The sequence below is a fragment of the Morganella sp. HSTU-ASny43 genome (assembly GCF_022819185.1).
Taxonomy (GTDB): Bacteria; Pseudomonadota; Gammaproteobacteria; order Enterobacterales; family Enterobacteriaceae; genus Morganella; species Morganella morganii.
In genome coordinates, this window is sequence record NZ_WSPG01000018.1 from 1 (window position 1) to 57,671 (window position 57,671).

Below are 57,671 nucleotides of genomic sequence, written 5' to 3' on the forward strand. Positions count from 1 at the left end.
CGCGCTTCTCAGCGTGTTGCTCCGTGTCAGTGAGGGCGCATTATAGACACTCGCTGAGATCACGCAAGTGTTTATTTCAACTTTTTTTCTGTTTGCTCAAAAACCGGGCAAACACATAAGGTATCGCTGATTTCCTGTGCATTATGCACAAAAAAGGGGCGCTTTCGCACCCCTCTGTTTTGCTTTCTTCTGTTATTACTGTTTCGCGGTGATCACACCATCGGTTAAATCCAGAGTGATCATTTTGCCCGGAATCAGTTTGCCGGACAGCATCGCCTGCGCCATCGGGTTTTCGATCTCCTGCTGAATAGCCCGTTTCAGCGGACGTGCCCCGAATACCGGGTCGAATCCGGCTTCTGCCAGTTTATCCAGCGCACTATCAGTAATCGTGACCTGATAGCCGTGCTCTTCCAGACGTTTGTACAGGCGTTTGAGCTGAATTTTCGCAATCGCGTGGATCTGCTCTTTCGCCAGCGGATGGAATACCACCACTTCATCAATACGGTTGATGAATTCCGGTCTGAAGTGATGAGAAACCACTTCCATGACCGCGCCTTTCATTGCATCGTAATTCAGTTCACCAAAGTGTTCCTGAATCCGGTCAGACCCCAGGTTAGAGGTCATAATCACGACCGTGTTACGGAAGTCCACAGTGCGCCCCTGCCCGTCAGTCAGCCGTCCGTCATCCAGCACCTGTAATAAGATGTTGAAGACATCCGGATGCGCTTTTTCCACTTCATCCAGCAGAATGACGGAATAAGGACGACGGCGGACCGCTTCGGTCAGATAACCGCCCTCTTCATACCCGACATATCCCGGAGGTGCCCCGATAAGCCGTGCCACAGAGTGTTTTTCCATAAACTCGGACATATCGATACGCACCATCGCGTCATCGCTGTCGAACAGGAAATCAGCCAGCGCTTTACACAGCTCGGTTTTACCCACCCCGGTCGGTCCGAGGAACAGGAACGAACCAATCGGACGGTTCGGATCCGATAACCCGGCACGGCTGCGGCGGATAGCATTGGCTACCGCGTCAACTGCTTCATCTTGGCCGATCACACGGCTGTGCATCACCTGCTCCATGCGCAGCAGTTTTTCACGCTCGCCTTCCAGCATGCGGGATACCGGAATACCGGTCCAGCGCGCCAGGATCTCAGCGATTTCCACATCAGTGACTTTATTACGCAGCAGTTTCATCTCTTTATCTTCTGCCGCATTGGCTGCTGCCAGCTGTTTTTCCAGCTCCGGAATTTTACCGTACTGTAATTCTGACATTTTGGTCAGATCACCGGTACGGCGTGCCTGCTCCAGTGCCGTTTTTGCCTGCTCCAGTTCTGCTTTGATGTGCTGGGTACCGGACAGCGTTGCTTTCTCCGCTTTCCACTCTTCTTCCAGAGACGCATACTCGCGCTCTTTCTCGGTCAGTTCCTGCTCCAGCATATCAAGCCGTTTTTTACTGGCATCATCAGACTCTTTTTTCAGTGCCTGCTGTTCCAGTTTTAACTGAATGATACGGCGATCCAGTCTGTCGAGGGATTCCGGTTTGGAATCCATCTGCATACGCAGACTTGCACCTGCTTCATCAATCAGGTCAATCGCTTTATCCGGTAACATACGATCCGTGATATAGCGGTGAGATAACGTTGCCGCCGCGACAATCGCCGGGTCGGTTATCTGCACATGGTGATGCAGTTCATACCGCTCTTTCAGACCACGCAGAATCGCAATGGTGTCTTCCACTGTCGGCTCTGCCACATAGACTTTCTGGAAACGGCGCTCTAATGCCGCATCTTTCTCTATATACTGGCGGTATTCATCCAGTGTGGTTGCGCCCACACAGTGCAGTTCACCACGGGCCAGTGCCGGTTTCAGCATGTTCCCGGCGTCCATTGCGCCATCCGCTTTACCTGCGCCGACCATGGTATGCAGCTCATCAATAAAGAGGATGACACTGCCTTCTTCTTTGGATAATTCATTCAGAACGGCTTTCAGACGCTCCTCGAAATCACCGCGGTATTTGGCACCAGCCAGCAGCGCACCGAGATCCAGAGACAGCACGCGTTTATTTTTCAGTCCTTCCGGGACTTCGCCGTTGACGATACGCTGCGCCAGTCCTTCCACGATGGCGGTTTTACCCACCCCGGGCTCCCCGATCAGTACCGGGTTGTTTTTGGTTCTGCGCTGTAAGACCTGGATAGTCCGGCGGATCTCTTCATCACGGCCGATAACCGGGTCGAGTTTGCCGGATTCGGCGCGCTCAGTTAAATCAATCGTATATTTCTTCAGGGCCTGGCGTTGATCTTCCGCGCCCTGGTCATTCACATTCTCACCACCACGCATAATGTCTATAGCCTTCTTAAGTGTTTGTTTATTAATTCCGGCTGCTTTTAATACATCTGCTAATGAGCTGTTGCTCTCTAATACAGCCAGAACAAAAATTTCGGATGCGATGTAAGCATCATTTTGTTTTTGTGCAATCTGGTCACATATATTCAGGTGACGGATTAAATCCTGAGAGGGTTGCACATCCCCGGCGGAACCTTCCACCTGCGGTAAACGACTGATGGTGTCATCAATCTTCTGATTAAGCTGCGCAATATCCGCCCCGGCTGATGCCAGTAACGGACGCACCGACCCGCCTTCCTGATGCAGAAATGCTGACAGTAAATGCACGGGTTCAATAAACTGATTGCTGTGCCCGACTGCAAGAGACTGGGCGTCGGCGAGCGCTTGCTGGAATTTATTCGTGAAACGATCCAAACGCATAACACCTCCAAAAAATGGCTTTGAATTTTAGCTAAGTACTAAATGAGGACTTTTGTCAAATATTCAAGCCAGATTTTGAAAAAATATTAAATATTATGCGTAATCCTGAAGGTTATGACTTTTGCGGCGGGGTGATCCAGATAAATGACGCCATCCGTCCGGTACGGGCATCACGGCGGTAAGAAAAGAAGCGGGCAGAATCTGTCACGGTGCATTCGGTGCCGCCGGAAACAGCGGTCACACCGGCTGCTGCCAGCCGCTGACGGGCCAGCTGATAAATATCCGCCAGATATTTATCACCATGCGGAATAAATGCTGAAGCTGCTTCTGCCGCGTGCGCCATAAACGCCTCCCGCACTTCAGCGCCGACCTCAAATTTCTGCGGGCCGATGGCCGGCCCCAGCCAGGCAATAATGTCTGACGGCGCAGCCGTAAAGCAGGAGACCGTATTTTCCAGCACGCCACCACATAAACTGCGCCAGCCGGCGTGAGCACCGGCCACTTCGCGCCCGTCACGGGAACAGAACAGTACCGGCAGGCAATCCGCCGTCATGATCGCACAGACCTTCCCCGGGGTGCGGGTATACACCGCATCGGCCTGCGGGCCGCGCGGTGTGTTGTCATCCAGAATGGCAACATCCGTTCCGTGTACCTGATTCAGCCACAGCGGCGTGTCCGGAAACCCGGCCGCCTCTGCCAGAATCGCCCGGTTACGGGCGACATCCTCCGGGGAATCACCGGTATGCAGCCCCAGATTGAGGCTGTCAAACGGCGGCTGACTGACACCGCCTGTACGTAATGAACTGCAGGCTCTCACACCTGCGGGCAGCGGCCATTGCGGGGTAATCAGTGCGGTCATGGTGACTCCTTACCAGTCCATATCATCCTGATGCTCTTGTGCATCAGCTTTGAGAACTTCAATCAGTTTCACCATATCATCCGGAATCGGCGCGTGCCACTCCATCTGAATCCCGGTGATCGGATGGTAAAGACGCAGCATGGTGGCATGCAGAGCCTGGCGGTCAAATTCACGCAGTGCATCGCGGAATTCATCACTTGCCCCTTTCAGCGGGCGCGGACGACCGCCGTAGAGCTGATCACCCACCAACGGATGATTGATATGTGCCATATGCACACGGATCTGGTGAGTACGGCCGGTTTCCAGACGCAGACGCAGACGGGTGTGAGCACGGAAATGCTCCATCACACGGTAATGTGTCACCGCCGGTTTACCCATCGGGTTAACGGCCATATGAGTACGTTTGGTCGGGTGGCGGGAAATCGGTTCTTCCACTTTGCCGCCCGCTGTCATACGGCCATTGGCCACCGCTTCATATTCACGGGTGATTTCGCGCAGTTGCAGTGATTCCACCAGCCGTGTCTGGGCAGGTACAGTTTTCGCCACCACCATCAGCCCGGTGGTATCTTTATCCAGGCGGTGAACGATACCCGCACGCGGCACATCGGCAATATCAGGATAATGATACAGCAGCGCGTTCAGGACAGTACCGTCCGGATTACCTGCTCCCGGGTGCACCACAAAATCACGCGGTTTATTAATCACCAGGATATCATCATCTTCATAAACGATATTGAGCGGCAGGTTTTGCGGTTCAAAACGCATGTCCTCATCAATCAGTGCATCAATACTGATCTGTTCCCCGCCCAGCATTTTTTCTTTTGGTTTGTTGACAAGACGGCCGTTAACCTGAACCCTGTCATCTAAGATCCACTCTTTTATACGTGATCGTGAATAATCAGGGAACAATTCCGCCAAAGCCTGATCTAAACGCTGACCGAGCTGTGATTCATTAATAGTTGCGGTAAGTTGTATTTCTTGAGCCATGTTTGTCTCTGTTTCAGAAAGTTATATTTTGAACGGTAACACCGTTTCATTTAAACTATGTGGTATTGTATCGTGATCGCCAGCGGGAGCTGTACGGAGTGCTCCCTAAAAAATATTCAGAGGATAATCAACACGTGATGATACGTATGAAATATCTCGTGGCCGCCGCCACGCTAAGCCTCATGTTGTCCGGCTGTTCCGGAAACAAGGAAATTCTCCCGGATGCCTCACCGTCAGAGCTGTATACTGTCGGCCAGGAAAAATTACAGGACGGTAACTATAAAGGGGCCATCACGCAGCTTGAGACCCTCGATAACCGTTTTCCTTTCGGCCCGTATTCGCAGCAGGTTCAGCTGGATCTGATTTACGCCTACTATAAAGCAGGTGATTTACAGATGGCACTGGCCTCAATCGACCGTTTCATGCGTCTGAACCCGACACATCCGAACATCGATTACGTCCTGTACATGCGCGGTCTGACCGCTCAGGCGCTCGATGATAACATGCTGCAGAGTTTCTTTGGTATCGATCGTGCAGACCGTGACCCGCAAAACGCGCGTGTGGCGTTCCAGGATTTCAGCCAGTTACTGCGTTATTATCCGACCAGTATCTATGCAACAGACTCCGCAAAACGTCTGGTATTCCTCAAAGATCGCCTTGCGGCCTTTGAACTGGCCGTTGCGAAATTCTACACGAAACGCGGGGCATATGTCGCGGTGATTAATCGTGTTGAATTAATGCTGCGTGATTATCCGGACACACTGGCGACACGTCAGGCGCTGCCGCTGATGGAAAATGCCTATAATGAACTGGGATTAACGGCGGAAGCCGGAAAAGTGGCACAGCTGATTGCCGCCAACCCGCGCGACTGAGTTCCGTTTTACTCATCTGATTGAAAAGGCCATCTCCGGATGGCTTTTTTATTGTCTTATCATTATGTTACTACATAAAAAATGGCCGACAGCCTTCTCGTCTCTGAGAATATGCGGTCAGCCAACTTATCGATAATGCACGATTCAGTCCCTTCCCGCAAGTTGTATCATCTGTATTCTCAGCCTGAGTCACAAAATTATAACCTTTTGAAAAAACTAAAAAATATTAGTGACGGCGATCAATTTTTTCTTGCCGCCATCAACGTATTCTGAGTATCAACAAGACGGATGTAACAAAGAGAGGTCACTATGAATGTGAATATCACCAGTAAGCAAATGGAGATCACCCCGGCAATCCGGGAGCATGTTGAAAACCGTCTCGATAAGCTGAGTAAGTGGCAGGTTCCTTTAATTAACCCGCACATTATCCTCGCGAAAGATCCGCAGGGATTTGTGGTTGATGCCACCATCAGCACACCGAATGGAAATTTAGTTGCCAGCGCCAAACACGCTGATATGTACGCCGCCATCAATGAATTACTGGCGAAACTGGAACGGCAGCTGAATAAAGCACAGCACAAAGGTGAAGCGCGCCGCGCGGATAACAGTGTTAAAGAAGCCAACCTTGTGTCTGATGAAGAATCCGCAGAATAAAAAATATAATAAATTGAGTTTTGTCTCTGCGCGCCCTCCGGGCGCGTTTTTTTTGGTTGACACAACGGGTTGCATCAGGTCTATTAACTATCATCTGATGACACAACGGACAACGCACTGACCATGTATCCCCGTATCCGCTTCTTCTTTTTCTTTTTTCGCTTCTGTTAATGAGGCTTTTTGTCGTGTGAGAAAGAAAACGAAGACGCACAGAAAAGCCTCCCGCTGCGGAGGCTTTTTTTATCGCCGGGAAACAGGGTCTGAGGACAACATATGAACGATCTTTTAGCTATACGGGAACAAATCAGCCAGCTGGATGCACAATTGCTGGATCTGCTGGCAAAGCGGCGGCAGCTCGCCGTGGCTGTCGCACAGACAAAATTACAGGATAACCGCCCCATCCGCGATAAGAACCGCGAGCGTGAACTGCTGGATGTGCTGATAAACAAAGGCAAGCCGCACGGACTGGACGGATTTTATATCACCCGCCTGTTCCAGCTGATTATTGAAGATTCCGTCCTGACCCAGCAGGCGATTCTGCAAAAACACCTGAACCAGACACCGGATAACAGTGCACGGATAGCCTTCCTCGGCCCGAGAGGGTCTTATTCACATGTGGCCGCCCGCCAGTATTCCGCCCGTCATTTCGATCATATGACCGAGTTCAGCTGCAGTAAATTCCGCGATATTTTTGAGCTGGTTGAAAACGGTCAGGCCGATTACGGGATGCTGCCGCTGGAAAATACCAGTTCCGGCGCCATCAATGATGTCTATGATTTACTGCAGACCACCCCGCTTTCCATTGTCGGCGAGTTGCGCCTGCCGGTGAATCACTGTCTGCTGACCATTCCGGGCGCGGATATTGCCGGGATCACCACCCTTTACAGCCATCCGCAGCCGTTTGAGCAGTGCAGCCAGTATCTCAGCCAATTCCCGGATCGCAAAATTGAATACTGCGAAAGTACCGCGGCGGCGATGGAAAAAGTTGCCTCCCTCAACCGGACAGATGTTGCAGCTCTCGGCAGCGAGGCCGGCGGCGCACTGTACGGGTTACAGGCGATCGCACAGAATCTTGCCAATCAGCAGACCAATATGACGCGCTTTATTGTCATTGCCCGCCAGCCGATTGATGTGTCAGAGCAGGTACCGGCGAAAACCACGCTGCTGATGGCGACCGGGCAACAGGCCGGTGCGCTGGTCGATGCCCTGATTATCCTGAAAGAGCATGACATTGTAATGAGCAAACTGGAATCCCGCCCTATTCACGGCACGCCGTGGGAAGAGATGTTTTATATTGATGTGCATGCCAATCTGCGCTCAGTACCGATGCAGCAGGCGCTCAAAGCGTTACAGGCAATCGCCCGTTCAGTGAAGGTGCTCGGCAGTTATCCGGGGGAACATGTCCCGCCTGCCTTAATCGGCTGATTATACCTGCCCGGGGTGCTGCCGCGCCCCGCCACCGCACAATACGCCTGTTCAGAGTACGGTTTTACACGTAGCATGTTCTGCATATCTGTTTGTCACCATCAGAGGTTGCGGGTAAACTGCACCCTTTATTTTTATTCGGAGTTCTTACGGCATGAGTGATATTGCGGGCTGGCAGCCGACTGCCCCGATAGCCAATCTATTAAAACGCGCAAAAATTGTTAATGAAATCAGACATTTTTTTGCAGACAGAGGTGTATTAGAAGTCGAAACGCCGACCATGAGTCAGGCGACCGTCACCGATGTCCATCTGCGCGCCTTTGAAACTCAGTTTACCGGCCCCGGAGCCGCACAGGGAATAACGCTTTATCTGATGACCAGCCCGGAATACCACATGAAACGGTTACTGGCAGCGGGCAGCGGCCCTATTTATCAGATGGGCCGCAGTTATCGTAACGAGGAAGCCGGACGCTATCATAATCCGGAGTTCACCATGCTCGAATGGTATCGTCCTCATTATGATATGTACCGTCTGATAAATGAGGTTGATGATTTATTACAGCAAACCTTAGAGTGTGAAAGTGCAGAATCGTTATCCTATCAGCAGGCTTTCCTGCGCTACCTGGATATCGATCCGCTGACCGCCGAGAAAGACAAACTGCGTGAAGTTGCGGCCAAACTGGATGTCAGCAATATTGCCGATACTGAGGAAGATCGCGATACTATTTTGCAGTTGCTGTTTATGGTGGGTGTGGAGCCGCATATCGGGCTGGAAAAACCGACCTTTATTTATCACTTCCCGGCAAGCCAGGCGTCACTGGCGGAGATCAGCTCTGAAGATCACCGCGTGGCCGAGCGCTTTGAGGTGTATTACAAAGGGGTTGAGCTGGCAAACGGCTTCCGTGAACTGACTGATGCTGCAGAGCAGCGTCAGCGCTTTGAACGGGATAACCGCAAACGGGCAGCTATGGGTCTTCCGGAACAGCCGATTGATGAAAATCTGCTGGCAGCACTCGAGCACGGATTCCCGGAATGTGCAGGTGTGGCACTGGGGATTGACCGCCTGATTATGCTCGCACTGGGTGCAGAGCGGATCAGTGATGTGATCGCCTTCCCGGTTGATCGCGCATAATACCTCCTTCAGCCATCTGTTATGCAGATGGCTGCTTCTCTTTTCTTCATCTCATCTTTATTTTACCCGGCATAGCTAGTCAGCTCATTATTTGAAAGTGATCTGCATGGTCTGGTGCTATTTTTCGCTAAACATATATTAACGATATAAATCAGCGGAAAATAAATTATGCACATATCATCAGAAATCTTATCAGCTAAATTTCATGTGATTGAATCATCTGTAAAATCAGCAGTTAAAAACCTGTTTGCTTCATTACATTCTGTTTCTGATATTAAAATGACCAGCCATAAACCAGCTGAACCCACATTTAAGCAGGTTAACCTATGTCTTGATGAGGATGTGAATCAGGATCAAAGCATCACGTTCCGGGGTTACTGCAATAACTTCCGTGGCAATAAAGAAGATGCCATTCTGCTGCATGGACACTGGAAAGACGGACTCATACAGGTTGGTGGTAAGGCTGCCGCCGTTATAGAAAATAACAGGCTGGTTAAAATAAACGGGCAAGTTCAGCTAAAAACGGATCTGAGTGAAGCACAATGTCTGAATGCACAAGAACTGGTGGCTTACATAAATAAAAAATCCGGAGGCTCAGTTGATCTACTCAGGAATAACGGTCCTATCCATTTAGTTAGTTGTTTTGCAAAACGTCAGGCTGCGCAAGACCTTGCTGATGTGACAGGTCGTCCGGTCATTGCTTACTCCAATCAGCAAACAATTACTGCCGGTTATAACTATATTCATAACAAAGAATTTAATATTGAATCCAAACTCAAACATGCATGGGATCCGCGCGCTGTCATTATGAAAAAGGTATCTCATCAGGCAGTACCAAAAACCTTCTACCCTTCGGGAAATGGTGTGAAATAACCGGCAATGTATGAAGGTGCTGAAAACATCAGCACCTTCATATTTATCAGCGGCGGCTGTCGCTAGCCTGTTGCAGTAATCCCTGACTCTCTTTCATAAAGCGCTGCGCGTGTTCGCCGAACCAGTCACTGACGGCAGAGAACTGCGAAATAAACTCTGCTTTATCCCGGCTTTCCAGCAGTGACATGGCTTCACCGAACTCACGGTGATAATCCTCTATCACATCCAGGTTATCTTCCGAGGCCATAATGATATCAGCATAAAGCTGCGGATCCTGGGCAAACAGGCGGCCAATCATGACCAGTTCCAGCCGGTAAATCGGTGATGACAATGACAGCAGCTGCGCGAGATCGACATTTTCTTTTGCCAGATACCGCCCGTAAGCAAAAGTGGTGAAGTGACGCAGCGCCTGAATGTAGCGCATATTGCGATCATGCTCCTGCGCCTTAATACCCTGTAAATGCGCGCCCCAGACTGTAATTTGCTCCAGGAACCACTGATACCGCTCCGGGAAACGTCCGTCACAAAAGGCCACCACCTGCTTGGCAAAACTGCCGACATCCGGCCCGAACATCGGGTGCAACCCGAGCACCGGCCCGTTGTGTACTGCCAGCATCGCCTGTAACGGCCCCGCTTTGACCGACGCAAGATCCGCCAGAATGCAATCTTCCGGCAGCGGCGGTAATTGTTTAATAACCTGTTCGGTCAGGTGGATAGGCACACTGACAATCACCATGCCCGCATCTGCCAGCAGTTCCGGGGCATCCGCCCAGTCGCCGCTGTCCAGAATACGCACGGTGTAGCCGGACAGTGTCAGCATCCGCCGGAACAACTGCCCCATCTTGCCGTCACCACCGACAATCACTATCGGCCGGGCCTGCTCATTGAGCTTTTTAAACCCTTTATCATTCTCACGGGAATAGGACTCCCGCATGATACGGCGCAGCAAATCCTCTATCAGATCCGGCGGAACCCCGAGTGATTCCGCCTCCTGCCGCCGTGATGCCAGCATTGCGGCTTCGCGATCCGGCGCATAGACCGGCAGGCCGTGCTGGCTTTTCACTTCCCCGACTTCCGCCACTAGCTGCAGGCGTTTTGCCAGCAGTGACAGCAGCGATTTATCCACTTCATCAATTTGATCACGTAAATGTGTTAATGCACCGGACATACACCCTGCCTGTTTTTATTATCCTGCCTGCTGTAACTGAACCACACGCTCTGCCAGCGCCGGTGAGATCTGCTGATGCAGCTGACGCAGAACTGCTTCAGTGGTTTCCCAACTGATGCAGGCGTCTGTCACTGACACGCCGTACTGCATGGCACTGCGCGGCTGTTCTGATGACTGATTGCCTTCATTAATATGGCTTTCCAGCATAATACCGGTAATTGAGGTATTTCCGGCACAAATTTGTTCTGCCACGGCATCCACCACCAGCGGCTGACGACGGAAATCTTTATCCGAGTTGCCGTGACTGCAGTCTACCATCAGTGAAGGGGTGAGACCGGCTTTCTTCATTTGTGCCTCGCATTCCGTAATATCTTCCGCACTGTAGTTCGGGCGTTTTCCGCCGCGCAGGATCACATGGCCGTTCGGGTTACCCTGTGTCTGTAACAGACAGACCTGACCGGACTGGTTGATCCCCATAAAACGGTGTGGCATGGACGCAGCTTTCATGGCGTTGATGGCAGTGCTCAGGCTGCCGTCAGTCCCGTTTTTAAAGCCGACCGGCATGGACAGACCGGATGCCATTTCACGGTGTGTCTGTGATTCAGTGGTACGTGCACCGATAGCAGACCAGCTGAACAGATCCCCGAGGTACTGCGGGTTATTCGGATCCAGCGCTTCACCGGCCAGCGGCAGGCCGAGCTGAACCAGATCCACCATCAGTTTGCGGGCGATGTGCAGACCTTTTTCCATCTCGAAAGATCCATCCATAAACGGATCACTGATAAGTCCTTTCCAGCCCACGGTTGTCCGCGGTTTCTCAAAATAGACACGCATCACGATATACAGACTGTCACTCAACTCAGCAGATAATTCTTTCAGACGACGGGCATACTCCAGCGCTGCATCCGTGTCATGAACGGAACACGGGCCACAGACAACCAGTAAACGCGGATCGCGGTGATGAACAATATCCGCAATCGTCTTACGTGCACCGGCGATGGCATGCTGGTCGTTGCGACTCAATGGGTACTTTTGTTTCAGTTCTTCCGGTGAGATTAAAACAATTTCATCACTGATGTGAACGTTATTGAGTGCGTCTTTTTGCATGATCATAGTGTTTTCCTGCTGAGTTTTACAAAAAATGGATTACGTGTTGAGTGTCTGAGAAAACACCATAACATCCTTTGTAAATAATTCAATCCAAAATCGTAAAATATTTAACTTTTCGTACATTTTAAATTACAAAATAAAAATGAGATGTTCTGCACAGATAACCCCCATCAGCTACACCGCTTACAAATAAACGTTAATTCATTGAAAATAGAGTTAATTGATCGGGTTAAGGTTATAGTGTGTAAGATAATGACAGAAAGAAAGGTAGTTTATAAGGCAGGTATGATGTAAATAAATATTTACATCATAAAAATAATGTCATATAAACAATACAGAGAATCGAACGGAAAACAGGCAGGAAAGGAAAATAAAATAGCGTATAAAAAAGGCCAGCACGAGGCTGGCCTTTTATTATCATATCGGATGCTTGCGCATTATTTTGCGTTCAAACGCTCTTTAATACGAGCTGCCTTACCTGAACGCTCACGCAGGTAGTACAGTTTAGCACGACGAACGGCACCACGGCGTTTAACGCTGATGCTGTCAACAACAGGTGAGTGAGTCTGGAATACACGCTCAACACCTTCGCCGTTAGAAATCTTGCGAACAGTGAATGCAGAGTGCAGACCGCGGTTACGGATAGCGATAACCACGCCCTCGAATGCCTGCAGACGTTTTTTAGAACCTTCAACGACCCATACCTTAACTTCCACGGTGTCACCCGGACGGAATGAAGGTACGTCTTGTTTCATCTGCTCTTGTTCAAGTTGTTTAATAATGTTGCTCATAATAAATCTCTTACCCTAGGTAAACTGATATTTCAAAAGATATCCCGCAGGATACCTGGATTAACTTGTTGCTCCGGACTGATATTCCCGCTGGAATTCAGCCAGCAACATCCTTTGCTCGTCAGTCAGAGCTAGGCTTTCCAGAAGTTCAGGTCTTCTGAGCCAGGTGCGACCGAGTGACTGTTTCATACGCCAGCGATCAATTTCTGCATGGTTTCCCGACAGTAAAACCGGCGGAACACACATGCCATCCAACACTTCAGGGCGGGTATAGTGTGGGTGGTCAAGTAAACCGTCAGCAAAGGAATCTTCTTTTGCTGATGCCTGATGTCCGAGGACACCCGGAACAAAACGCGATACCGCATCAATCAGCACCATCGCCGGTAATTCACCACCGCTGAGCACGTAATCCCCGACTGACCATTCTTCATCAATCTCAGTCTGGATAACGCGTTCATCTACTCCCTCATACCGGCCGCACACCAGAATTAACTTCTCGTTGGCGGCCAGCTCACAAACTCCCTGTTGATCGAGTTTGCGGCCCTGCGGCGAAAGATAAATCACTTTCGCATTGTCACCTGCGGCAGCTTTTGCTGCATGGATAGCTTTGCGCAGAGGCTCCACCATCATCAGCATGCCGGGACCGCCCCCGTAGGGCCGATCGTCCACAGTGTGGTGCCGGTCATACGTGAAATCACGCGGGTTCCAGCAATCTACACTGATCAGGCCGTTTTTTACTGCCCGTCCGGTTACACCATGCCCGGTTATTGAGAGGAACATTTCAGGAAACAGGCTGATAACCCCAATCCACATTTTCGTGTCCCACTTAATGACAAAACCATCACCGGAGGTTTAAAAACCGGGATCCCACTCAACTTCAATCAGTTTTTCAGTGAGATCAACTTTCCTGATAACCTGCCCGTCAAGAAACGGTACTAACCGCTCTTTCATGCCGAAGGCATCTTTCAGATTTGCTTTAATCACCAGAACATCATTCGACCCGGTTTCCATTAAATCGGTTACGGTGCCGAGATCATATCCGCCGGTGGTCACTACACGGCAGCCCATCAGGTCTTTCCAGTAGTAATCATCGCCGTCTAATTCCGGTAACTGCGAACTGTCTACCACGATTTCCGCGTTAGTCAGTACGTTTGCCGCATCTCTGTCGTCAACCCCTTTGAGTTTGACGATCATATCCTGATTGTGGGATTTCCAGTCTTCCGGTTCGATGTGTTGCCACACCCCGTTACGCTGGATAAACCACGGCTGATAATCAAAAATACTTTCAGTATTTTCGGTGGAAGAAAACACTCTGAGCCACCCTTTAATACCGTAAGATGACCCCAGTTTGCCGAGTACAATCGGATCAGAAGGGGCTTGCGGATTAGTGTGCTTGCTCATTGTTACCACCGTGACAGATTAAGCTGCTTTTTTTGCGTCTTTGATCAGTACAGCAACACGATCAGAGACAGTTGCACCCAGACCAACCCAGTGTTCAACACGGTCCAGATCTAAGCGCAGAGTTTCAGCCTTACCGGCAGCGATAGGGTTGAAGAAACCAATACGTTCGATGAAACGACCGTCACGTGCATTACGACTGTCGGTTACGACGATTTGGTAGAACGGACGCTTTTTTGCGCCGCCACGAGCTAAACGAATTGTTACCATAACATCCTCATTGAATTGACAAACAACCAGACCCCATCGAGGAATGGCGTCCGGTTGTCATAGAAAAAGCCCGAAAAGTTTACTCACTTTGGCGAAAAAATCAATCCAAAGTGATTATTCTTTGTGACTTTCTTTGTTTTACCGCCCCATCATACCCGGCGGCATCATACCTTTCATGCCCCGCATCATCTTCGCGAGGCCCCCTTTCTTCATCTTTTTCATCATGCGCTGCATATCATCGAACTGCTTGAGCAGCCGGTTGACATCCTGCACCTGAGTCCCGGAACCCGCTGCGATACGGCGTTTGCGGGAACCTTTAATAATTTCCGGTTTGACGCGCTCTTTTTTGGTCATGGAATTGATCATCGCTTCCATTTTGGTCAGCACGCTGTCATCCATCTGCGATTTCACCGCGTCCGGCACCTGAGACATGCCCGGCAGTTTGGTCAGCATCCCGGCCATGCCGCCCATATTGCGCATCTGCTTAAGCTGTTCCAGGAAGTCGTTGAGGTCAAATCCGTCACCTTTTTTCAGCTTGGAAGCCAGTTTCTCCGCCTGATCACGGTCAACTTTGCTCTCAATCTCTTCAATCAGTGACAGCACATCGCCCATGCCCAGAATACGGGAGGCAACGCGGTCCGGATGGAACGGCTCCAGTGCTTCAGTTTTTTCCCCTACCCCCAGGAATTTAATCGGTTTACCGGTGATATGACGGATAGAAAGCGCCGCACCGCCGCGCGCATCACCATCAACTTTAGTCAGCACCACACCGGTCAGCGGCAGGGCTTCGTTAAAGGCTTTGGCGGTGTTTGCCGCATCCTGACCGGTCATGGCATCCACGACGAACAGGGTTTCCACCGGGTTAATGGCCGCATGCAGGTCTTTGATTTCGCCCATCATGCCTTCATCGACATGCAGACGGCCTGCGGTATCCACCAGCAGGACATCAAAGAATTGCAGCTGCGCATGTTTCAGCGCTTTTTTAGCGATATCAATCGGTTTTTCTGACACATCAGACGGGAAAAATTCAATTCCCACTGTCTCTGCCAGTGTCTGTAACTGTTTAATCGCCGCCGGACGGTAAACGTCAGCAGAGACCACCAGTACCTTTTTCTTGTGTTTTTCTTTCAGCAGTTTACCGAGCTTCGCCACACTGGTGGTTTTACCCGCACCCTGCAGACCGGCCATCAGCACCACAGCCGGCGGCTGGGCGGAAAGATCCAGGGCGTTGTTTTCCTCGCCCATCGCCGCAACCAGTTCGCCCTGAACGATTTTGACGAACTCCTGCCCCGGCGTCAGGCTTTTATTCACCTCATGGCCGACAGCACGCTCTTTGACGCGGTTGATGAAATCCCGTACCACCGGCAGGGCAACATCGGCTTCCAGAAGCGCCATGCGCACTTCGCGCAGCGTTTCTTTAATATTGTCTTCCGTCAGTCGTCCGCGACCACTGATATTGCGCAAGGTGCGCGAAAGTCTGTCAGTTAAATTATCAAACATGTCATCGACTCTGCCAAAACTGAGCTAAAAATAGAAAAGATACCCGGGATTATAACACGCACCGCAGCAAATCAGCGAACCGATTTACGTAAAGTATCGTGTAATCATTGGAGTGATCTGCGGGCTGCGGTATACTGGCGTATGAATTTTGTTTCATCTTACTGACTGAATAATCACAAAACCATGCCTGAAATCTCTGTTGTTGCAATTAGCGCATATCTGTTAAGCCTGGTACTTCTGATGCCGGGCGTGCTCCGCTATCAGCGCGGCTACCGGAAACTGGCGCTTATCTTCGCCGTTATCGCTCTGGTGTGTCACGGCGTGGCGATTAAATCACAGATTTTTCAGGGCGTTGGTCAGAACCTGACACTGCTGAACCTCGGTTCGGTGGTCAGCCTGCTGGTCTCCGTCATTATGACGATTGTCGCGTTTCAGGGCCGGGCGTGGTTCCTTATCCCGATTGTTTACAGCTTCTCGATGGTCAACCTGATTCTTGCCACCCTGATGCCGGGCGAGTTTATCACCCACCTGCAGGCCAGTGTGCCGCTGTTTGTGCATATCGGACTGGCGCTGCTCAGCTTCGCGACACTGATTATTGCGGCACTGTATGCTATGCAGCTCGGCTGGATGGATCATCAGCTGAAAAACAAACGTCTTAAGTTTACGCCGGATATGCCGCCGTTAATGGTTATCGAGCGTAAAATGTTTCATATCACGCAGGTCGGCGTGATTCTGCTGACACTAACACTCGCCACCGGCATTGTGTTTATGGATAACATCTTTGATAAAGATAATATTCATAAATCATTGCTGTCGATGGTTGCCTGGTGTGTCTACATCGTGCTGCTGTGGGGGCACTATCATGAAGGCTGGCGCGGCAAACGGGTTATCTGGTTTAACTTCGCCGGTGCCTTTATTCTCACACTGGCATTTTTCGGGCACCGTCTGTTTCAGGAACTGATGCTGTATGCATAACAGCCGGTCTCTGTAACGCCCTTTTCCGCTCATCACAAAAGAAAGGAACACCGCTGTGGAGCACGTCTCAACAAGTACGCTGATTATTATTCTTATTTTATTAGTGATAATTTCAGCGTACTTTTCCGCATCCGAAACCGGGATGATGACAATCAACCGCTACCGGCTGCGCCATCAGGCCAAGCAGGGAAACCGGGCGGCCCGCCGTGTCGAGCGGTTGCTGGAGAAACCGGATCGTCTGCTGAGCCTCATTCTTATCGGTAATAACCTGGTGAATATTGTCGCCTCCGCACTGGGGACGATTGTTGGTATGCGCCTGTACGGTAACGCCGGTGTGGCTATCGCCACCGGGGTGCTGACCTTTGTCATCCTCGTGTTTGCCGAAGTGATGCCGAAAACCATTGCCGCACTCTATCCGCAGCAGGTCGCCTTTCCGAGCAGTTTTCTGCTGCGTCCGCTGGCAAAAATCTGTCTGCCGCTGGTCTGGGCATTTAACGCAATAACCCTGATTCTGATGCGCTGCATCGGTATCCGCGGCACCGTGATCCGCAGTGATGCAGTATCAAAAGAAGAACTGAAAACCATCGTTAATGAGTCCAAAGGTAAACTGTCCCGCCGCAACCAGGACATGCTGATCTCCATCCTCGATCTGGATAAAGTCAGTGTGGATGAGATTATGGTGCCGCGCACTGAGATCATCGGGATTGATATCAATGATGAATGGAAATCCATTCTGCGCCAGCTTACGCACTCACCGCACGGCCGGATAGTGCTCTACCGCGACTCGCTGGATGATGCCATCGGTATGCTGCGTGTCCGTGAAGCTTACCGGCTGATGATTGAGAAGCAGGAATTCACCAAGCAAATGCTTATCAAGGCCGCTGATAAAGTTTACTTTGTGCCGGACAGCACACCACTGAACTTACAGTTGGTCAATTTCCAGCGCAATAATGAAAAAGTCGGATTAGTTGTCGATGAGTACGGCGATATTCAGGGGCTTATCTCCGTGGAAGACATCCTGGAAGAAATTGTCGGTGATTTTACCACCTCAATGTCACCATCGCTGGCCGAGGAAGTCACCCGTCAGCCTGACGGCACGCTGCTGATTGAAGGTTCTGCCAATATCCGTGAAATCAATAAAGCCCTGAATCTTTCCCTGCCGGAAGAAGGTGCCCGTACCATTAATGGCCTTCTGCTGGAAGAACTCGGTGATATCCCGACACTCAATACCCTTGTCACTGTCGGTAACTACCAGTTTGAAGTGGTTGCCATCGGCGAGAATGTGATTAAAACGGTAAAACTGTCACCGCTGAAACCGGCCGGTGCCGATATCGCTGCTGATATCTGAAAAAGATAAAAGACATAAAAAAACCTGCGGCAGCAATGCGCGCAGGTTTTTTTGTATCCGGGGCTGAAAAATTACGGATGCAGTTTTTCCAGCTCATCATCAGATAACAGCAGTTCATCATTTTTGTTGACGCGAACATCGCGCTCAATGATGTTTTTTGCAATCTGATGTGCTTCTTCCAGTGAATGCATTTTATACGTCCCGCACTGATACAGGTTCAGTTCAGGGATCTTCGCCTGATCTTTGACAGTCAGGATATCCGCCATAGCGTCTTTCCAGGCCTGTGCAACACGGGTTTCTGACGGCGCACCAATCAGGCTCATATAGAACCCGGTACGGCAGCCCATCGGCGAGATATCAATGATTTCAACACCATTGCCGTTTAAATGGTTACGCATAAAACCGGCAAACAGGTGTTCCAGTGTATGCGTTCCTCTTTCCGGCAGAATCTCTTCATTAGGAACACAAAAACGCAGATCGAAAACAGTGATGGTATCGCCACCCGGGGTGGTCATGGTTTTCGCTACGCGTACCGCAGGTGCCGCCATGCGTGTGTGGTCAACTAAAAAACTATCCAGCAAAGGCATAATTCCCGCTCCTCTTTTTTTTGTAAAAAATGCCGAACGAATGAAACTTTTTCTGAATACGCTGGTCTGATGTATTGAAAGACGCGCAAATTGTTATCATCCCTATTCTCTGAGAGATTTATTTTGGCCACATTGATTGTGGCCATTTTCTTATCTGTCAGAAATCAGCGACCGCCATGCAGCGCCAGATACTCATCAAAACTTATCGTATCACTCTCTTCCATCGCTTTTTGTTTATCGACAGAAGCCTGCCATTGTTCAGCAAAGTCTGCTTCACTGATCACTTCATACGGCTCGTGAGTCAGTTCTTCATGATACCGATCTGCCAGGGCCAGCCCGTAACTTCCGATACCCGCTTCTTTTATCAGTGCCAGCATCCGCCCCGAGAACGTCAGTTCCGGGTCATCAAACTGTACTTTCAGTGCTTCGCACACTTCGCGATACTGTGTGCCTGAGCAGGTATCTAACACATCGGCAACACGCAGGAGATCATTAAACAGTGCGTGACCCACTTTTTGCAAGGGTTGTTTTTCACGGCCGCAGCCGATACCGATTTCCTGTCCCGGTTTGCGCCCTTCCAGAATCACACGATTCCAGTTATGGCGGGCACACGCCAGCTCATCCGCGCTCATTTCCGGCGCATCCGCCAGCACACACCAGATAAGGAACAGGTCGAGGAAACGAATTTGTGTTTCATCGACACCGGTAGCAGAGAACGGGTTGATATCCAGGGCACGGACTTCGATATACTCCACCCCGCCGCGCTGTAAGGCGTCAGACGGTGACTCATCACCTTTCTGCACACGCTTCGGCCGGATAGGGGCATAGAACTCGTTTTCGATCTGCAGGACGTTGGCGTTAATCTGAAGGTGTTTTCCGTCTTTGGTTAATCCCAGTGCGGCAAACTCTTCAGACGGGATCTGAATGGCATTCTTCAGCCCGGCGACATACGTGTCCAGATGGTTGAAGGTGATGTTCAGATCACTTTGTGACTTGTTGGTATAACCGAGGTCACTTAAACGCAGTGACGTGGCATACGGCAGATATAACGCCCCTTTCGGCAGCGTTTCAAACGGCAGATTGGTTTTGCGGCCACGCAGGAACGAGCTGCAAATCGCCGGTGATGCACCGAACAGATACGGGATCACCCAGCCGAAACGGTAATAGTTGCGGATCAGGCGGAAGTAGCCGTCGGAGATTTTATCCTTGCCGCTCTGTGCATCACTGATACCACTCCACGCCTGCCAGAATTCCATCGGCAGAGAGAAGTTATAGTGGACACCGGAAATGGTCTGCATCAGCGCGCCATAGCGGTTTTTAAGCCCTTCACGGTACAGCGTCTTGAAACGGCCGGCATTGGATGTGCCGAACTGCGCCAGTTCGATATGCTCTTCAGAATCAATGAAGCATGGCATGCTCAGCGGCCACATCCGTTCATTGTTCAGATGACGCGCAGTATAGCGGTGCACATCACGCAGAAATTTCACGGTGTAATCAATGCGCGAATCCACCGGGGTAATAAATTCCAGCAGTGACTCGGCAAAGTCCGTGGTGATCCACTTATGGGTTAATGATTTTCCCAGCCCTTCCGGGTGACCGGTACGTGCCAGAGCACCATCCGGCGTGATACGCAGTGTTTCGCGCTCAATGCCGCGGTTGATGCCTTTTAAAATCCGGGGGTGCGTCTCTAACCATGAGAGCGCTTTGGATACATCCGGGATCAAATCGACCTCCCGTCCTGATAATGGATATTATTCATAAGAGGGATACTTTATCGCAAAGCCGGGTTATTGTCGCTGTGATTCAACCCTGCCCCACACAAACGGAACAGCAGAAACCACTGCCGCGACAATACATTATCCCTCTTACACGTCATTGTTATTAAGATCAGTTTCAGAAGCATCTGTACTTCAGATAACGAGTATGACGTAAAAACGGATTCGATTCAGTGACGGGAAAAACGGAAAAAGAAAAACCCCGCTCAAAGAGCGGGGTTTTTATATGGTGCACCCGAGAGGATTCGAACCTCTGACCGCCCGGTTCGTAGCCGGGTACTCTATCCAGCTGAGCTACGGGTGCAATCTGAATGGCGGTGAGAGAGGGATTCGAACCCTCGATGCAGCTTTTGACCGCATACTCCCTTAGCAGGGGAGCGCCTTCAGCCTCTCGGCCATCTCACCATTGTTCCAGACCACACAACGATGATTTCCGTTTCCGTCATCTCGTCGTCGTGTGGCGCACATATTACTTTCCCCCACTGAGAAGTCAAACAATTTTTCCCAACTTTTTAAGATCTCACGATCGTTTGCACAATTACCGCGCACTATGTTGATTTTCACAACGATACGTGTGTTTTTACGGCAACAGGATCCACGTCAGCATAACGCGGCGGTGAGGAAAAAATCCGGCAGTGAGCAGAGAAAGTAACAGAATGACGGGCGATTTTTGCAGGAAAAAAAGTGAGGAGCCGGGATAATAGCGGCAGGAAGAAAAGAAGAAGGCGCCCGTCGCGGTAACGAGCGCGCCTCACAACTTAATAGTTATTGTTATTGGGTTGAGATTTTTCAGCCTGGATCCGCTGGTAAATTTCTTCACGGTGAACAGAAACCTCTTTGGGGGCGTTGACACCAATTCGTACCTGGTTTCCTTTAACACCCAGTACAGTCACTGTTACCTCATCGCCTATCATGAGTGTTTCACCAACTCGACGAGTCAGAATAAGCATTCTTTGCTCCTTGAAATATTAAAAGAGTCGGGCCTCTGAGTTTACCCGCCATTATCCATCCAACACCGTGAAAGCGTATAGCAATGATTATTTGTAAACTATATGTAGTTTTAGACACATTGCAATATTTAGTGTAGTTAAAAATTGCGACCTAACGTTAGTGATACAAAGACCTTATCACCAATATCAGGAGCACGCCGGAGCGCGCTCCTGTTCAGATTTACTCAGACTACAGGTGAGATGCCACCCAGCTTTCAACGCTTGCCATAGCAGCAGGTAAAGCAGCGGTATCTGTCCCGCCGGCTTGGGCCATATCCGGGCGACCGCCCCCTTTACCGCCGATTTGTTCAGCAATAAAGGCAACCAGTTCGCCGGCTTTGACTTTGCCGGTCAGATCTTTCGTTACACCTGCAATGAGGCTAACTTTATCATCACTGATAGTTGAAAGCACAATAATTCCAGAGCTTAATTGATTTTTTAGATCATCAACCATCGTGCGTAACATTTTAGGTTCAGCGTTAGTCAGTTGTTTCACCAGGAGTTTAACACCGTTCACTGAAACGGCATCTTTGGTCATGGAGGAACTTTCCTGCGCAGCCTGCTGTTCTTTGAGTTGCTGTAACTCTTTTTCCAGGGTGCGGATTTTATCCAGCGCAGCTTTGACTTTTTCGCTCACACCGGCTTCATCACTTTTCACCAGCTGAGCCACCGCAGAGAGTGCATCAGACTGCTGATTCACGCTTTCCAGTGCGCCGCTACCGGTGACCGCTTCAATACGGCGGATACCGGCCGCTGTGGCGGATTCACTGATAATACGGAACAGACCGATATCACCGGTGCGTGCCGCGTGAGTACCGCCGCACAGCTCGGTTGAGAAGTCGCCCATGCTCAGTACACGGACACGTTCATCGTATTTTTCACCGAACAGTGCCATTGCACCTTTGGCTTTCGCTTCTTCCAGATCCATCAGCTCGGTCACGACCGGCTCATTTTTGCGGATTTCGGCGTTGACCAGAGCTTCCACTTCACGGATTTGTGCCGGTGTCATGGCTTCAAAGTGAGAGAAGTCAAAACGCAGGTATTTATCGTTTACCAGTGAGCCTTTCTGTGACACATGCTCACCCAGAACCTGACGCAGCGCGGCATGCATCAGGTGTGTTGCCGAGTGGTTCAGGCGGATAGCATTACGGCGCTCTTCGTCGATTTTCGCGGTGATTTTGTGGTTCACCGTCAGTTTGCCGCTGTCCACACGACCGGCATGGCCGATAGCCTGACCGTATTTCTGTGTGTCCAGAACGCTGAACTGCGCATCGTTGCTCGACAGCACACCGGTATCACCGACCTGGCCACCGGATTCCGCATAAAACGCGGTTTTATCCAGGATCACCAGACCTTCATCACCGGCATTCAGCTCAGTAACCGGCTGACCTTCTTTGTACAGTGCAACAATGGTTGCCGCCTGTTCATTGTGGTCATAACCGGAGAAGTCACTGCGCTTGTCCACTTTGATGAGACTGTTGTAGTCCGCACCAAAACCGCTGTTTTCACGGGCACGGCGGCGCTGTTCTTCCATTGCCGCTTCAAAACCGGCTTCATCCACTTTCAGGTTGCGCTCACGGCAGACGTCAGCGGTCAGATCCAGCGGGAAACCATAGGTGTCGTAAAGACGGAATGCCGCTTCACCGCTCAGGGTATCCCCGGTCAGTGAGGCTAATTCGTCATCCAGCAGTTGCAGGCCGCGTTCCAGCGTACGGGCAAACTGCTCTTCTTCTGACTTCAGTACTTTCTCCACCATCACACGCTGGCGGGCCAGTTCTTCACCGGCAGAGCCCATCACGTCGATCAGCGGCGCAACCAGTTTGTAGAAGAAGGTGTCTTTCGCGCCCAGCATGTAGCCATGACGGACAGCGCGGCGGATGATACGGCGCAGCACATAACCGCGGCCTTCGTTGGACGGAATAACGCCGTCGCAAATCAGGAAGGCACAGGAGCGGATATGGTCGGCGATCACGCGCAGTGATTTGCTGGTCAGATCGTCAGCACCGGTCACTTTCGCCACATCGGCAATCAGTTTGCGGAACAGGTCGATATCATAGTTAGAGTTTACATGCTGCAGAACAGCGGTAATACGCTCCAGACCCATACCGGTATCAACGGATGGTTTCGGCAGCGGCTCTAATGTACCGTCAGACTGACGGTTGAATTGCATAAAGACGATGTTCCAGATCTCGATGTAACGGTCGCCGTCTTCTTCCGGTGATCCCGGAGGGCCGCCCCAGATGTGGTCGCCGTGATCAAAGAAAATCTCAGTACACGGACCGCAAGGGCCGGTATCGCCCATCTGCCAGAAGTTGTCAGAGGCGTATTGGGCACCTTTGTTATCACCGATGCGGATAATGCGCTCAGCCGGAACACCGACTTCATCTTTCCAGATGTTGTACGCTTCGTCATCCGTTGCATAAACAGTAACCCACAGCTTTTCTTTCGGCAGGTTAAACCATTCTTTGCCGGTCAGCAGTTCCCAGGCGAAATTGATGGCATCGTGCTTGAAGTAATCGCCGAAGCTGAAGTTACCCAGCATTTCGAAGAAAGTGTGGTGACGTGCAGTGTAGCCGACGTTTTCCAGGTCGTTGTGCTTACCGCCGGCACGGACACAGCGCTGTGCTGTGGTGGCACGGGTGTAAGGACGCTTATCCAGACCGAGGAAAACATCTTTGAATTGGTTCATCCCTGCGTTAGTAAAAAGCAGCGTTGGGTCGTTGTTCGGAACCAGCGAACTGCTCTGGACAATCTGATGTCCTTTTGTATGGAAAAAGTCGAGAAACGCTTGACGGATCTCAGCGGTGCTTTTGCTCATATTTATCCCGAAATCAAGCTGAAATAATAAGATTTATGAATTGCGAAACAGACTGTGAAGCCGCTCCGATTCAACCTTCGGATCAATCAAGGCGGAGAGAAATTTAAGGGTTTCCCTTGAACATTAATTCCCAGATAAATCCATTCGCTGTACCCATTGTAAAGCGAATAAACTTTTTCTGAAAGTCTGTTCGTACAAACGGCGTTCATCCGGCCGGGAGAGGGGTTTTTGTATAAAGAACACGGTATGAAGGACAGAGACAGGTGGTTGTCCGCAGATAAAAAGAAAGCCGTACCCGTCACGGATACAGCTTTCAGAATAACTCAATGATTTTATTACTTTAAATCTTAAAATCAGTGTGGTTTTACGAATTAAAACTCTTCGTTGCCCGCATCTTCAGTTTCACTTTCTTCGTTGAAACTTTCTGCTGCGGTACTGAATTCACCACTGTGATTCAGTAATAACTCACGTAATTTTTTATCCAGTTCATCCGCCATTTCCGGATGTTCTTTCAGGTAAATTGTGGCGTTTGCCTTACCCTGACCGATTTTTTCACCGTTGTAGCTGTACCATGCACCGGCTTTCTCAACCAGTTTATGTTTCACACCCAGGTCGATCAGTTCGCCCATGGTGTTGATACCTTCGCCGTACATGATCTGGAATTCAGCCTGTTTGAACGGTGCAGCCACTTTGTTTTTCACCACTTTCACGCGGGTTTCGCTGCCGACCACTTCATCACCGTTTTTCACCGCGCCGATACGGCGGATATCCAGACGGACAGAGGCATAGAACTTCAGTGCGTTACCACCGGTGGTGGTTTCCGGGTTACCGAACATCACACCAATCTTCATACGGATCTGGTTGATGAAAATCAGCAGTGTGTTGGAGTTTTTCAGGTTACCGGCCAGCTTACGCATCGCCTGGCTCATCATACGGGCAGCCAGACCCATGTGTGAATCACCAATTTCACCTTCGATTTCAGCTTTTGGTGTCAGTGCTGCCACGGAGTCAACAATGATGACATCAACAGCACCGGAGCGGGTTAAAGCATCACAGATTTCCAGTGCCTGCTCGCCGGTGTCCGGCTGGGAGCACAGCAGGTTATCAATATCCACGCCCAGTTTCTTGGCATAGACCGGATCCAGTGCGTGTTCCGCATCGATAAACGCACACACACGGCCCTGACGCTGTGCAGCGGCAATAACCTGTAATGTCAGCGTGGTTTTACCGGAAGATTCAGGCCCGTAGATTTCAACAATACGTCCCAGCGGCAGACCACCTGCACCCAGTGCAACGTCCAGTGCCAGAGAGCCGGTTGAGATAGTTTCCACATCCATGGAACGGTCTTCACCCAGACGCATGATCGAACCTTTACCGAACTGCTTCTCGATCTGACCTAAGGCTGCTGCCAGTGCTTTCTGTTTGTTCTCATCAATAGCCATGTAAACTCCCTTCTCAACCCCTGAGACACCGCCAGGGTTATTAAAATGGTTTCAACTGAATCTGTTGAACTGATTATACTGTATAGTCATACAGTATCAAGTGATTTTTTCGTCAGAATTGCAATTAATCCGTCGAGCCCTTTCAGCACCGCCTGACAGCGCACCGCATTACGATCGCCCGGAAAACACCAGCTGCGGGCCGCGGTTTTTATTCCTGTTTTTTCCCGCCACGCCCAGCCGAACCAGACTGTGCCGACCGGCTTTTCATCACTGCCGCCATCCGGCCCGGCAATGCCGCTGACAGAGACGGCCAGATCCGCATCCGCAGTGTCCAGCGCCCCGGCGGCCATTTCGCGGACCACCGCCTCACTGACCGCACCAAAGGCGGACAGTGACTGTTCTGATACGCCGATCATACTGTGTTTGGCATCATTACTGTAGGTGACAAATCCGCGCTGAAAATACGCCGAACTCCCGGCGATATCTGTGATCACCTTGGCAATCCACCCGCCGGTGCAGGATTCTGCCGTTGTGACACTCAGACCGGCCTCAAGGAGATAAGATCCCAGTTCCGTACTGCGCCGGGTCAGAGCCTGTTCATCATGCATCGGTCACTCCTGTTGTGAAATCTGTTTTTTGCGGCGGATATCCCAGAGCCATAATCCGCCGATGGCGAGGGCAAACAGGCTGCCGAACGCCGCACCGATTACCACCACCGGCACACCTGCTTTAACGGCCAGGGAGTAGAGCCCCAGCATCAGCAGCATCGCACCGTTTTCCCCCATATTCTGTACCGCAATAGCGTTCCCCGCCCCGACAGTCTCTTTACCGCGCTTTTGCAGCAGGGCATTGAGCGGCACCACAAACAGGCCGCCGAATACACCGAGCATAATCAGCGTGATATTGGTCGGTACCACCGAGGTCTGGAAGGTGAAAATAATGACCATCACCCCGATCAGGATCCCGGCCGGCATGCAGCGGCGCACGGTTTCCAGGGTGATAAAGCGGGCAGCCAGCCCCGCCCCCGCCACAATCCCGATAGCAACCATGGCGTTAAGCAGTGTCGGCATGGTCTGGCCGGTAATACCCAGCGCCGCCGGAACCCACAATACCAGCATCAGCCGCAGTGTCACGCCCGCGCCCCAGAACAGACTGGTACCGGTCAGGGAAAAACGGCTTTCCTGGTTTTTCCACAGTGATACTACAGCGCGGAAGAAAGTGACCACCATCGTGCGCGGATTGCGGCTCAGGCCGGTTTTCGCCGGCGGCAGCCGCGGAATATAGATATTGGTCACTGCCGCCAGTGCGTACATCACCGTGCATAAAATCAGTGCCATTGTAATATGGTAATCAGACAGAAAGCCGCCGGTTACCGAGCCCAGCAGAATAGCCACAATCGTCGACGCTTCAATCAGCCCGTTGGCTTTCACCAGTTGCTCACCGGTGGTCAGCTCACCAAGGATCCCGTATTTTGCCGGGGAATAGGCCGCCGCCCCGACCCCGATCAGCCCGTATCCCAGGAACGGATCCGCGCCGAAGCAGATCACCACCGCGCCGAACAGCTTACAGGCGTTCGACAGCAGCATCACCCGCCCTTTCGGGAAGCTGTCGGCAATCTGTCCGACAAACGGTGCCAGCACAATAAAAGTCAGCACAAAGACCATCTGCAGCATCGGCTGGCTCCATTCGGGATAGTGCCGGGCGCTGAGCTGTGCAAGGATGGCGAACAGAATCGCGTTATCCGCAAATGCCGTAATAAACTGGGAAACCAGTACCGCTTTCATGCCTTTGTTCAGTAACGGGGCGGATGCTGTCATACCTGCGGCTCCTGTAATGCCTGTTGTTTCAGTGTGACAAAATCCGGTTTACCGCTGCCGAGCACCGGCAGCTGTCTGATATAACGGATATCACGCGGAACAGCCAGTTCCGGCAGCCCTTTCGCTTTCGCTTCTGTCAGCAGTTGTGTGCGATCCAGTTCACTGTCAGTGGTAAACATCACCAGTGCTTCGCCGCGTTTTGCATCCGGCTTCGTCACCACGGCATGCAGTTTATCCGGCGAAACACTCAGTGCCAGCTGCTCAACACTCTCCAGCGAGATCATCTCACCGGCCAGTTTGGCAAAGCGTTTGACCCGTCCGCGGATAGTGATAAACCCGGCTGCATCCTGTGTGACGATATCGCCGGTGTCATACCAGCCGATCTGAACCTCGCCCTGTATATTCTCCGCTGACGGCGGTTCAATCTGCCCCGGTTTTTCCACCCGCAGATACCCTTTCATCACATTCGGGCCGCGCACCTGCAGCAACCCGCCGTTTTCAATCCCGGCAACCGGCAGCAGCCGCGCTTCCATCCCCGGCATCAGCCGTCCGACAGTACCGGTACGGGCGGCCATCGGCACGTTAATGGAAATCACCGGCGCACACTCAGTCACCCCGTAACCTTCCAGAATGCGCAGGCCGAATTTATCCTGCCAGACCTGTTTGGTGCCTTCCGCCAGCTTCTCCGCCCCGGCCACAGCATAGCGGACACGGGCAAAATCATACGGATGAGCAAAACGGGCATAGTTGGCAAGGAAGGTGGATGTCCCGAAAATGACGGTACAGTTCTGATCGTACGTCAGCTCCGGCACCATGCGGTAATGCAGCGGGCTCGGATAGAGGAAAATCCGGCTGCCGCACAGCAGCGGCGTGATAAGCCCGGCAGTCAGACCAAAGGCGTGAAACAGCGGCAGTGCGGACATAAAACGGTCTTTCGGCGTGAAATCCGCCACCGTTTTAATCTGCTCAACGTTCGCCAGCAGAGAGTCGTGGCTGTGCACCACACCTTTCGGTGTGCCTTCTGAGCCGGAGGTAAAAAGAATAATCGCATCATCTTCCGGCTTTTGCGGCAGCAGTGCCGCCTGCGGCGTGACCAGGTGACGCATCACCCACAGTTTGTCTTTCAGGGTAACGGATGCTTTTGCCTCTTCCAGATAGACCCAGTTGGCTTCTGTCATCTGTTCCGGCAAATGTGTCATTTTGCCTTTTTCCAGAAACTGGCGCGAGGTGATGATGGTAGTGATCCCCGCCGCCTTCATGGCATTCCGCAGCCCGGCGACACCCGCTGTGTAGTTAAGCAGTGCCGGAATACGGCGGCGCATGGAAGCGCCGAGGATCGCCGCTCCCATCACGGTGGCATTCGGCAGCAGGAAACCGGTGCGCTCCCCCTCTTTGGTGTAGTGGCTGATAATACAGCTTAGTCCGAGGGATTTTTTCAGCAGCCCCTGATAACTGTCCTCACTGAAATTGATGTCATCAATGATCCGCTGGAAACGGCCGTAACGTTTTACCGCGCCGAGAAACGCCTGCGGCAGTGTCAGTGACGGGCGGCACGTCATGCGTGCATCCATCATAATGTCGCGCAGATGTTCCCCCGCCAGACGGCGGCGCTCTGCGGCACGCGGTGCCTCCGGCATCGGAATGGTCTCCGGCGGCAGAACATGAATGGTGATGGCCGGGAAAAAGTGACTTTTGATCACTTTCCGCATCCGGCTGAAATACGTCAGTTCCGCGCCGTCAATCCGCACCGGGATCACTTTCGCGCCGGTTTTGGCAGCAATAAAAGCAGCGCCGTCGTAGATCTTCATCAGAGAATCAGTGATCGTCACCCGCCCTTCCGGGAAGATCACTATCTGACGCCCTTTTTCCACTTCGCGGATCAGATGCCGCAATGCCAGCGGATTACGCGGATCCACCGGAATAATATCGGCAATGGGTTTTAAACAGCGGATGAAAAATGGCGTGGCATAATTGGTGTACATCGCGAACACCGGCCGGGTCGGCAGGAATAATCCCAGCAGAACACCATCGATAAAAGAGGCGTGGTTCGGGGTGATTACACTTCGCGGTTGATTAAGATTACTCAGGTCACCTGTAACACGAATGCGGAATAATCCGCGGAGCAGTGCACGTAACACATTCATCAACATACTGAATTCCATGTGTATTTATTATTCCGCCAATCAGTTCGGCGGGCAGACGCTTTAATAATAACACAGCGGATTGATTAACCAACTGACAGAGCGGTACGGAATTACCTTTATTCGATTTGTGTCACTGTTCACAATAATACAGCAACAGGCACTATACGGCGGCGTGGATGCAGGTGCAGATCTGACTGATTAGTTCCGGCACCGGACAGGTGGCATCCACCACGATATCCGCGCATTCCAGATAGAGCGGCTCGCGTTTGCTCAGCACCTCTGCCATCTCCTCCACAATGCATTTGCCGGTCAGGCTCGGACGCTGATGCGCCTGAGGTGTGTGTGACAACCGTTCCGCCAGGGTTTCGGCACTGGCGCGCAGATACACCACTTTGCCGGAGGATTGCATAAACGCCCGGTTTTCCGGTGCCATCACAATGCCGCCGCCGGTGGAGACCAGACGGTGCGGTTTACTGACCTGACGCAGCACATCACTTTCCAGCTCGCGGAAACTGCGCCAGCCCGATTGTTCCACCAGCTGGGAGATAGACATCCGGCACTGTTCTGTCACACAGGCATCAGTGTCAATAAAATCGTACAGTAATGCCTGTGCCAGTGGTTTACCCACCGTGGTTTTGCCAGCCCCGCGGGCGCCGATAAGATAAATAATCGGTTTCTCATCCTGATGATTCATACTATCCGCTTTCTCCGCAGGTGTTCATAATATTTTACATAAGTGTAAATTAAGATGGCCTATCATAGCGTACTCAGATAAAAAGCTAAAGCGCGATCCGCAGAACGTGGCTGTCATCTGACAAAAAACGTCCTGCGGATGCATAACGGCCTGTTTATGAACGGATCGTGTGGTCACCGACCCCGATCCACTTATAGGTGGTCAGTGCCGCCAGCCCCATCGGGCCGCGGGCATGCAGTTTCTGGGTGCTGACCGCGACTTCCGCGCCCAGTCCGAACTGACCGCCGTCAGTGAAACGGGTGCTGGCGTTAACATAAACTGCTGATGAATCAATATTTGAGACGAAATAATCAGCCTGAGACATGGATTGTGTCAGAATCGATTCCGAGTGCTGAGTGCCGTAATGACGGATATGCTCAATCGCCCCGTCAATGTCCTTCACAATCACCACATTCAGATCAAGTGACAGCCATTCATCTGACAGCTGTGCTTCTGTTACTGCTTCCGTCTTCGCCGGGCCGTTTTTCAGCAGCGCCAGCGCGGCAGGATCCGCATGCAGGGTAACATTATCCGCCGCCATGTGATCACTCAGCAGCGGCAGGAATTCTGCAGCCACTTTTTCATGCACCAGCAGCGTTTCCACCGCATTACAGACACTCGGACGCTGCACTTTGGCATTGCGGATGACCGGCAGTGTTTTATGCAGATCCGCCGTTTCATCAACAAAAATATGACACACGCCGATACCGCCGGTGATCACCGGGATCGTGGACTGCTCACGACACAGACGATGCAGACCGGCACCGCCGCGCGGAATAAGAATATCCACATAGCGATCCATCTTCAGCAATTCATTGACCAGCGCACGATCCGGGTTATCAATCGCCTGGATAGCCGCCTGCGGCAGACCGCACTCGCTGAGCGCCTGCTGAATAACACGGACCATCGCCACATTGGTATTGTGTGTCTCTTTGCCGCCGCGCAGGATCACCGCATTACCGGTTTTCAGGCACAGTGAGGCAACATCCACCGTCACATTCGGGCGTGCTTCATAAATCACACCGACCACACCGAGCGGCACACGGCGGCGCTCAAGGCGCAGACCACTTTCCAGCACACCGCCGTCGATCACTTCCCCGACCGGATCCGCCAGCTGACACACCTTACGCACGTCCGCAGCAATACTTTCCAGGCGTGCCTGCGTCAGCAGCAGGCGATCAAGCATCGCCTCTGAGGTACCCTGCTCACGGGCTTTGGCAATATCAAGTTCATTGGCAGCAAGGATCGGCGCACTGTTCTGTTCCAGCAGATTGGCGATGCGGGTCAGAGCCTGATTTTTCTGTTTTCCGGAAAGCTGAGCCAGTGCCCAGGAGGCGGCTTTGGCCGCTTTACCCATTTGTTCTAACATATGCTGATATCCTTAACTGACAATCATATCGTCGCGGTGAACAGCCACTGCGCCGTATTCATAACCTAAAATCGTGCTGATTTCCTGTGACTGCCGTCCGGCAATCAGGCGCAGTGCATCGCTGTTATACCGGCAGACACCGTGTGCCAGATCCCGCCCGTTCAGCGCGCGGATGCGGACAACCTCACCACGGGAGAAATTGCCGTTCACAGTGCGGATCCCGCTCGGCAACAGGGAACTGCCCTTATCTTTCAGTGCTTTCTCCGCACCGTCATCCACAATGATCTCGCCGGCAGGCGGTGCCCCGAAGATCCACTGCTTACGCGCTTCCATCGGCGCTTTTTTCCCGAAGAACCGGGTGCCGACCGGAATATCATCAATCACATCACAAATCACCCCGGCGCGATCGCCGGCAGCAATAATGACATCAATTCCCGCACGTCCTGCGACCGTCGCGGCCTGGAGCTTGGTGGCCATTCCGCCGGTGCCCAGCCCGGAGACACTGTCTCCTGCAACACTGCGCAGTTCATCGCTGATGTCATGCACTTCAGAAATCAGGGTGGCGTCCGGGTTGCTGCGCGGATCGGCAGTATACAGCCCTTCAATATCAGTCAGCAGCAGGAGCTTATCCGCCCCGCCGAGGATCGCTGCCAGCGCGGAGAGATTATCGTTATCTCCGACTTTAATTTCTGCTGTGGCGACCGCATCATTTTCATTGATGACCGGCACAATGCCGTTATCCAGCAGTGCGGTCAGGGTGTCACGGGCATTCAGGAAACGCTCGCGATCTTCCATATCCGCGCGGGTCAGCAGCATCTGGCCGATATGAATGCCGTAAATCGAGAACAGGCGCTCCCATAACTGGATCAGGCGGCTCTGGCCAACGGCCGCCAGCAGCTGTTTGGACGCAATGGTGGCGGGGAGTTCGGGGTAACCGAGGTGTTCACGACCGGCGGCAATCGCCCCGGAAGTCACAATAATAATACGGTGCCCTTTTACATACTGCTGCGCACACTGCCGGACCAGTTCAACAATCCTGGCCTGATTTAAATGTCGTGATCCGCCGGTCAGCACACTTGTGCCCAGTTTGACAACCAGCGTTTGGCTGCTATTCATTGCGTTCTACCATTCATTTTGCGGGATAAGAAAAGATGACCTGTTTTAACAGGTGATGCGCGCCATGCCAACAGGCACAACGCAAAACCGGACATTAATCCGGCTGCTTTCCGGGGGGCGGTGATACCGGTGACGGGGTCAGGGACAGATCCAGTTCCTGAAGAACGGCCTGTAAGCGGGGATAAAAATCAGTCAGGGTTTTGCTGACCGCATCACGGATCTCTTTGTCAGACAGGGATTTTTCCTGCCAGAGCCCTTTTTTATCAAATACCCCGGTATGGTATTCTGAGACAAACCCGGTTTCCTGCGGGATCAGTGTCAGCCACCAGCCAAAAAACTCACGTTTTTCCGGCGCGACCCCCGCATTCACACACACCGCCAGGCAGTCAAAAAAATAGTGCCCCTCCTGACACTGCGGCTCACGGATATACGGACCCAATGCAGTGAAACATCGCAGCAACCTGCCGCGTGTGTAATCTGAAACCAGTGCCATCATTAAGCCTCCTTTCAGCGAAGGCTTAGTTGTAGCAAACAGACAGGAATTATCAATGATTATTATGCTGTTCAGGATAAAATTCTGGTGAGCCAGCGGGTGGCCTCATCCAGCGATTTGTGGAAAGTGTCAAAAACCGGCGTATGGCCGAATTCCACCAGCTTACCGTCAGCGCTGGAGCGGACAATCAGCTCCGATTCACTTTTCGGGCTGAACACATCCTCTTTCCAGCACATGCTCAGCACCGGCAGTGAACAGCGGCGGCCGAGCAGTCCCTGATTTTTCAGAGATAAGCAACCGAGCCGGGTGCGGACAGTATCAAGGTCAGTACAGCGCGCCGCCGCACGGCTGGCCAGCACATCCATATACATGCCGGGAATTTTATCCTGCCGCTCCGGGCTGACAAACAGATCATGCACCACCGGCCCGAACAGCACGGCCCCCCGCAGCTGATGTGCGGACAGGTATGCCATACGCATCGCCACATTGGCACCGAAACGCAGCCCCATCACCGCCACACGGGTGTGGTCAATCCACGGCACATTGCGCAGCTGATCCAGTACCTGCTGGTGCATCAGGCTGCTTTCCTGGCCTAAAGTCTGTTTTGAAGAGTAACCGATTGACGGCATATCCAGCGTCAGCAGTGCAATGCCCTGCGGTGCCAGATAGTCACGGAAGTAGCGGCAGTAATCACTTTGCAGATTATCCAGACTGCCGCACATCATCACCACCGGAAACGCACTGCCTTTCCCCGGCGGGAGGTGCAGGAAAGCGCAGATGTTTCCGCCGCTCTCCATTTTGAATTCAATTTTTTTCAGTTCATATGCGGCAAACCGGGCGGAGTTTTCATACGCCTGATTTGCCAGAACGGTAGCCTGATCCGCCAGCTCATCCCCTTTTAAATGGGGATATCCCGCAATACTGTACAGATTTGCGGCAAGCAGCCAGGCTTCACAGGCTTTTTCGCCGGATTCAAATTCCAGCGCTTTGCGCTGCCACAACATCGCCTGCTGAGACCATTCATAAGCCCAGTTACCGCGGCGGTAGCCGATCACCGTATCCAGCAGTGCATCATCACTGCGGGGGGCATCAGATGCCGCGATCCGGCTGAGAACCTCTTCGGTTTCCAGCGGCGGGATCCCCCGCCAGGCCCACATTAAGCGGTTAATCATGCGATACCAGCCCGGATGGGTACATCCGCTCAGGACGCTGCCCCTGACTTCCTTCATCCCGGAACGGGTAAAGTTCACCAGTGCGGATGTCTCAGGGTGCTTGATTTTCGGCTTAAACAGTTTCTCTGACAGGTTCTGTTGTGTCATGGCATTCGCTTACTGATCGCAGATTGGTTTAACAAAACTGACGGTCATATCCCACGGCTGTTCGATCCAGGTATCCTGCGGGATATCAACCACATAATCGTCAACCAGCGGACGTCCGGCCGGTTTGGCAAAAATAGTGACGAAATGCGCTTTCGGATACATATCGCGGATCATCTGAGCAGTACCGCCGGTGTCCACCAGATCATCAACAATGATAAATCCTTCGCCGTCACCTTCGGCTTTTTTCAGGACTTTCATATCGCGCTGATGGTCATGATCATAGCTGGAAATGCAGACAGTATCCACATGACGGATACCCAGTTCACGAGCGAGTAAGGCACCCGGCACCAGACCACCGCGGCTTACGGCGATGATGCCTTTCCATTGTTCGGTTGGCATTAAACGCTGTGCCAGTTTACGGGCATGCATTTGCAACATATCCCACGTTACGACGTATTTTTCGCTCATATCAGATTGATCCCGGCTTGATTATTTACAGAAAAGAGTCTTTTTTGCGGAAAAAAGGTTGCGCGAGATTATAGTGACTTGAGCCGCCAAAGACCAGAGTATCTGACAAATTCATCATAATTCCCTGTTATGACACACGCACTTTGCGTAAGAATTTGCTATTCTCCGGACATCGGATATTCGCGACCGCTCATTTTAAACAGCGTTACCGGCCGCCTTCGGGTATCCTCCCCCTAATAATGAAAAATGCAGTAACAGGAGATCGAACGTGTCTGAACTATCACAATTATTTCCGCAGCCGCTGTGGGATATTTTTGCCAAAATCTGCTCTATTCCTCATCCGTCCTACCACGAAGAGCAACTGGCTGCACATATTATTGAATGGGCAAAAGAAAAGGAATTCCACGTTGAACGCGACAGCGTCGGTAATATCCTGATCCGCAAACCGGCCAGCAAAGGCCTGGAAAACCGCAAAGCGGTCGTTCTGCAGGCGCACCTGGATATGGTGCCGCAGAAAAATAATGATACAGCACACGATTTCGAAAAAGATCCGATTCAGCCGTACATCGACGGCGACTGGGTAACCGCGAAAGGCACCACATTAGGTGCGGATAACGGCATCGGTATGGCCTCCGCGCTGGCAGTACTGGCTGACGATTCAGTCAAACACGGGCCGCTGGAAGTTCTGCTGACCATGACAGAAGAAGCCGGGATGGACGGCGCATTCGGTCTGCAGCCGGGCTGGTTACAGGCTGATATCCTGATCAATACCGACTCCGAAGAAGAAGGTGAAATCTATATGGGTTGTGCGGGCGGTATTGACGTCACCACAACACTCTCACTGAGCCGTGAAGCCGTTCCGGCCGGTTACAGCACCTTCACCCTGACCCTCAAAGGTCTCAAAGGCGGCCACTCCGGCGGCGATATTCATCTGGGCCTCGGCAATGCCAACAAATTACTGGCCCGTTTCCTGGCCGGTCACGCCACAGAACTCGGCGCGCGTCTGGTTGATTTTCAGGGCGGCACACTGCGCAACGCGATTCCGCGCGAAGGCCACATCACTCTGGCAGTACCGGCAGATAAAGCCGCACAGCTGAAATCGCTGGCACAGACCTTTGAAGCGCTGCTCAGAGAAGAGCTCGCGCAGAAAGAGAAAAACCTGGTTGTCACCCTGGAAGCTGCAACCGCTGCTCAGGGCGCTCTGACCGCTGATGTGCAGTCCCGCTTTATCAATATGCTCAATGTGATGCCGAACGGCGTGATCCGCATGAGTGACGTGGTTCCGGGCGTGGTCGAAACCTCACTGAACGTGGGTGTGGTGAAAATGAGTGACGACCGTGTGCAGATTATCTGCCTGGTACGTTCCCTGATTGAATCCGGCAAATCCTCCGTGGTCAGCATGCTGACCTCGCTGGCGGCACTGTCCGGTGCGGATATTGTTGCCGAAGGCGGCTATCCGGGCTGGCAGCCGGATGCAGACTCTCCGGTCATGCATCTGGTCAGCGAAACCTATCAGCAGCTGTTTGACAAAACCCCGAACATCATGGTGATCCACGCCGGTCTTGAGTGCGGTTTATTCAAAAAACCGTATCCGGACATGGACATGGTCTCCATCGGGCCGACCATCACCGGAGCGCACTCCCCTGATGAACAAGTACATATCAAGAGTGTCGGGCAGTACTGGCAGTTACTGACCGCTATCTTAAAAGCGATCCCTGAAAAAGCGTAATCGCCTTATTCAGCTCAGCGGCGGGATAATTATCCCGCCGTTTTTATATGTGATTCAGAACCCGAGCAGCAACTGCCGCTCAAGCTGCGGATCCCGCAGTGTTACATGCAGCCCCACCAGCCGTACGCCGCGCCCTTCCCGGCGGCTCTCCCAGGCCAGTTCCGCCGTTTTCAGCAAATCCGCTTTATCCAGCACCTGATGGACATGTTCCTGTGTGGTCTGCTGAAAGTCCGCAAACTTCAGTTTAATGCCCTGACGGGCGATCCGCAGATCCGGTGACACCTTTGTCAGACGACGCTCCAGCTCCGGAAACAGCTCATCAATAATCGTCTGACACTCATCCCACGAGGCAATATCTTCCGCCAGTGTCCGCTCGACACCGACAGATTTCCGTTCCCTGTCCGGACAAACCGGCCGCTCATCGCTACCGTGACTGCGCTGCCAGATGATCTGCCCGAACTTTCCGAACTGTTTCAGCAGCGATATCTGATCATAATTCTGCACATCCCGGCAGGTCTCCAGACCGAGATCAGCCAGTCGCTTTGCTGTCACCTTTCCCACACCGGGAATTTTACGCAGTGGCAGTGACAACACAAAATCCGTCACCTGCTCCGGCGTGATAATGTACTGCCCGTCGGGTTTATTCAGATCAGACGCAATTTTGGCAAGGAATTTCACCGGTGCCACACCGGCAGATGCGGTCAGCCCCAGCTCGGTAAAAATGGTTTTGCGGATCTCTTCCGCCATCAGTGTGGCTGAACCCCGGCACTGCGGGCTGTCCGTCACATCAAGATAAGCTTCATCCAGTGACAGCGGCTCAATCAGTGAAGTATAACGGGCGAAAATCGCATGCAGGTGGCGGGAGGTGGTTTTATACAGCTCCATCCGCCCAGGGATCACTTTCAGATGCGGACACAGCAGCAGTGCTTTTGCCGTTGACATCGCGCTGTGCACCCCGAAGCGCCGCGCCGGATAATTGGCGGTCGCAATCACACCACGCCGGTCGGAACTGCCGCCGATAGCCAGCGGGATATCGCGCAGACGGGGATCGTCACGCATTTCAATCGCCGCATAAAAGCAATCCATATCAATATGAATTATTTTACGCATCCGCCTCTCCTGCTCACCAATAACACTGTTTAAATATACAGTTAAAATCAATGCAATTCAAATCGGTTAATTTGCTTATTATTCACCAAATCAATCAGTGGGCTGAAATTTGCAGGTTTGTACTTTTTTTCTGTGATTACATCCGGTTGTCATGTTACTCCGCTACAACAGCGTGACATCACACCTGGTCTCATTCTTTTTGACGGACGGATTATGAAAAAAATACTATCAGCCCTTTTCCTGAGTGGCATTGTTATGACAGCCCATGCAGCACCGCAGATTATTGCCCATCGCGCCGCCACGGCGGACGCCCCTGAGAATACCCTTTATGCCATCGATAAGGCGCTGAGTAACAAAGCCGATGCCATCTGGATCACCCTTCAGCTCTCAAAGGACAACCAGGTGGTGTTATACCGCCCGTCTGATCTGAAATCCCTGACCGACAAAACCGGTCCGGTTTCCGGTTACAGCGCCGCAGAACTGGCACAAACCGATGCAGCCCGGGATTATAATCAGAAAAATAAAACCCATATCAAGGCTTCTGTTCCGGCACTGGATGCCGTCCTGAGCCGTTACCCGGATACTTTTTTCTACCTCGATATCAAATCTCCGGACGCCTCACCGGCGGTTTTTGCACAACAGCTGGATTCAGTACTGACCCGTCATAACGCCAAAAACCGTGTCCGCGTCTATTCAACCGATCAGGATTATCTGGCTGCCCTGCCGCCGTCAATCCCCGTTTTTGAAAGCCGTGATACCACCCGTAATGCACTGGCCGGCAGCCTGATCACACACACCTGTGACCTGGCAGATAATCCGCAGCCGCGCTGGTATGGCTTTGAACTGCACCGTAACGTGGATGTGGTTGAAACCTTCACATTGGGTGAAGCACGCTCTCCGGTTGTGCTGACCTGGGATAAAACCGCAATGGATTGTTTTCGTAAAAATAATCAAAACCATGTTGTTCTGTTCGGTATAAAAACACCCGCCGATTTACAACTGGCGACAGAATTGGGTGCAGATGGCGTGATGGTCGATTCGCTGCTCAATATGAAAATAAAATAATTAATCAAGGTATTATTACTTGGTAATTTTACCCGCCTGAAAAATAAGAGTGAGATTTAACAGATGATGAATATCACTCTTATTTAATACATTCTGTCTCTTCCTGCCATTTACTCTGTAATCCTTACATAATATTTTATAATCTCAGCAAACCTAATTAATTATAGTAATTTATTTATCAGGCCACTTTTGTTATAACTATAAGAAACATCCGGGAGGCTATGCGGTGATAAGTAACCTGTTCTTCGATTTAAATTCACCACCAAAATCCCTCTTTGTTTTTACGGGATTATTTTTTCTGTTATTCAGTGTTTATTCTTACGCAGACTGCAGTTTGTATTCAGATGAGACACGCAGCAGTAACTTTATTATTCTGGGTGCCGGTATGATCAACGGCCCGGTAAAATCCGTCATCACAACAGCACATTCCCCGGACAACAAAAACAGCAATATTATGATTAACGGGCAATATGACCTGACGCCGTGTGGTGAACTGAGTTACTTTTCGCTGGAAGTTACCGAGCACTACCCGGGGTTGCAAAACCGGATGTATTCCGAAGGAAAGAAGACGGAACAGGGATATACCTTATTATTCACGTCACAACTACATGGCAGCGGAAAAGCACCCGTCACGCTGATTCATGCCCGAAGCCGCCTTTTCTATAATAATCAGAAGCAAATCGTCCGTGCCGAATCTGAAAGTAACAGTGGCGGCAATACCCAAAAATCGCATATGGAAACCGATTTTTTTTATGAAAACAGTTTAATCTCACATGCGGTATCCACAGGGGATTCCGCGGACACCGGCGGTGAAATCCGCTACGACTGGCGTCAGGATCGGCAGATAAATGCGATTATGTCCCAAAGTAACGGGCTTCCTCAGCTGAACTATGAATTTGCGTATAATGATGATGGTCAGGTTATCCGGCAGACACAGACACAACATACGCCGCTGGGCCGGGTAAAAGCTATTTATATCTGCCAGCAGACAGATACTTACGGGAATTGTGAAAAAGCACTCTGGCAGAGTATCTCTGAAGGGAATCAGGCCAATAATATTATTGTGATAAATACCGCTATTGTGACATCAGACTATCGTTATTACTGATTCCGTATTGTTGTCCTGCCATTAATAAACAAAGGCGCTTTAAGGCGCCTTTGTTATATCTTCCGAATCTATACAATCCGGTTTTTATTCAGTTTCTCTTCGCGGGCAGCTTCACGTGCCATTCGTTTTTTCCGGGCATCACACGGTTCAGGACAGTCACAGACTTTCTCGACACCAATGCTGCTCAGCCCGCCGCAGCTTCCCTGAATGCTCTTGCGCTTAATAATATACCCGAGAGACATTCCCAGAAACGCGACCAGAAACAGGATAAAGGTTGCGATAAATACTTTTATCATCATATCAGCCACCTCCTTTTATTTTTGCTGCAAATAGGGCTTAAATGCCTCACTGTAGCGTTCTTCAAATCCCTTCTCTGTTTTGACAATCATAAAAACAGGGATATTTTGCGCATTCGCCACTTCAAGCCCGCGCTCCGGCCCGAGCACATTCAGTCCGGTAGAAAAGCCATCCGCACTCATGCAATTATCAGCAATCACCGTAATCGATACCAGATTATGGTTAATCGGACGTGCTGTTTTCGGATCAATGGTATGTGAATAACGGACATTATTCTCTTCAAAATAATTCCGGTAATCCCCGGATGTCGCCACAGAGGCATTCCCCGGCTCAATGATTTCCTGTGCAGACTGGCTCAGCCCCTGTGACGACGGTTTTTCAATCGCAATGCGCCACGGTTTGCCTTTGCCGTTAATGCCCTGTGTCCGGACTTCGCCGCCCACATCCACCATATAATTACGGATATTCTGTGATTCCAGGTATTCTGCCACCGCATCCACCCCGTAGCCTTTGGCAATCGAGGACAGATCCACATACAGTTCCGGCACTGTCTTAATCAGATTATTACCTTCAACCTTCAGTTTATCAATTCCGGTCCACTGACGGCGGGTTTCGATATCCTGCTCTGTCGGCACATGGGTCACGCGCCCTTCCGGACCAAATCCCCATAAATTGACCAGCGGGCCGACGGTGACATCCAGTGCGCCGTCTGTCAGCTGATTAATACGGATAGCCTCACGAACCACTTTTGCAGTCGCGGCAGAGACCGGAAACGGCGTATTCACCTCACGGCTCTGATTAAAACGGCTGAGTTCAGAATCCGGCCGGTAGGTGGACATCTGGTCATTGACCTCTTCCAGCACCACATCAATGCCTTTCTGCAGTGATTCCGCCGACGGGCCTTTCGGGTCAGCGACATATTTTATCGCGTAATAGGTGCCCATCGTTTTGCCGTTCAGGGTTACCTGCTGTGTTTCCGGAGTGTTATCACCGCACGCGCTCAGTAACAATGCCATCAGTGCCAGCGGCAGGAAAGCCCGTTTTATTTTTACCATATACAATCCAGTCTGATTTCAGATCATCTGCGCCCACAGGTGTGGGCGCAGTTTCGTTATGACAGGGGCGGAAATCAGCCGCCGAAGTCATCCAGCATAATGTTCTCGTCTTCCACACCCAGATCTTTGAGCATCTTGATCACGGCGGCGTTCATCATCGGCGGCCCGCACATGTAGAACTCACAATCTTCCGGTGCCGGGTGATTTTTCAGGTAATGCTCATAGAGAACATTATGAATAAACCCGGTGTATCCGTCCCAGTTATCTTCCGGCAGGGCATCAGACAACGCCACGTTCCAGGTGAAGTTTTCATTCTCAGCCTGAAGCTGGTCAAAATCTTCCTCATAGAACATTTCACGTTTTGAACGCGCACCATACCAGAAAGACATCTTACGTTTGGAGTGCAGACGCTTGAGCTGATCGAAGATATGCGAACGCATCGGCGCCATCCCCGCACCACCACCAATAAAGATCATTTCCGCGTCGGTATCTTTCGCGAAGAACTCCCCGAACGGCCCGGAAATTGTCACTTTATCACCCGGTTTCAGTGACCAGATGTAAGAGGACATAATCCCCGGAGGCGCATCCGGCACACGCGGAGGTGGTGTGGCGATACGCACGTTCAGCATGATAATGCCGTGCTCTTCCGGATAGTTCGCCATAGAGTAAGCACGCACTGTCGGCTCTTTCACATCAGACACATAGCGGAACAGGTTGAACTTGTCCCAGTCCTCGCGGTATTCCTGCGGCACATCAAACTCATCATAGCGGACCACATGCGGCGGACATTCAATCTGAATATAACCACCGGCACGGAACGGCACACTTTCGCCATCAGGAATTTTCAGTTTCAGCTCTTTAATGAAAGTCGCTTTGTTATCATTGGAGATAACTTCGCACTCCCATTTTTTCACCCCGAAGATCTCTTCCGGCAGCTCAATTTTCAGATCCTGCTTCACATTCACCTGGCACGCCAGACGGCAGCCTTCACGGGCTTCGCGTTTATTAATGTGAGACATTTCTGTCGGCAGAATATCACCGCCGCCTTCTTTGATCTTCACGCGGCACTGGCCGCAGGTTCCGCCGCCGCCGCAGGCCGAGGAGACAAAAATCCCCTGACCGGACAGCACATTCAGTAACTTGTCACCGGCCGGTGCGTCGAAGCTTTTCTCCGCATCGCCGTTGATTTCAATCTTAACGTCCCCTGTGTTCACCAGTTTTGATTTTGCAAACAAAATCAACGCGGTCAGCGCCAGAACAATCAGGGTAAACATTGCCACGCCTAAAATAACGATATCCATAATTGCGTTTCACCCTTATAACTGTACGCCGGAGAAGGACATAAAGCCCAGAGCCATCAGTCCGGTGGTCACGAATGTGATCCCCAGCCCTTTCAGGCCGGCCGGTACGTCAGAGTATTTCATCTTCTCGCGGATAGCGGCCATCAGCACGATCGCCAGCAGCCAGCCGATACCGGAAGCGAACCCGTAAACCACAGACTCCGTAAAGTTGTAGTCGCGCTGCGCCATAAAGGACACACCACCGAAAATCGCACAGTTTACGGTGATTAACGGCAAGAAGATCCCCAGCGCGTTATACAGTGCCGGGAAGTAGCGATCCAGAATCATCTCCAGAATCTGTACCAGCGCCGCAATGACCCCGATAAAGGTAATGAAATTCAGGAAGCTTAAATCCACACCTTCCATCAGTGCGCCGTCGCGCAGCAGCAGGTTGTACACCAAGTTGTTTGCCGGAACCGAAATCCCCAGCACCACGGTAACCGCCACGCCGAGACCAAACGCCGTTTTGACGTTTTTCGACACCGCCAGGAACGTACACATCCCGAGGAAGAAGGCCAGTGCCATGTTTTCAATAAACACAGCCCGCACAAAGAGACTGATATAATGTTCCATATCTTAATCCTCCTCGACTTGTGACGGTTTCAGGGTACGGATCCCCCAGATAAGCATCCCGATGATAAAGAATGCACTTGGTGCCAGCAGGAACAGGCCGTTCGGCAGATACCAGCCACCGTTCTGTACTGTCTCCAGCACGGTCACACCAAAGAGTTTGCCGGAGCCGATCAGTTCGCGGAAGAAGCCCACCAGCAGCAGGATCACACCGTAACCCAGGCCGTTACCGATACCGTCCATAAAGCTTTCAAGCGGTGGTGCTTTCATGGCATACGCTTCCGCACGTCCCATCACAATACAGTTGGTAATGATCAGGCCGACGAACACGGAAAGCTGCTTGGAGATACCGTAGGCATAGGCCCTCAGGATCTGATCAACAAGAATAACCAGCGAGGCGATAATTGCCATCTGAACGATAATCCGCACACTGCCCGGAATAAAGTTACGGATCATCGAGATAAACATGCTGGAGAATGCCGTCACCAGGGTTACCGCGATGGTCATAACCAGTGCAGTTTCCAGTTTGGTGGTCACAGCCAGCGCCGAACACACACCCAGTACCTGGAGGGCAATCGGGTTGTTATCTAATAACGGTCCGAGAAGAACGCGTTTAATTTCTTTACTATCAGCCATGATTCAACGCTCCTTCGCGTACTGTTTTCAGGAACGGGCCAAAACCGTTGTCGCCCAGCCAGAAATCAAACATATGCTGGATACCGTTTGAGGTCAGTGTCGCACCGGATAAACCATCAATGCCGTACGGGCTGTCAGTGGCGCCGCTGCGGACTATTTTGATAGCCGGCATACCTTCTTCATTAAACAGCTTTTTACCAATCCACTGTTTACGCCATTGCGGGTTATCCACCTCACCGCCCAGCCCCGGCGTTTCACCGTGCTGGTAGTAAGTGATCCCCTCGGAGGTGATACCGTCGACATCAATCGCGATAAAGGCATACATCACCGACCACAGACCGGAGCCGTAAACCGGCAGAACAATCTTGCTGGTTTCACCCTGCTCATTCTGTACCAGATAGATTTCCGCGCTGTTGGCACGGCGGCGGATTTTCGCCAGATCTTCTTCCGGTGACAGGGCAATACTGCTCTCATCACTGCGCAGTTCATCGTTGAGATCGTACTTGCCGGTGCTGTCGCTCATCTGACCGGTTTTTAAATCCACCATTTTTGCTCTGATGAATTTTTTATAGACAGCATCGATTTCGTCTGCCGGCATGGATGGCGTCAGTAACCCGGCCACATCCAGAATGTTACGCTGCTTATCCAGCATAATCTGGTTCTGCTGCGTGGACTTCAGCCCCACAGCAGAACCGGCCACGACTATTGAACACACAAGGCAAAGGACGAAGACAACGATAAACGTTCTTGCGACACTGTCCTTGTTTTTCGTTTTTTCATTAGCCACGTGCTTTTCTCCGTTTAATGTTTTCCTGAACCACCAGATAATCAAATAACGGGGCGAATAAGTTGGCGAACAGGATAGCCAGCATCATCCCTTCCGGATATGCCGGGTTTGCCACACGGATCAGGACACACATCACCCCGATCAGGATCCCGTAAGCCCATTTCCCTTTGTCGGTAAATGAGGCTGAAACCGGGTCCGTCGCCATGAAAATCATACCGAAGGCAAAACCGCCCAGGACCAGATGCCAGTACCACGGCATAGCAAACAGCGGGTTGGTGTCCGAACCAATCATATTAAAGACGGCGGACATTGCGATCATCCCGACCATCACACCGGCCACAATACGCAAAGACGCAATACGGGCAAACAGAATGACTGCACCACCGATCAGAATCATCAGCGTGGAGACTTCACCAATCGAGCCCGGCACGTTACCGATAAAGGCATCCATCCAGGAGATCGGCTGATTGGTCATGGTATTAACGAGCTGATGCTCGCCACCGACCGCCCACTGTGACAGCGGGGTTGCGCCGGAGAAGCCGTCAGCGGCAGTCCAGACGGTATCACCGGAAATCTGAGCCGGATAAGCAAAGAACAGGAAAGCACGGCCGGCCAGTGCCGGGTTCAGGAAGTTGCGTCCTGTACCACCGAAAATTTCCTTTGCGACCACCACACCGAAGGTGACAGCCAGCGCGGCCTGCCATAACGGCAGCGTCGGCGGAACAATCAGTGCCAGCAGAATGGAGGTGATAAAGAAACCTTCGTTGATTTCATGCCCGCGGATCATCGCAAACAGAACTTCCCAGAAGCCGCCGACGATAAAAATCACCCCGTAGATCGGCAGGAAATAGACGGCACCGAACAGCATTTTGCTGACCCAGCCCGCATCCTGAGTGAAGGACACCCCGATAAGCTCCGCCAGACGATAATGCCAGTCACCGGCAATCACCTGCTGAAGCTCCGCACCGCTGTACATATCCAGCAGTACCGGCATTGCCTGGTTACCGACGTTATACATCCCCCAGAACATGGCCGGGAAAACGGATAACCAGACCAGGATCATCAGACGTTTAAGGTCGATGGAGTCACGGACATGTGAACGCCCGCGGGTAACTGTCCCCGGGGTATAGAAGATGGTGGCGGCTGCTTCATACAGTGCATACCACCTCTGTAATTTGCCGCCCGGTTCAAAATGCGGCTCAATTTTTTCGAGAAATTTTTTCAGACCCATGATTATCCTTCCTGCTCAATCCTGGTCAGTACGTCACGCAGCACCGGGCCGTACTCATATTTACTCTGACAGACATAGGTACACAGCCCCAGATCTTCCTCATCCAGCTCCAGCGCACCCAGTGCCTGGGCACTGTCAGTATCACCCGCCAGCAGATCGCGCAGGAAATGTGTCGCCATAATGTCGAGCGGCATCACACGTTCATAACTGCCGATTGGCACCATAGAACGTTCGCCACCATTCATTGATGTGGTGAATGAGAACAGTTTTTTCTTAAAGAAATGACCCAGTGTGGTGCGGGTAACCGTGTATTTGTCTGTGCCCGGCATAATCCAGCCGAACAGCTCTTTCTCCCGGCCTTCTTCCAGAACAGAGACCTGATTGGTAAAACGGCCCAGATAGTGATGAGCATCATCACTGGCCACGCCCCACAGGACCGAACCGGAAATAATGCGGTTTTCACCGGCTTTCAACTGCCCTTCGGTCAGTTCATACAGATCTGCGCCGAGGCGGGTTTTCAGCAGACGCGGATTTTCCACCTGCGGGCCACCGAGCGCCACAATACGGTCGGTATATAAAAAGCCGGTCGTGAACAGTTTACCGATGGCGATGACATCCTGGTAATTCAGAGACCAGACGGTTTTCGTTGCGCTGACCGGTTCCAGGAAGTGGATGTGCGTACCGGCAAGGCCTGCCGGATGCGGCCCGGTAAACTGCGTGTAACTAACACGATTGTTATCGGTAACTTTTGCGAAGTCATCTGTACCGTGACAAACATGAACCTTCCCTTCCGTCAGGCAGCTCAGTACCTGTAAGCCGTCATCAAATGACGCCTGTTCCTGACGGATAATCACCAGCGGATCAGCCGCCAGCGGATTGGTGTCCATAGCAGTGACAAAAATAGCAGCCGGCACAGAGCCTAATTTTGGGGTATGACTGAACGGACGTGTCCGCAGCGCGGTCCATAATCCGGAGGCCACCAGGTTTTTCTCTGCCTGTTCACGGGTCAGTGACGGCAGATCCCGGCGGTCATAACTGTCAAATGTTAATTGCTCGTCTCCCTGTATCTCAATCACCACAGATTGTAATACACGACGCTCACCACGATTGATGGCTTTTACCACTCCGCAGGCGGGGCTGGTAAAAATCACACCGGGGTTCTTTTTGTCTTCAAAAAGAGCCTGTCCTTTCTTCACTGATTCACCTTCCTGAACCAGCATCGACGGACGCATCCCGATGTATTCCTCACCCAGCAATGCTGCGTGGCGGACTGAAGGGCCATCTTCTGTGACTTGAGCAGGTGCTCCTGCGATCGGCAGGTCGAGTCCTTTTTTAATTTTAATCATAAAATTTGCACAAGTTTTTGTTAAACCCACGTCATCACTGCCGCAGCAGCGTATGACAACTCAACAATAAAAACACTCCGGGCCGTTATTGTCGCCCCGGGCTGTTTTCTCTGATGTATGTCACGATTTTGCGTAAATCAGATCCGCATTATTTTACCACTTCACAACAATTCTGTCCGGCGAAACGAGTGACCGGGTTCAAGCAAATGGGATTATTGTGATCAGAAAAAGCCTAATAACTCGCCTTTACCGAGTAGTTAAGTCATCTTTACCGATTGCTGTTTATTTTTTAACCACAACAATATTTGTAACAACCGATTTTATTCTCACAGGAAACCATTCACAAATTATCTGCATCATGGCAATCTGTTGTTACTTTTTTCACCAACCTATTGCCACCCTGAATATTAAGAATGCGACATATCATTTTTATGATGATCGGCCTGCTGTTTTTTGCGGGACAATCATCAGCAAACACGGAAAAATCCGCGTCATTATGGCTCACAGCGCCGGTGAGTGATGTCCGGAACAGCCAGGTATTCATACAGATATTTAAAGAAGAAAAAGAGCTGGAGCTTTATAAGCGGGAAAATAACGGACGTTTTAAACTGGTAAAACGCTACCCGGTTTGTCAGTTTTCCGGCGGCCTCGGACCAAAGCAACTGACCGGTGATTTAAAAAGCCCGGAAGGATTTTACCGCATCAGTCTGTCACAGCTTAACCCGAACAGTCGGTTTTACCGAGCTATCAACCTTGGTTTTCCCAATGAATTCGACCGTGCGCACGGCTATACCGGGGATTATCTGATGGTTCACGGTGACTGCAAATCCGTCGGCTGCTACGCCATGACAGATGCTTATATTGATGAGATTTACCGCTATGTGGAAAGCGCCCTGCTGAGCGGACAGACAGATCTGAATATCGCGATTTACCCTTTCCGGATGACGCCTGAGAACCTGAACCGCCACCGGAACTCCGCACATCTGGCGTTCTGGCAGCAGTTGCAGCCTGCTTATCAGTATTTCGCTGAAAATCAGATACCGGCAGTCGTTGCGGTTGTTAACGGCCGTTATGTAACCGCTGCACATTCAGCTTTACCGGCACCGGCAGCGGATACCGGTTTGCTGACTCAGAACACGGACTCATCCCGTTCGCCGTAATAAAAGAGAACGGCTTCGCCGGGCCCGATTTTCTGCCACTGTTCATTGCCGGTCAGCGGTTGCGTGGCAATCACAGACACCACATCATCCGGCCGGGTATGCTGTGAGAAATCAATCTCCACATCACTGTCCACCAACCGCGCCTTACCAAAAGGTGCGCGGCGGGTGATCCAGTGCAGATTCGTTGAACAGTACGCCAGCACATAGCTGCCGTCTGACAGCAGCATATTAAAGACACCAAACTGCCGCAGCACATCCGCCAGCCGTTTAATTTCACGGAATACTGTCTGCAGATCCTGCGGCGGCTGCGGGTATTTTTCTTTCAGCTGATTCAGCAGCCAGCAGAATGCATGCTCGCTGTCAGTCTGGCCGACCGGGGTAAAAAAACCGGTCGGCAGATGCTCATAGCCGCTGAGCTGCCCGTTATGGGCATATGTCCAGTTCCGCCCCCACAGTTCGCGGGTAAAAGGGTGGGTATTTTCCAGTGATACCACCCCTCTGTTTGCCTGGCGGATATGGGCGATCACCGCTTCGGATTTGACAGGATAGTCACGGACAAAACGGGCAACGGGGGAGTTGCAGCAGGCACGGGCGTCTTTGAATGTCCGGCAGCCCATTCCTTCATAAAACGTAATTCCCCACCCGTCTTTATGCGGCCCGGTTTCGCCGCCGCGCGGGATCAGGCCACTGAGACTGAAATGAATATCAGTCGGGACATTCGCACTCATCCCCAGCAATTCACACATCGCCTTTCTCCCTTACCCGTTTTTGTGATGACTGAGGACTATTGTTACCCGCAATCTGATAGTTTCACAATCGCGAAAATATCATTCTTTTAGATGATTTAGTTATATGTAAGGTGATTTATGCTTATGGTGAATAAGACAGGCATTACGCCATAAAAAAGCACTCAACCGGCGGCAGAGTGCTTTTTCAGGATCCGGCTTATATCCGGTTATTTGGCCATTTCTTTTTCGATCAGCATGATCAGAATATGAATAACCTTAATATGAATTTCCTGAATGCGATCCGCATAACCAAAGTGCGGAACACGGATTTCAATATCCGCGCTGCCTGCCATCTTACCGCCGTCTTTGCCGGTCAGCGTGATCACTTTCATGCCTTTGGCGCGGGCTGCTTCAATGGCTTTAATAATGTTGCCTGAATTACCGGATGTGGAGATACCGAGTAACACATCCCCTTCACGGCCGACAGATTCCACAAAACGGGAGAAAACATATTCATAGCCAAAATCATTGCTGACGCAGGATAAGTGGCTGACATCTGAAATGGCAATCGCCGGATAGCCCGGACGGTTTTCACGGTAGCGCCCGGTCAGTTCTTCCGCAAAATGCATCGCATCGCAGTGTGAACCGCCGTTGCCGCATGACATCACTTTGCCGCCCGCTTTAAAAGAATCAGCCAGCATGACAGCAGCCCGGCGGATAGCATCGATATTATTCTCATCTTTCAAAAAGTTATCGAGGGTTGCCGCTGCTTCGGTCAGTTCACCGCGGATAAGTTCCTGGTACATAGAGATAGGCTCCTGAAAATGAATCGGATTTGTCTGTCCTGAGTGTAACGGATCTGCCGGGGTGAAAGAAGTCACAATCCGTGGTATCTGCAAATAAGACACATTGAGATTGCTGACAAAGAAGGATAAAACGTGGTTTTTCCTGGTTTATTTTTACAACCTCTGTCGGTCGTCGCCAACCCCTGCGGGTTTGTCAATAGCCGGATTTTATTTTGCTAATTTTGTGAGCTGAGTTGTAAATAAAATGTGAAATCATTGAAGTTATTCCGCCGTTGCGCTAAATCTGAACATAACAGGTCAGACCTCTGATGACATCATATTGTGCTGACACGAATATCCGCCTACGGAGGTTCATCATGTTACTAATCAGCATTATTCTGTTTATCGCCGTCACCGGGTTGCTCTCATTTCACCGGGTCAGCCTGAAGTACAGTGCAATGACACTGGTACTGTTCAGTATCGTCATGAATATCTTCCGTTTATGGCCGTTTACTGTCACCGTTTTACTGGTGCTGGTTACCCTGCCGTTTGTTATCACCCCCGTCCGTCAGGCACTGTTCAGCAGCCGTCTGATGCTGCTGTTCCGCAAAGTAATGCCGCCGATGTCGCAGACAGAAAAAGAGGCGATCGATGCGGGTACCACCTGGTGGGAAGGTGATTTATTTCGCGGGCAGCCGGACTGGCAGAAACTGCACAGCTATCCTGCCCCGCAACTGACAGCAGAAGAACAGGCTTTCCTCGACGGCCCGGCAGAAGAAGCCTGCCGGATGGCCAATGATTTTGAAATTACCCACGAACTGGCAGATCTGCCGCCGGAGCTATGGCAGTTCCTGCGCGAGCATAAATTCTTCGCCATGATCATCCGCAAAGAATATGGCGGCCTGGCGTTCTCCGCCTATGCCCAGGCGCGGGTGCTGCAAAAACTCGCCGGAGTTTCCGGTATTCTGGCGATTACCGTCGGCGTTCCTAACTCACTGGGGCCGGGAGAGCTGTTACAGCACTACGGCACTGATGAGCAGAAAAAACGCTGGCTGCCGGGACTGGCCTCCGGGGAGGAAATCCCCTGCTTTGCCCTGACCAGCCCGGAAGCCGGTTCAGATGCCGGTGCCATTCCGGATACCGGGATTATCTGCACCGGCGAATGGCAGGGTGAACAGGTGCTCGGCATGCGCCTGAACTGGAATAAACGCTATATCACCCTGGCACCGGTCGCCACAGTACTGGGTCTCGCCTTTAAACTGTATGACCCGGACAAACTGCTCGGTGAAAAAGCCTCGCTCGGGATCACCTGCGCACTCATCCCGGTAAATACCCCCGGGGTTGAAACCGGCACCCGTCATTTCCCGCTTAATGTCCCGTTTCAGAACGGCCCGACACGCGGCAAAGATGTCTTTGTGCCGCTGGATTATATTATCGGCGGGCCGGCTATGGCCGGACAGGGCTGGCGCATGCTGGTGGAGTGTCTGTCGGTCGGGCGTGGTATCACCCTGCCGTCCAATGCCACCGGCGGGCTGAAAAGTGCGGCCATGGCAATCGGTGCTTATTCTTATATCCGCCGCCAGTTCCGAATGCCGATCGGCAAAATGGAAGGGATTGAGGAGCCGCTGGCGCGGATTGCCGGAAATGCCTATCTGATGGATGCCGCCGCCACACTGATCACTACCGGTATTATGCTGGGAGAAAAACCGGCGGTTCTGTCCGCGATTGTGAAATACCACTGTACCCACCGGGGACAGCGCGCCATTATTGATGCCATGGATATTGCGGGGGGTAAAGGTATCTGCCTCGGACCGTCCAACTTCCTGGCCCGCAACTATCAGGGTGCGCCTATCGCGATTACTGTCGAAGGTGCCAATATTCTGACCCGCAGTATGATTATCTTTGGTCAGGGCGCTATCCGCTGTCACCCGTACATACTGACTGAGATGGCCGCAGCGGCGGATAATCAGCTGAATGACTTCGATAACACGCTGTTTGCTCATGTCGGCCATGTGTTAACCGCTGCCACCCGCAGTTTCTGGCTCGGACTTTCACGCGGACATTTCAGCCCGTCACCGTTCCGGGATGCCACCCGCCGCTATTATCAGCACCTCAACCGGCTGAGCGCCAACCTGGCACTGTTGTCTGATATTGCCATGGCGACACTCGGCGGCAGCTTAAAACGCCGTGAGCGGATCTCCGCCAGACTCGGCGATATACTCAGCCAGCTTTACCTGGCATCCGCCACCTTAAAACGCTTTGATGAGGATGGCCGTCCGCAGGCAGACTTACCGCTGGTGCACTGGGCTGTACAGGATTGCCTGTATGAGGCTGAAAAAGCGATGGATGAACTGCTGACCAACTTCCCTGACCGCAAAGTCGCTGCGCTGCTGCGCCTGACCATCTTCCCGACAGGCCGCCATCACCGTCCGCCGTCAGACAGACTGGACAGCAAACTCGCCCGTCTGCTGCAGGAACCGTCAGAAACCCGCGACAGAATCGGACGCGGACAATATCTGGCACCTGATCCCAACAACCCGCACGGGCTGCTCAATGCTGCACTCAGTGATATTCTCGCCGCCGAACCGCTGGTGGATCGCCTGAGCCGCATGGCTGAAAAACACATTGATTTCACCCGGCTGGATAAACTGGCAGATATTGCCCTGGAGGGCGGAAAAGTCACTCCGGAAGAAGCGGATATTCTGCGCAAAGCCGAAGCCAGCCGTCTGCGCTCGATTAATGTGGATGAGTTTGCACCGGAGATTATCGGCTTAAAATCACACGCCCATTCTCACCGTTACCGCAAAGGTGAAAATCCCGGCGCATAAATAACACGGCGGAGCAGTTCCCTGCTCCGCCATTACTGCGCTCTGTATTACCGTCCTGTATCGCTGTTACCGGTCATATTGGCATCCAGGCTGAGGATTTCCCGTATTTGTGCGTCTGTCAGATCGGTATCAAAGAACTGCTTAAAGAACTGACGGATATCCTGCTGTATTGCCGCATCATCTGCCGGTTTACGCTTAACCCGCGCTTCAATCCATTTCATCATCAGCGGCGTTTCGATCCCCGGTGCATCCCAGCGGTAAATACCGATAGGGGCTTTATAGACACGTCTGTTCTTCACGGCTGAAATCGTTTCTGCGCCCTGCCAGCCGACCGTATTCCGGTACACATCTTCCGGCACGAATGAATCAAACTGGCTCAGAATAATAATTTCAGGATCCAGGTTGACCACCTGCTCTGCCGATACCGTGATCCAATTTGGTTTCACCGGCATATCATCTGTCAGATTAATGCCCCCGGCCCGGTTGATCATCAGGCTGTTTACCGAGGTTTTGCCGGCCACCGTCAGGTTTTTGTCTCTGACATACAAAATGCCCGGCTTTCCGTACGGCATTTCACGAATAGTCACCGGAGTTGAGTCTCTTGTCACCGTGTTCACTGACTCAATCTGATGATCAAAAAAAGCCAGTAAATCTGCGGCCCGCTTTTCTTTGCCCAGAATATCGCCCAGCAACCTGATCCCGTTTTTCACATCATCCAAATCACCGTATCTGATTGCCACCGCCGGGATACCGAGTTTATCCAGTTTCTCTTTTTCTTCTTTCTGGTAATCCCAGATAATCACCAGATCCGGGTTTAACCTGACCAGCTCTTCACCGTTAATCGTGAAATCTTTATTCACAAAAGTGCTGTTCACCTTCTCAATTCCGGGCGCCAGTGTTTTTAAAATACTGTTGCGGTAAGCCTCTTTTGCTGACGGATGCATCCCGGCAATTTTTGCATCTGAACCATCCACCACATAAATCATCGACATCCACGGAATAGGCACAACCGCAATCCGCTCTACCGTATCCGGAATAGTGACCCGGTTTCCGGTGAGATCGGTGATTTCTTTTGCCCCGGCACAATTGAAACACAGCAGTAATACACCGGCACTGAAAATACGTTTTAAGACTGATATTGCCATGTTATCTTCCTGTCATTGTATTTACTGTTATCAGCGAAATGCCCGGATATACGGACGGGGAATTAATTTACGATCATATTTCAGTAAATATTCCAGATACCAGTTAGGATTGCGTAATAACCCGCGCCCGACAGCAATTAAATCCGCATACTGATGTTCTAATATCTCATCAGCCAGTTGGTGATCACGAATACCTCCGACAACAATAACCGGTTTTTCACAGCCTTTTTTTACCCCTTTGGTATCTTCCAGCTGATAAGCAACACCTTTATTTGTTCCGTGCATCTGACTGCCGCCATTAGATATATGTACAATATCAATAAGCGGATTAATATTACGCAGAATTTTTTGTGTAAATGAAATACTGTCTTCTTCGCAGTAACGGGTGCCGATACGTAAAATAACCGCTTTATCTTCCGGCCAGGATTTGCGGACTGCGGTCAGTAATTCAGTCAGGAAAATAACCGGATCGGCATATTTATCGCTGCGCTGATTTGTCCGCCGATCAATAAACTGAGAAATTAAAAATTCATGGGATGCCATAATTTCCACGGCATCAAAACCGGCTTTATCTGCCCGTGCCGCCGCGTGTGTATAACAGTCAAACAATGCCGTAATATCTTCTGCGGTTAATGCATTAATATCCTGAATAATATTGCCGGATTCCAGCCGTGACTTGCTGCCTGCATGATTAAGCTGAATCGCCACTTTGCTGCCTTCATTTTGCAGCATCGCCACAATCTGCGCCAGCATCGTGACATGCCCGCCCTCATATAAACCCAGCGCGCCACTGCCCAGACGACCGTCAGCGGTAACAGCGCACTCTTCCATAATAATCAGCCCAACCTGACCGACAGCAAAAGACATATAATGCGCCAGATGAAAGTAATTCGCGTAGCCGTCAGCAGCGCGTTTTATTCTGACCGGCGGATAAACTAATTTATTTTTAAGTGTTAATTTTTCTGATACAAATGGCTGCATTAAATTCATAATACGCACGTCCCCGGAAAAAGCTGACCGGCACTGTTATATAAAAACTGTACCGGCGATAAATAATAAAGTAACTAAAGGGATAATAGAGGTAACAGTGCGGGGACTCTATGACAGGTAATCTGTTTTATAACGTCTGTCACACTCTGCCGGGATACCGCCTCCGGATGCAGTTATTGCGTTAATAATCATTATTATATTGTTATCTTTATGTGATAATAAATAACAATAATATACTCCCGGGGAGTATAAAAATAAAATCCACGGGATGTTATTCCCGGGGATTTTCAATATCAGTCAGAAACAATAACGGATAATATATTATTCAGTGATTTCCAGCGCCATCAGTTCATCAATTGTCTGACGACGGCGGATCAGTTTTGCCTTTCCGTCAGTAAATAAGATTTCCGGTAATAACGGACGGCTGTTGTAATTCGATGACATCGACGCACCGTATGCCCCGGTATCGTGAAAGACCAGAAAATCATTCACACCGGCTTCCGGTAATGCACGCGGCACCACCATTCCGCCTTCCAGCTGGGTAAACACATCCCCGGATTCACATAACGGCCCGGCCACAATCGTTTCCCGCACTGTGCTGTTTTGCAGCTCTCCCGCTGCCGGTAACACAGAAATATGGTGATAACTGCCGTACATGGCCGGACGCATCAGGTCATTAAAACCACTGTCCACCAGCACATAGTGACGGCTCCCCATACCTTTGACCGCCCGCACCTGTGCCAGCAGAATACCGGATTCCGCCACCAGATAACGACCCGGTTCAATTTCCAGGGTGATCTCACGGCCGAGATGGCGGGCAATACGTGCCCGGGCGGCATCCCAGAGTGAAAAATAATTATCGATATCAATAATTTCATCCCCTTCACGGTAAGGGGTCGATAATCCGCCGCCGGCAGAAATCGCGCGGATATCCAGATTATTGGTGATCACCAGTTCGGCCATGGCATCACAGACCGTAGCCAGGTGCTCATAATCCACACCGGAACCGATATGCATATGGATACCGGTTAATGTCAGCTGATAATGGCTGATCTCCGCCAGTGCTTCACCGAGATCCGCAAACCAGATCCCGTGTTTGCTGTTCTCGCCGCCGGTATTGGTTTTCTGGCTGTGACCGTGACCAAACCCCGGATTAATGCGCAGCCACACCGGATGTCCCGGACGACGGGCACCAATCTGGCGCAGCATATCCACCGAGCCGGTATTCACCGCAATGCCGAGTTCCAGCACACGATCCAGCGTTTCTTCTGTGATCATATCGGCGGTAAAAACTATCTCATCCGGACGGTAACCGGCTTTCAGTGCCCGTTCGATTTCCCCGGCAGATACAGAATCCACTTTTACACCATGCTCATGCATCAGGCGCAGAATATGAATATTGGAATTGGCTTTCTGCGCAAAACGGATCACATCAAAGTGGTTCAGCCGTGCAATACGGCTGACAATCACCTCACTGTCATACAGCCACAGCGGGGTACCGTACTGCTGAGCCAGGCTGCGCAGGGCATCCGGGGTAAACGGGGCGCGGAGTGTTTTGGTTGCGATGGTCATGATGTTGTGCTCTTTTTGATCGTGATCTCATTTTTTTCCATCGTGACAAAAATTCTGCGCGATTTAAAATATCTGATTTGCTAAGATCTATTCATTACTGATATGGACTTGATGAATAATGGAACACTACTCCTGGCGTCACATTGATATTTTCCACGCGGTTATGACAACAAAAAGTCTGACGGATGCCGCGCAACTGCTGCATACCTCACAGCCGACGGTCAGCCGGGAGCTTGCCCGTTTCGAAAAAATCCTCGGGTTCCGTGTTTTCGACCGCATCAAAGGCCGCCTGCACCCGACAGAACAGGGGCTGCGGTTATTTGAGGAAGTGGAGCGATCATATTACGGGCTTGAGCGCATCAGCCGGGCAGCGGAGAGCATCCGCCAGTTTCAGCATGCCCAGCTGGCAATCACCTGTCTGCCCGCCTTTGCTCAGTCATTACTGCCCGCGGTCTGCCGCACATTTCATGCGCAGTATCCGGATGTGAATTTTGAAATCGCCCCGCAGGAATCACCGCTTCTTGAAGAGTGGCTCTCCGCCCAGCGTTATGACCTCGGGATCACCGAACATCAGCTGACACCACCCGGCACCCTGCAGGAAACCCTGCTCACGCTCAGTGAAGTCTGTGTGCTGCCGGAGTCGCATCCGCTGTGCAGCAAATCAGTACTGACCCCTGCTGATTTTGCGCAGCAGAATTTTATCAGTCTGTCCGTTGCGGACAGTTACCGGCAGAAAATCGATACATTGTTCAGTGAAAAGCAGATCCCGCGCCGGATGATCATGGAAACACACAGTGCGGCCTCGGTATGTGCCATGGTCAGGGAGGGGCTGGGGGTGTCTGTCGTTAACCCGCTGACTGCCATGGATTGCAGCGGAATTTGTGTCCGCCCGTTCAGTGAGGATATTCCGTTCACCGTGAGCCTGATCCGCCCGCTGCACAGACCGCATTCTGTACTGACAGATATTTTTATCACCCATCTCCGCCAG

The 57,671-nt window shown here is 51.4% G+C and carries 51 protein-coding genes, 2 tRNA genes and 1 other annotated feature (1 of these 54 running past the window's edge); of the genes, 13 read left to right on the plus strand and 40 right to left on the minus strand.

Translation table 11 applies throughout. From position 1 onward, the window contains the following. Positions 1–195: 195 nt before the first annotated feature. From clpB to rluD, 3 genes are all read right to left on the minus strand, one after another. Positions 196–2,769 carry an ATP-dependent chaperone ClpB gene (clpB, locus tag GN208_RS10865; RefSeq protein ID WP_004237891.1) on the minus strand — a complete coding sequence of 858 codons (2,574 nt, stop codon included), beginning with the start codon at positions 2,767–2,769 and terminating at the stop codon, positions 196–198. A 112-nt stretch (positions 2,770–2,881) separates the two neighbouring features. Continuing rightward, positions 2,882–3,628, minus strand: coding sequence for a purine nucleoside phosphorylase YfiH (yfiH, locus tag GN208_RS10870; RefSeq protein ID WP_004237890.1), 747 nt, complete (start codon positions 3,626–3,628; stop codon positions 2,882–2,884). A 9-nt stretch (positions 3,629–3,637) separates the two neighbouring features. Continuing rightward, on the minus strand, positions 3,638–4,615 hold the full coding sequence (rluD, locus tag GN208_RS10875) for a 23S rRNA pseudouridine(1911/1915/1917) synthase RluD (RefSeq protein ID WP_004237889.1): 978 nt from the start codon (positions 4,613–4,615) through the stop codon (positions 3,638–3,640). 137 nt (positions 4,616–4,752) lie between these two features. On the opposite strand from rluD, the gene bamD reads away from it, so the two are divergent. From bamD to GN208_RS10900, 5 genes are all read left to right on the plus strand, one after another. Further along, the gene (gene bamD / locus GN208_RS10880; RefSeq protein WP_024472621.1) at positions 4,753–5,487 is read left to right on the plus strand and encodes an outer membrane protein assembly factor BamD; all 735 of its coding nucleotides are present in this window, start codon (positions 4,753–4,755) and stop codon (positions 5,485–5,487) included. 309 nt (positions 5,488–5,796) lie between these two features. Beyond that, positions 5,797–6,141 (plus strand): ribosome-associated translation inhibitor RaiA, encoded by a 345-nt coding sequence (raiA, locus tag GN208_RS10885; RefSeq protein WP_004237887.1) that lies wholly within the window; start codon positions 5,797–5,799, stop codon positions 6,139–6,141. Positions 6,142–6,263: 122 nt separating this feature from the next. After that, positions 6,264–6,385, plus strand: a sequence feature (Phe leader region). Positions 6,386–6,414: 29 nt separating this feature from the next. Beyond that, on the plus strand, positions 6,415–7,566 hold the full coding sequence (gene pheA, locus GN208_RS10890) for a bifunctional chorismate mutase/prephenate dehydratase (RefSeq protein WP_004237886.1): 1,152 nt from the start codon (positions 6,415–6,417) through the stop codon (positions 7,564–7,566). A 154-nt stretch (positions 7,567–7,720) separates the two neighbouring features. Further along, positions 7,721–8,698, plus strand: coding sequence for an elongation factor P--(R)-beta-lysine ligase (epmA, locus tag GN208_RS10895; protein ID WP_004237885.1), 978 nt, complete (start codon positions 7,721–7,723; stop codon positions 8,696–8,698). Between the two features lie 168 nt (positions 8,699–8,866). After that, positions 8,867–9,571: a hypothetical protein gene (locus GN208_RS10900; RefSeq protein WP_004237884.1), complete on the plus strand. Its 705-nt coding sequence runs from the start codon at positions 8,867–8,869 to the stop codon at positions 9,569–9,571. Positions 9,572–9,617: 46 nt separating this feature from the next. Here GN208_RS10900 and tyrA read toward each other — a convergent pair whose 3' ends face one another. The 7 genes from tyrA to ffh all read right to left on the minus strand — a co-directional run bounded on the left by tyrA (position 9,618) and on the right by ffh (position 15,808). Further along, positions 9,618–10,739 carry a bifunctional chorismate mutase/prephenate dehydrogenase gene (gene tyrA, locus GN208_RS10905; protein WP_004237883.1) on the minus strand — a complete coding sequence of 374 codons (1,122 nt, stop codon included), beginning with the start codon at positions 10,737–10,739 and terminating at the stop codon, positions 9,618–9,620. An 18-nt stretch (positions 10,740–10,757) separates the two neighbouring features. Then, entirely contained in the window at positions 10,758–11,852 is a 1,095-nt protein-coding gene (locus tag GN208_RS10910; RefSeq protein WP_004237882.1) for a 3-deoxy-7-phosphoheptulonate synthase, read from the minus strand. A gap of 434 nt (positions 11,853–12,286) precedes the next feature. After that, positions 12,287–12,640 carry a 50S ribosomal protein L19 gene (rplS, locus tag GN208_RS10915; RefSeq protein ID WP_004237881.1) on the minus strand — a complete coding sequence of 118 codons (354 nt, stop codon included), beginning with the start codon at positions 12,638–12,640 and terminating at the stop codon, positions 12,287–12,289. A gap of 60 nt (positions 12,641–12,700) precedes the next feature. Then, positions 12,701–13,453, minus strand: coding sequence for a tRNA (guanosine(37)-N1)-methyltransferase TrmD (trmD, locus tag GN208_RS10920; protein WP_004237880.1), 753 nt, complete (start codon positions 13,451–13,453; stop codon positions 12,701–12,703). Positions 13,454–13,492: 39 nt separating this feature from the next. Continuing rightward, entirely contained in the window at positions 13,493–14,041 is a 549-nt protein-coding gene (rimM, locus tag GN208_RS10925; protein WP_004237879.1) for a ribosome maturation factor RimM, read from the minus strand. 18 nt (positions 14,042–14,059) lie between these two features. Beyond that, on the minus strand, positions 14,060–14,308 hold the full coding sequence (gene rpsP / locus GN208_RS10930) for a 30S ribosomal protein S16 (RefSeq protein WP_004237878.1): 249 nt from the start codon (positions 14,306–14,308) through the stop codon (positions 14,060–14,062). Positions 14,309–14,446: 138 nt separating this feature from the next. Then, positions 14,447–15,808: a signal recognition particle protein gene (gene ffh / locus GN208_RS10935; RefSeq protein ID WP_004237877.1), complete on the minus strand. Its 1,362-nt coding sequence runs from the start codon at positions 15,806–15,808 to the stop codon at positions 14,447–14,449. Between the two features lie 183 nt (positions 15,809–15,991). On the opposite strand from ffh, the gene GN208_RS10940 reads away from it, so the two are divergent. Beyond that, the gene (locus tag GN208_RS10940; protein WP_004238740.1) at positions 15,992–16,783 is read left to right on the plus strand and encodes an inner membrane protein YpjD; all 792 of its coding nucleotides are present in this window, start codon (positions 15,992–15,994) and stop codon (positions 16,781–16,783) included. 55 nt (positions 16,784–16,838) lie between these two features. Continuing rightward, on the plus strand, positions 16,839–18,131 hold the full coding sequence (locus tag GN208_RS10945; RefSeq protein ID WP_004238742.1) for a CNNM domain-containing protein: 1,293 nt from the start codon (positions 16,839–16,841) through the stop codon (positions 18,129–18,131). Between the two features lie 71 nt (positions 18,132–18,202). Here the strand turns inward: GN208_RS10945 and luxS are convergent, their stop codons facing one another. The 16 genes from luxS to gpt all read right to left on the minus strand — a co-directional run bounded on the left by luxS (position 18,203) and on the right by gpt (position 35,201). After that, positions 18,203–18,718: an S-ribosylhomocysteine lyase gene (gene luxS / locus GN208_RS10950; RefSeq protein WP_004238743.1), complete on the minus strand. Its 516-nt coding sequence runs from the start codon at positions 18,716–18,718 to the stop codon at positions 18,203–18,205. 164 nt (positions 18,719–18,882) lie between these two features. Next, positions 18,883–20,442 carry a glutamate--cysteine ligase gene (gene gshA, locus GN208_RS10955; protein ID WP_004237872.1) on the minus strand — a complete coding sequence of 520 codons (1,560 nt, stop codon included), beginning with the start codon at positions 20,440–20,442 and terminating at the stop codon, positions 18,883–18,885. A 278-nt stretch (positions 20,443–20,720) separates the two neighbouring features. Then, positions 20,721–20,797: transfer RNA gene (locus GN208_RS10960), tRNA-Arg, on the minus strand. 8 nt (positions 20,798–20,805) lie between these two features. Next, positions 20,806–20,898 (minus strand) — tRNA-Ser (locus GN208_RS10965). A 353-nt stretch (positions 20,899–21,251) separates the two neighbouring features. Further along, complete coding sequence (gene csrA, locus GN208_RS10970) at positions 21,252–21,443, minus strand: carbon storage regulator CsrA (protein WP_004237871.1); 192 nt, start codon at positions 21,441–21,443, stop codon at positions 21,252–21,254. A 229-nt stretch (positions 21,444–21,672) separates the two neighbouring features. After that, on the minus strand, positions 21,673–24,300 hold the full coding sequence (gene alaS, locus GN208_RS10975) for an alanine--tRNA ligase (protein WP_015422531.1): 2,628 nt from the start codon (positions 24,298–24,300) through the stop codon (positions 21,673–21,675). A 371-nt stretch (positions 24,301–24,671) separates the two neighbouring features. Further along, the gene (recA, locus tag GN208_RS10980; RefSeq protein WP_004237869.1) at positions 24,672–25,742 is read right to left on the minus strand and encodes a recombinase RecA; all 1,071 of its coding nucleotides are present in this window, start codon (positions 25,740–25,742) and stop codon (positions 24,672–24,674) included. Between the two features lie 86 nt (positions 25,743–25,828). After that, complete coding sequence (gene pncC / locus GN208_RS10985) at positions 25,829–26,350, minus strand: nicotinamide-nucleotide amidase (protein ID WP_004237868.1); 522 nt, start codon at positions 26,348–26,350, stop codon at positions 25,829–25,831. Between the two features lie 3 nt (positions 26,351–26,353). Then, positions 26,354–27,559, minus strand: a complete 1,206-nt coding sequence (lplT, locus tag GN208_RS10990) for a lysophospholipid transporter LplT (protein WP_004237867.1) — start codon at positions 27,557–27,559, stop codon at positions 26,354–26,356. Next, the gene (aas, locus tag GN208_RS10995; protein ID WP_015422530.1) at positions 27,556–29,709 is read right to left on the minus strand and encodes a bifunctional acyl-ACP--phospholipid O-acyltransferase/long-chain-fatty-acid--ACP ligase; all 2,154 of its coding nucleotides are present in this window, start codon (positions 29,707–29,709) and stop codon (positions 27,556–27,558) included. Before aas ends, lplT begins: the two co-directional genes overlap by 4 nt. A 154-nt stretch (positions 29,710–29,863) precedes the next feature. Further along, a complete protein-coding gene (aroL, locus tag GN208_RS11000; protein ID WP_004237865.1) occupies positions 29,864–30,397 on the minus strand; it encodes a shikimate kinase AroL in 534 nt (177 codons plus the stop codon). A 154-nt stretch (positions 30,398–30,551) separates the two neighbouring features. Further along, the gene (proA, locus tag GN208_RS11005; protein WP_015422529.1) at positions 30,552–31,805 is read right to left on the minus strand and encodes a glutamate-5-semialdehyde dehydrogenase; all 1,254 of its coding nucleotides are present in this window, start codon (positions 31,803–31,805) and stop codon (positions 30,552–30,554) included. Positions 31,806–31,817: 12 nt separating this feature from the next. Next, positions 31,818–32,921, minus strand: coding sequence for a glutamate 5-kinase (proB, locus tag GN208_RS11010; protein WP_243828369.1), 1,104 nt, complete (start codon positions 32,919–32,921; stop codon positions 31,818–31,820). A gap of 94 nt (positions 32,922–33,015) precedes the next feature. Continuing rightward, the gene (gene crl, locus GN208_RS11015; protein WP_004237862.1) at positions 33,016–33,417 is read right to left on the minus strand and encodes a sigma factor-binding protein Crl; all 402 of its coding nucleotides are present in this window, start codon (positions 33,415–33,417) and stop codon (positions 33,016–33,018) included. Positions 33,418–33,485: 68 nt separating this feature from the next. Then, a complete protein-coding gene (gene frsA, locus GN208_RS11020) occupies positions 33,486–34,733 on the minus strand; it encodes an esterase FrsA (RefSeq protein ID WP_004237861.1) in 1,248 nt (415 codons plus the stop codon). Positions 34,734–34,742: 9 nt separating this feature from the next. Next, complete coding sequence (gene gpt, locus GN208_RS11025; RefSeq protein ID WP_015422528.1) at positions 34,743–35,201, minus strand: xanthine phosphoribosyltransferase; 459 nt, start codon at positions 35,199–35,201, stop codon at positions 34,743–34,745. Between the two features lie 268 nt (positions 35,202–35,469). Here gpt and pepD point away from each other — a divergent pair, with 268 nt between their 5' ends. Continuing rightward, positions 35,470–36,930, plus strand: coding sequence for a beta-Ala-His dipeptidase (gene pepD, locus GN208_RS11030; protein ID WP_015422527.1), 1,461 nt, complete (start codon positions 35,470–35,472; stop codon positions 36,928–36,930). 54 nt (positions 36,931–36,984) lie between these two features. Here pepD and dinB read toward each other — a convergent pair whose 3' ends face one another. Then, positions 36,985–38,040, minus strand: a complete 1,056-nt coding sequence (dinB, locus tag GN208_RS11035; protein ID WP_015422526.1) for a DNA polymerase IV — start codon at positions 38,038–38,040, stop codon at positions 36,985–36,987. Positions 38,041–38,253: 213 nt separating this feature from the next. Between dinB and GN208_RS11040 the strand changes: the two genes are divergently transcribed. Both GN208_RS11040 and GN208_RS11045 read left to right on the plus strand, forming a co-directional pair. Beyond that, on the plus strand, positions 38,254–39,105 hold the full coding sequence (locus GN208_RS11040; protein ID WP_015422525.1) for a glycerophosphodiester phosphodiesterase family protein: 852 nt from the start codon (positions 38,254–38,256) through the stop codon (positions 39,103–39,105). Positions 39,106–39,439: 334 nt separating this feature from the next. Continuing rightward, entirely contained in the window at positions 39,440–40,213 is a 774-nt protein-coding gene (locus GN208_RS11045; RefSeq protein WP_214270518.1) for a hypothetical protein, read from the plus strand. 68 nt (positions 40,214–40,281) lie between these two features. Here GN208_RS11045 and nqrM read toward each other — a convergent pair whose 3' ends face one another. The 8 genes from nqrM to GN208_RS11085 all read right to left on the minus strand — a co-directional run bounded on the left by nqrM (position 40,282) and on the right by GN208_RS11085 (position 47,475). Next, the gene (nqrM, locus tag GN208_RS11050) at positions 40,282–40,509 is read right to left on the minus strand and encodes a (Na+)-NQR maturation NqrM (protein WP_024472643.1); all 228 of its coding nucleotides are present in this window, start codon (positions 40,507–40,509) and stop codon (positions 40,282–40,284) included. A gap of 18 nt (positions 40,510–40,527) precedes the next feature. Then, positions 40,528–41,565: an FAD:protein FMN transferase gene (locus tag GN208_RS11055; protein WP_004237854.1), complete on the minus strand. Its 1,038-nt coding sequence runs from the start codon at positions 41,563–41,565 to the stop codon at positions 40,528–40,530. Between the two features lie 74 nt (positions 41,566–41,639). Continuing rightward, positions 41,640–42,866, minus strand: a complete 1,227-nt coding sequence (gene nqrF, locus GN208_RS11060) for an NADH:ubiquinone reductase (Na(+)-transporting) subunit F (protein WP_004238760.1) — start codon at positions 42,864–42,866, stop codon at positions 41,640–41,642. A 15-nt stretch (positions 42,867–42,881) separates the two neighbouring features. After that, positions 42,882–43,478 (minus strand): NADH:ubiquinone reductase (Na(+)-transporting) subunit E, encoded by a 597-nt coding sequence (nqrE, locus tag GN208_RS11065; RefSeq protein WP_004237852.1) that lies wholly within the window; start codon positions 43,476–43,478, stop codon positions 42,882–42,884. A gap of 3 nt (positions 43,479–43,481) precedes the next feature. Then, positions 43,482–44,111, minus strand: coding sequence for an NADH:ubiquinone reductase (Na(+)-transporting) subunit D (locus tag GN208_RS11070; RefSeq protein WP_004237851.1), 630 nt, complete (start codon positions 44,109–44,111; stop codon positions 43,482–43,484). Next, a complete protein-coding gene (locus tag GN208_RS11075; RefSeq protein ID WP_015422523.1) occupies positions 44,104–44,898 on the minus strand; it encodes a Na(+)-translocating NADH-quinone reductase subunit C in 795 nt (264 codons plus the stop codon). Before GN208_RS11075 ends, GN208_RS11070 begins: the two co-directional genes overlap by 8 nt. Further along, positions 44,891–46,129, minus strand: coding sequence for an NADH:ubiquinone reductase (Na(+)-transporting) subunit B (locus GN208_RS11080; protein ID WP_243828370.1), 1,239 nt, complete (start codon positions 46,127–46,129; stop codon positions 44,891–44,893). Before GN208_RS11080 ends, GN208_RS11075 begins: the two co-directional genes overlap by 8 nt. Before the next feature lie 2 nt (positions 46,130–46,131). Continuing rightward, positions 46,132–47,475 (minus strand): Na(+)-translocating NADH-quinone reductase subunit A, encoded by a 1,344-nt coding sequence (locus tag GN208_RS11085; RefSeq protein ID WP_004237846.1) that lies wholly within the window; start codon positions 47,473–47,475, stop codon positions 46,132–46,134. 413 nt (positions 47,476–47,888) lie between these two features. Here GN208_RS11085 and GN208_RS11090 point away from each other — a divergent pair, with 413 nt between their 5' ends. Further along, entirely contained in the window at positions 47,889–48,635 is a 747-nt protein-coding gene (locus GN208_RS11090) for a murein L,D-transpeptidase family protein (RefSeq protein ID WP_004238762.1), read from the plus strand. Here the strand turns inward: GN208_RS11090 and GN208_RS11095 are convergent. Both GN208_RS11095 and lpcA read right to left on the minus strand, forming a co-directional pair. After that, positions 48,605–49,381: a class II glutamine amidotransferase gene (locus GN208_RS11095; RefSeq protein ID WP_004237844.1), complete on the minus strand. Its 777-nt coding sequence runs from the start codon at positions 49,379–49,381 to the stop codon at positions 48,605–48,607. The genes GN208_RS11090 and GN208_RS11095 overlap by 31 nt on opposite strands. 209 nt (positions 49,382–49,590) lie before the next feature. Continuing rightward, on the minus strand, positions 49,591–50,169 hold the full coding sequence (gene lpcA / locus GN208_RS11100; protein ID WP_004238763.1) for a D-sedoheptulose 7-phosphate isomerase: 579 nt from the start codon (positions 50,167–50,169) through the stop codon (positions 49,591–49,593). Between the two features lie 356 nt (positions 50,170–50,525). Between lpcA and fadE the strand changes: the two genes are divergently transcribed. Beyond that, on the plus strand, positions 50,526–52,976 hold the full coding sequence (gene fadE, locus GN208_RS11105; RefSeq protein ID WP_243828371.1) for an acyl-CoA dehydrogenase FadE: 2,451 nt from the start codon (positions 50,526–50,528) through the stop codon (positions 52,974–52,976). Between the two features lie 47 nt (positions 52,977–53,023). Here the strand turns inward: fadE and GN208_RS11110 are convergent, their stop codons facing one another. The 3 genes from GN208_RS11110 to lysA all read right to left on the minus strand — a co-directional run bounded on the left by GN208_RS11110 (position 53,024) and on the right by lysA (position 56,683). Then, the gene (locus GN208_RS11110; RefSeq protein WP_004237841.1) at positions 53,024–54,121 is read right to left on the minus strand and encodes an ABC transporter substrate-binding protein; all 1,098 of its coding nucleotides are present in this window, start codon (positions 54,119–54,121) and stop codon (positions 53,024–53,026) included. Between the two features lie 30 nt (positions 54,122–54,151). Next, positions 54,152–55,111: a tRNA-dihydrouridine synthase gene (locus GN208_RS11115; RefSeq protein ID WP_004237840.1), complete on the minus strand. Its 960-nt coding sequence runs from the start codon at positions 55,109–55,111 to the stop codon at positions 54,152–54,154. 321 nt (positions 55,112–55,432) lie between these two features. Next, positions 55,433–56,683 carry a diaminopimelate decarboxylase gene (gene lysA, locus GN208_RS11120; RefSeq protein WP_004237839.1) on the minus strand — a complete coding sequence of 417 codons (1,251 nt, stop codon included), beginning with the start codon at positions 56,681–56,683 and terminating at the stop codon, positions 55,433–55,435. A 118-nt stretch (positions 56,684–56,801) separates the two neighbouring features. On the opposite strand from lysA, the gene GN208_RS11125 reads away from it, so the two are divergent. Beyond that, a protein-coding gene (locus GN208_RS11125) for a LysR family transcriptional regulator (protein ID WP_004237837.1) crosses the window boundary here: on the plus strand, positions 56,802–57,671 show its 5' portion. The gene runs 45 nt beyond the window's last position; the window shows 870 of its 915 coding nt (coding positions 1–870); the start codon lies at positions 56,802–56,804; its stop codon lies off the right edge, out of view.

Bases quoted from the DNA above. Each gene is read 5' to 3' on its own strand.
- clpB (WP_004237891.1), bottom strand. From the start codon at position 2,769: ATGCGTTTGGATCGTTTCACGAATAAATTCCAGCAAGCGCTCGCCGAC.
- yfiH (WP_004237890.1), bottom strand. From the start codon at position 3,628: ATGACCGCACTGATTACCCCGCAATGGCCGCTGCCCGCAGGTGTGAGA.
- rluD (WP_004237889.1), bottom strand. From the start codon at position 4,615: ATGGCTCAAGAAATACAACTTACCGCAACTATTAATGAATCACAGCTC.
- bamD (WP_024472621.1), top strand. From the start codon at position 4,753: ATGATACGTATGAAATATCTCGTGGCCGCCGCCACGCTAAGCCTCATG.
- raiA (WP_004237887.1), top strand. From the start codon at position 5,797: ATGAATGTGAATATCACCAGTAAGCAAATGGAGATCACCCCGGCAATC.
- pheA (WP_004237886.1), top strand. From the start codon at position 6,415: ATGAACGATCTTTTAGCTATACGGGAACAAATCAGCCAGCTGGATGCA.
- epmA (WP_004237885.1), top strand. From the start codon at position 7,721: ATGAGTGATATTGCGGGCTGGCAGCCGACTGCCCCGATAGCCAATCTA.
- GN208_RS10900 (WP_004237884.1), top strand. From the start codon at position 8,867: ATGCACATATCATCAGAAATCTTATCAGCTAAATTTCATGTGATTGAA.
- tyrA (WP_004237883.1), bottom strand. From the start codon at position 10,739: ATGTCCGGTGCATTAACACATTTACGTGATCAAATTGATGAAGTGGAT.
- GN208_RS10910 (WP_004237882.1), bottom strand. From the start codon at position 11,852: ATGATCATGCAAAAAGACGCACTCAATAACGTTCACATCAGTGATGAA.
- rplS (WP_004237881.1), bottom strand. From the start codon at position 12,640: ATGAGCAACATTATTAAACAACTTGAACAAGAGCAGATGAAACAAGAC.
- trmD (WP_004237880.1), bottom strand. From the start codon at position 13,453: ATGTGGATTGGGGTTATCAGCCTGTTTCCTGAAATGTTCCTCTCAATA.
- rimM (WP_004237879.1), bottom strand. From the start codon at position 14,041: ATGAGCAAGCACACTAATCCGCAAGCCCCTTCTGATCCGATTGTACTC.
- rpsP (WP_004237878.1), bottom strand. From the start codon at position 14,308: ATGGTAACAATTCGTTTAGCTCGTGGCGGCGCAAAAAAGCGTCCGTTC.
- ffh (WP_004237877.1), bottom strand. From the start codon at position 15,808: ATGTTTGATAATTTAACTGACAGACTTTCGCGCACCTTGCGCAATATC.
- GN208_RS10940 (WP_004238740.1), top strand. From the start codon at position 15,992: ATGCCTGAAATCTCTGTTGTTGCAATTAGCGCATATCTGTTAAGCCTG.
- luxS (WP_004238743.1), bottom strand. From the start codon at position 18,718: ATGCCTTTGCTGGATAGTTTTTTAGTTGACCACACACGCATGGCGGCA.
- csrA (WP_004237871.1), bottom strand. From the start codon at position 21,443: ATGCTTATTCTGACTCGTCGAGTTGGTGAAACACTCATGATAGGCGAT.
- alaS (WP_015422531.1), bottom strand. From the start codon at position 24,300: ATGAGCAAAAGCACCGCTGAGATCCGTCAAGCGTTTCTCGACTTTTTC.
- recA (WP_004237869.1), bottom strand. From the start codon at position 25,742: ATGGCTATTGATGAGAACAAACAGAAAGCACTGGCAGCAGCCTTAGGT.
- pncC (WP_004237868.1), bottom strand. From the start codon at position 26,350: ATGCATGATGAACAGGCTCTGACCCGGCGCAGTACGGAACTGGGATCT.
- lplT (WP_004237867.1), bottom strand. From the start codon at position 27,559: ATGACAGCATCCGCCCCGTTACTGAACAAAGGCATGAAAGCGGTACTG.
- aas (WP_015422530.1), bottom strand. From the start codon at position 29,709: ATGTTGATGAATGTGTTACGTGCACTGCTCCGCGGATTATTCCGCATT.
- aroL (WP_004237865.1), bottom strand. From the start codon at position 30,397: ATGAATCATCAGGATGAGAAACCGATTATTTATCTTATCGGCGCCCGC.
- proA (WP_015422529.1), bottom strand. From the start codon at position 31,805: ATGTTAGAACAAATGGGTAAAGCGGCCAAAGCCGCCTCCTGGGCACTG.
- proB (WP_243828369.1), bottom strand. From the start codon at position 32,921: ATGAATAGCAGCCAAACGCTGGTTGTCAAACTGGGCACAAGTGTGCTG.
- crl (WP_004237862.1), bottom strand. From the start codon at position 33,417: ATGATGGCACTGGTTTCAGATTACACACGCGGCAGGTTGCTGCGATGT.
- frsA (WP_004237861.1), bottom strand. From the start codon at position 34,733: ATGACACAACAGAACCTGTCAGAGAAACTGTTTAAGCCGAAAATCAAG.
- gpt (WP_015422528.1), bottom strand. From the start codon at position 35,201: ATGAGCGAAAAATACGTCGTAACGTGGGATATGTTGCAAATGCATGCC.
- dinB (WP_015422526.1), bottom strand. From the start codon at position 38,040: ATGCGTAAAATAATTCATATTGATATGGATTGCTTTTATGCGGCGATT.
- GN208_RS11040 (WP_015422525.1), top strand. From the start codon at position 38,254: ATGAAAAAAATACTATCAGCCCTTTTCCTGAGTGGCATTGTTATGACA.
- nqrM (WP_024472643.1), bottom strand. From the start codon at position 40,509: ATGATAAAAGTATTTATCGCAACCTTTATCCTGTTTCTGGTCGCGTTT.
- GN208_RS11055 (WP_004237854.1), bottom strand. From the start codon at position 41,565: ATGGTAAAAATAAAACGGGCTTTCCTGCCGCTGGCACTGATGGCATTG.
- nqrF (WP_004238760.1), bottom strand. From the start codon at position 42,866: ATGGATATCGTTATTTTAGGCGTGGCAATGTTTACCCTGATTGTTCTG.
- nqrE (WP_004237852.1), bottom strand. From the start codon at position 43,478: ATGGAACATTATATCAGTCTCTTTGTGCGGGCTGTGTTTATTGAAAAC.
- GN208_RS11070 (WP_004237851.1), bottom strand. From the start codon at position 44,111: ATGGCTGATAGTAAAGAAATTAAACGCGTTCTTCTCGGACCGTTATTA.
- GN208_RS11080 (WP_243828370.1), bottom strand. From the start codon at position 46,129: ATGGGTCTGAAAAAATTTCTCGAAAAAATTGAGCCGCATTTTGAACCG.
- GN208_RS11085 (WP_004237846.1), bottom strand. From the start codon at position 47,475: ATGATTAAAATTAAAAAAGGACTCGACCTGCCGATCGCAGGAGCACCT.
- GN208_RS11090 (WP_004238762.1), top strand. From the start codon at position 47,889: ATGCGACATATCATTTTTATGATGATCGGCCTGCTGTTTTTTGCGGGA.
- GN208_RS11095 (WP_004237844.1), bottom strand. From the start codon at position 49,381: ATGTGTGAATTGCTGGGGATGAGTGCGAATGTCCCGACTGATATTCAT.
- lpcA (WP_004238763.1), bottom strand. From the start codon at position 50,169: ATGTACCAGGAACTTATCCGCGGTGAACTGACCGAAGCAGCGGCAACC.
- fadE (WP_243828371.1), top strand. From the start codon at position 50,526: ATGTTACTAATCAGCATTATTCTGTTTATCGCCGTCACCGGGTTGCTC.
- GN208_RS11110 (WP_004237841.1), bottom strand. From the start codon at position 54,121: ATGGCAATATCAGTCTTAAAACGTATTTTCAGTGCCGGTGTATTACTG.
- GN208_RS11115 (WP_004237840.1), bottom strand. From the start codon at position 55,111: ATGAATTTAATGCAGCCATTTGTATCAGAAAAATTAACACTTAAAAAT.
- lysA (WP_004237839.1), bottom strand. From the start codon at position 56,683: ATGACCATCGCAACCAAAACACTCCGCGCCCCGTTTACCCCGGATGCC.